The sequence below is a fragment of the Duganella aceris genome (assembly GCF_011090165.1).
In the GTDB taxonomy this organism is placed as follows: domain Bacteria; phylum Pseudomonadota; class Gammaproteobacteria; order Burkholderiales; family Burkholderiaceae_D; genus Rugamonas; species Rugamonas aceris.
This window is the reverse complement of sequence record NZ_JAADJT010000021.1, coordinates 1-57,671: the sequence shown is the minus strand read 5'-3', so window position 1 is coordinate 57,671 and position 57,671 is coordinate 1. Positions and strand designations below refer to the sequence as shown.

Below are 57,671 nucleotides of genomic sequence, written 5' to 3'. Positions count from 1 at the left end.
CTTCCGCGCGCCGGAAGCGCAGGACGCGCTGGCGGCGCACCTGTCGTGGTGGGATGAAGTGATCCGCCTGCGCCGCGCCGCCGGGGCGGAGCGCATGACGCTGACGCCGGAATTCGGCCCGGCACCGTACACGCCGACGCTGCCCTACACGCAGCAGGAAGTGTCGAACGCGTGGGAGCTGAACCTGGCGATGCTGGACCTGCTCCGCAAACGCTATATGCGCTGAATGCGCGCCTAAGCGTCGTCGGCCGGCCGCATCGGCAGCACCAGCAGCACGCTGGTGCCGCCGGCCGGCACGGTCTCGACCCGGATGGTCCCGCGCAGCACCCCGGTCACAATGTTATAAACGATATTCATCCCCAGCCCGGAACCGCCCTGCCCCATCTTGGTGGTGAAGAAGGGATCGAAGATCTTGCGCAGCACCACGTCGTTCATGCCGATGCCGTTGTCGCTGAACTTCAGCACCACCACGTCGGCGCCCTCGCGCCGCGCGCTGATGGTGATCACGCCGCTGTCGCGGCCATCGAAGCCGTGCAGCAGCGCGTTGCCGATCAAGTTGCTCAGCACCTGGCTCAAGCTGCCCGGATAGGAATCGAACTGCAGGCCGGCCGGCACGTCGACCTTGACCTCGCAGCAGGCGCGCTTCAGCTGCGCAGTGTAGGTGGCCAGCGTATCGTGCAGTACCTCGTCCAGGCCGAAGCGGCGCCGGTGGCCGCTGGCCTGGTCCACCGCCACCTGCTTGAACGAGGTGATCAGGTCCGCCGCGCGCGTCAATGAACTGCCCATGATGTCGCAGGCCTTGCGCGCATCGGCAAGGTGCGCCTCCAACGCCGAGCGTTTCAGGCCGCCCTCCTGCGTCAGCCGGCGCTCGAACTCGCGCACCATGTCGCTCAGGGCGCTGGCGGTCAGCAGGCTGTTGCCGATCGGCGTGTTCAACTCGTGCGCCACGCCCGCCACCAGCGCGCCCAACGACGCCATCTTCTCCGACGTCTGCAGATTGGTCTGCGCCTGGTTCAGCGTCGTCACCAGCCGCGACATCTCGTTGCGCGCCTGTTCCACGTTGGCCTTCTGCCGCTCCAGCTCCGCCATGCTCACTTCCAGCCCGCTGCGCGCCAGCGACTCGCGCCGGTTCGCCACCAGCAGCAGCGCGATCAAGGCGCTGATGACGATGCCGCCGGCGCCCACCACCAGCACCGGCAGCTGCGAACGTCCGTAGCGCGCGCCGGAGCGTCCTTCGAATTTCATCACCCAGTTGCGCTGCCCGACCCGCAGCGGCGTCAGCGACGTCAGTCCCGGCAGCAGCGGCGCGTGCGCGCGGTGGGTCTGCGCCACGCCGTCGCTGTCGTACAGCAGCGTCTCGACGCTGGCGCCGAGCGGCGGCACCGTGCCCTGCAAGCCGGCGTCCTCGATGCGCACGTGCAGATGCTCCAGCAGCGGCGTGTCGATCACCTCGCGCATCAGCGCGTTGACGCGGAACACGATGGCGACGAAGCCGACCAGCGCCTCGCGCCGTTGCGCCGGCGTCTCCAGCGGCGCGCCGTTGCGGTACACCGGCGCGCGCGCCACGAAACCCGGCTCGCCGCTGACATCCTGCACCAGCGTGATGCGCTCGGTGGCGATGATCTCGCCGTTGTCGCGGCCCAGCTCCAGCGCCTTCAGATGGCTCGGCAGCGCCGACAGGTCCAGGCCGAAGGCGTTCTCGTTGCCCTTCAGCGGCTCGGTGTACTCGATGATGTAGTGCAGCGGGCGCACGCAGGCCGGGTGGATGTGGAAGTTCGGATAGCCCTGCGGATCGACCAGCGTGTCGCGCTTGACCGTCTCGGCGAACGCCGCCAGCTGCGGCTCCGGCACCGCGCGCACGAACTGCAAGGCCTGGAAGCCGGGATAGCGCCGGTCCACCTTCAGCTCCGTGACGAAGCGGTGGAAATGCATCCGGTCGATGCGGTCGTTGATCGCATACATGCCCTTCATCGCCAGCAGCATGTCGAAATAGATTTGCAGCCGCACCTGCGTGTCGCGCGCCACCTTCTCGGTGTCGCGCTGGAAGCTGGCCTGCACCTGAAGCTTCTGCTGCGCCTCCATCACGAAATAGCAGGTCCAGGCGGTCAGGCAGACGCCGATCAGGAAGGCGAGATAACCGCGCCGCCGCATGTCAATTCACGGGATCGCTGAAGCGCTCGGCGATGGACATGAACTCCTCCTCCACCGTCAGCATGGCGTCGACCACGTCGGGATCGAAATGCTCGCCGCTGCCCTGCCGTATCATCTCCATCGCCGTTTCATGCGTGAAGGCGGGTTTGTAGACGCGCTTGGAAATCAGCGCGTCGTAGACGTCTGCCACCGCCATCAGCCGCGCCGACATCGGAATGGCGTCGCCGGCCAGGCCTTGCGGGTAGCCGGAGCCGTCGTATTTCTCCTGGTGCGAATAGGTGATCTCGCGCGCGTAGCGCAGGAAGGTGTTGGTGTAGCCGAGGTGGTGCTCGACGTTGACGATGGCGTCGCGGCCGTAGACGGTGTGCAGCTTCATGACCGCGAACTCCTCGTCGGTGAGGCGATCCGGCTTGAGCAGGATCGCGTCCGGGATCGACACCTTGCCGATGTCGTGCAGCGGCGCCGCCTTGTACAGCGCCTTGATGTTGGCGTCGCTGAGCTCCTCGGCGAAGCGCTTGTGCGGCTGCAGCTGGCGCGCCAGCGCGACGATGTAGTGCTGCACGCGGCGCAGGTGGTTGGCGGTTTCGTATTCGCGCGTCTCGGCCAGCGAGGCCATGGCCCAGATCATCGCGTCCAGCATCTGGCTCAGTTCCAGCGTGACCTCTTCGACCACGTGCTCCAGCAGGTTGCGCTGCTGCTTGAGCAGCTCGCGCGCGTGGCGCAGCTGGAGGTGGGTGTCGACCCGCGCCCGCAGCACGCTCGCCAGCACCGGCTTGGCGACCACGTCGGCGCCGCAATGCTCGAAGGCGCGCGGTTCGTCGCGCTCGGTCTGCAGGAAGATCACCGGGATGTCGGCCGTGTCCGGGCTGGACTTGAGCTGCTGGCAGACGCTGTAGCCGTCGATGTCGGGCAGCGCGTCGTCGACCACCACCAGGTGCGGGCGCGGCACCTGCTGCATGATGTCCAGCGCGGCGCGGCCGCTGTTGGCCAGCTTGACCTCGTACTGATCCTGCAGCATCCCGTTCAACAAGATCAGGTTGTCCGCAGCCTCATCGACGATGAGGACGATGGCCTTTTTGACATTCATCTGCCGCTACTCCCGGGTTAGTTCCTACCGTCATCATAACCGAGCGGATTTGCCTGCCAAATATTTTTTCTGGTCCTTGCTTGCAATTATATAGTGCACTACCTATACTGGGAACATGGACACTAAAAACACCCCCGCCGTCTCGGGCGTGCCGCAGCTGGACGCCCAGTTGTGCTTCGCCCTGTATTCCACCTCACTGGCGATGAGCAAGCTGTACCGCAAGCTGCTGCGCGGCCTCGGCCTGACCTATTCCCAGTACCTGGTGATGATGGTGCTGTGGGAAAAAAACCAACTCACCGTGTCGGAAGTGGGCGAACGCCTGTTCCTCGACTCGGCCACGCTGACGCCGCTGCTGAAGCGCATGGAGGCGGCCGACCTGCTGACCCGCACCCGCGCCGCCAGCGACGAACGCCAGGTCATCATCACGCTGACGCCGCACGGCGACGCGCTGCGCCACGAAGCGGCCAAGCTGCCGCCTTCCATCCTGCAAGCGACCCAATGCACGCTGGACCAGGTGGTCGGCATGAAGCAGGATCTCGACCAATTGCGCGCCAGCCTGATGGCGTCGGCGGGTTGATGCGATGACGACTTCCGCCCCGATCTTCACCGAACCCGCCGCCACCGCCGCCGCGCTGCGCGGCCAGGGCTATGCCTTGCTGCGTCCGCAGGACGTGGCCGCATTGGCCGGCGTGCCGCTGGCCGACCTGAACGCGCTGATTCCCAGCTGGGATGCGCTGGAACTGGACAACTATCTGAAGGACGGAGGCCGCTACCGGCGCCGCCGCCACTCGTGCTTCGTCCAGGACGGCGCGCAGCTGACGCAGACCGCGCACCGCGCCCACTGGCAGCCGCTGGAATACAACGCGCTACACGGCGGCATGCATCGCCTGTTCGAACCGATGGCGGCCGAGACCGTCGCGCAGCCGGCGTGGCAATCGCTGGTGGCCTCGATCGGCCAGCTGTGCAGCCAGGCGCGCGGCGAGGTTGGCAATGGCGCCGCCACGCCGTGGTACGTCGAAGCGCACCAGTTCCGCATCGACACCACCGACGGCATCGGCCGCCCGACGCCGGAAGGCGCGCACCGCGACGGCGTCGACTTCGTCGCCGTGATCCTGATCGCGCGCGCGCAGATCAAGGGCGGAGAGACTCGCATCTTTGAAGCCGACGGCCCGAACGGCAAGCGCTTCACGATGACCGAGCCCTGGACCATGCTGCTGCTCGACGACGCGACTGTCATCCACGAATCCACGCCGATCCAACCGCTGGCGCAACACGGCCACCGCGACACGCTGGTGCTGACCTGGCGCGCGGGCGGTTTCCAAGGGCAGGAAAATTCCCTTTGACGGGCTAAATCCGATATAGTCCGTATAGCTAAAAACTACGCATCAGGAGGGTGGTCTTGGACACCAGCTACGAAATTCAGCCCGACGAAATTGAAATCCTCATCGTCGAAGACAGTCCCACCCAGGCCGAGCGACTGCGCCGCCTGATCCAATCGATGCGCTACGGCGCGCGCGTGGCCGCCAACGGCCGCCTGGCGCTGGAAGCGATCCGCGAACGCAAGCCGCACCTGGTGCTGTCCGATATCGTGATGCCGGAAATGGACGGCTACGCGCTGTGCCGCGCCATCAAGGCCGAGCCGTCGCTGCGCGACATTCCGGTGATCCTGGTGACCTCGCTGATGGACCCGAAGGACATCATCCGCGGCATCGAATGCGGCGCCGACAACTTCATCCGCAAGCCCTACGCCGAAGACTATCTGCTGAACCGCATCGGCCACATGCTGATGAACCAGAAGCTGCGCAAGAACCAGAACATGGAGATCGGCATCGCCCTGTACCTGGGCGAGCAAAAGCACTTCATCAACGCCGAACGCCAGCAAATCCTCGACCTGCTGATCTCGACCTACGAGCAGGCGGTGCAGGTGAATAGCGAACTGCAAGCGCGCGAACGCCAGGTGATCGAATTGAATATGCGGCTGGCGCACCACGCCGGCGAGCTGGAAACCATCAACCGCGAGATCGCGCTGAAGAACCTGGAGCTGGCCGAGGCGAGCCGCATGAAGTCGGCCTTCATCGCCAACATGTCGCACGAGTTGCGCACGCCGCTGAACGCCATCATCGGCTTCACCGGCGCGCTGCTGATGAAGCTCCCCGGCCCGCTGACCACGGAACAGGACAAGCAGCTCAACACCATCCGCACCAGCGCGCGCCACCTGCTCTCGCTGATCAACGACATCCTCGACGTGGCCAAGATCGAAGCGGGCAAGGTCACGCTGGAGCTGGAGACGGTGCAGTGCCAGGACGTGGTCAAGGACGTGGTCGAGACGCTGCGGCCGCTGGCGCAGCAAAAAGGCCTGAGCCTGGAAATGGAGCTGAGCGACGCGCCCATCGTACTGGAGACCGACCGCCGCGCGCTGACGCAGATCCTGATCAACCTGGCCAACAACGCCATCAAGTTCACCGAGACCGGCACGGTGCGCGTGACGTTGGCGCAACGTCCGGGCGAAGGCCAGAACATCATCGAATTCTCGGTGGCCGACAGCGGCGCCGGCATCCGCGAGGAAGACCAGGCCAAGCTGTTCCAGGCGTTCTCGCAGCTCGATTCGACCTCGACCCGCCACGCCGAAGGCGCCGGGCTGGGGCTGTACCTGTGCCAGAACCTCGCCAACCTGATCGGCGGCTCGCTGTTCTTCAAGAGCGACTTCGGTCACGGCAGCACCTTCACGCTGGCGCTGTCGCGGCACAGCTAATGTGCGGTGCAGCACATCCGCTTTAACTTTTTGCTACTGTAGCAGCTTGAACACCGTAGTTCTACGGTATTGCACCGCAACATAAATGAGGATATATTAGGAACTGTCTCCTCCAACCGTTCGCTGAACATTGGAATTCAAGCCCGCCCCCTTCGAGGTCGCGGGCTTTTTTTTCGTCTTTTTTTACATCGTTGCAATATTTGCAGCCAGCATACGTCTACCTGTGGGCAAGACCCTTCAGCAATAAACTAAACGACTGATTTAGTTATATCAATCGTTTGAATTATGTGATGTAATGCCCGAATGAACGCTAAACCTACCTCCACCGATGCCAGCCAGCCCGCCGACGACGCCCGCAAGCCGCGTTCCGACGGCGAGCAATCGCGTCTGCGCCTGCTTGCCGCCGCCATGCGCCTGTTCGGCGAACAGGGCTTCTCCAAAACCTCCACCCGCGAAATCGCGCAGGCGGCCAACGCCAACGTCGCGGCCATCAGCTACTACTTCGGCGACAAGGCCGGCCTGTACCAGGCTTGTTTTTCGTCGATCTGCGCGCCGGCCGAGTCCAACATCGCGCAATTCAGCCCGCCGCACTTCACGCTGCGCGAGGCGCTGCAAGGCTATTACGCGCAGCTGATGGCGCCGCTGCTGGCGGGTCAGGACGCGGAGGTGCTGATCAAGCTGTTCTACCGCGAGATGCTGGAGCCGACCGGCCTGTGGCAAAACGAGATCGACATCAACATCAAGCCGGAACACGCGGCGCTGGTGCAGGTGCTGTGCCGTCACCTCGGGTTGGCGCAGCCGGACGACGACGTGCACCGGCTGGCCTACGCCATCGTCGGCCTGGGCATCCAGATCCTGATCGGACGCGACGTCGTCAACCAGATCACGCCGCACATGCTGGCTTCTCCCGAGGCCATCGCGCAGTGGAGCGGTTACCTGGTCGATTTCGCCGAAGCGCTGGTCAACGCACAAAAACTCAAACTACAACAAAGGAAAGCATGAAGATTCCATTTCGCGCGGCGACCCTTGCCGTCGCCGTGGCCGCCGCGCTGAGCGCGTGCGCCACGCAGATGCCGCCGGCGCACGTGGCGGCGCAAGCGCCGCAGCAGTGGCAGGCGCCGTTGCCGCACAACGGCAGCCAGGCCGACCTGGCGCTGTGGTGGCGCCATCAATCCGACGCGCTGCTGGCGCAGCTGATCGATTCGGCGCAGGCGGTCAGTCCGACCGTGGCCAGCGCCGGCTCGCGCATCGCGCAGTCGCGCGCCGAACGGGTGGCGGCCGGCGCCGCGCTGGCGCCGTCGCTCGACGCGGCGGCCAGCGCCAACCGCTCCAACCAGCAATCGACGCTGCCGATGGGGACCACCTCGCAGCTCGCGCTCAACGCGTCGTGGGAGATCGATCTGTTCGGCGGCAACCGCGCCGCGCGCGACGCGGCCCAGGCACGGCTCGACAGCGCGCACGCCGGCTGGCATGACGCCCGCGTCTCGGTCGCGGCCGAAGTGGCCAACCAATACTACAGCCTGCGCGCCTGCGAGCAGTTGTTGGCGGTGGCCAAGCAGGACGCCGCCTCGCGCGCCGACACCGCGCGCCTGACGGAGCTCAGCGCCGGCGCCGGCTTCCAGTCGCCGGCCAGCCTGGCGCTGGCGCGCGCCAGCGCGGCCGACGGCAACAGCCGCTATATCCAGCAGCGCGCGGCCTGCGACGTCGACGTCAAGGCGCTGGTGGCGCTGACCGCGATCGCCGAGCCCGAACTGCGCGGCAAACTGGCCGCCAGCGACGCCGCCGCCGCCAACGCGCCGGCGCTGCCGATTCCCGCGCTGCCGGCGCAAACCCTGAGCCAGCGTCCCGACGTCTTCACCGCCGAACGCGAAGTGACGGCCGCCAGCTTCGACGTCGGCAGCGCGCGCGCGCAGCGCTATCCGCACCTGGCCTTGTCCGGCTCCGTCGGCGTGGCCAACTTCCGCTCCGGCGGCGAGAGCGTCAAGACCGACACCTGGACCATCGGCCCGGTCTCGATCTCGGTGCCGATCTTCGACGCCGGCAAGCGTCGCGCCAACGTCGATGCGGCCAGCGCGCGCTACGACGCCGCCGTCACCAGCTACCGCGCCACCGTGCGCCAGGCCGTCAGCGAAGTGGAACAGGCGCTGGTCAACCTGGACAGCACCGCCGAACGCGCCGGCGACGCGCAAACCGCACTGCAAGGCTACCGCGCCAACTTCACGGCGGTGGACGACCGCTACAAGAACGGACTGGCCAGCCTGTTCGAGCTGGAGGACGCGCGCCGCACCCGTCTCGCCGCCGAGCAGACCGTCATCAATTTGCAGCGCGAACGCAGCGCCGCGTGGGTGGCGCTGTACCGCGCCGCCGGCGGCGGCTGGACGGCGCCGACAGCAACGAACGACAACGCACCGGCTGTCGCCGGCACCAACTAAAAAGACCACGACATGAAAAACTTTAAACTCAAACCCGTCGCCCTGGCCCTGCTGGCCGTCTTCGTCGTCGGCGGCATCGGCATGGCCGTGTACTCGCCCGCCACGCAAGCGGCCGACGAGAAAAAAGCCGAAGCGCCGAAAGCCGCGCTGACCGTCACCACCACCCAGCCGGTGGCCGCCAGCCTGCCGATCAAGCTGGCCGCCAACGGCAACGTCGCGGCGTGGCAGGAGGCCAGCGTCAGCAGCGAATCGAACGGCCTGCGGCTGACCGAAGTGCGGGTCAACGTCGGCGACGTGGTCAAGGCCGGCGACGTGCTGGCCGTGTTCTCGGCCGATACCGTCAACGCCGACCTGGCGCAGGCCAAGGCCGCGTTGCAGGAAGCCGAAGCCAACGCCGCCGACGCCGCCGCCAACGCGGCGCGCGCGCGCACCTTGCAAAACTCCGGCGCGCTGAGCGCGCAGCAGATCAGCCAGTACAACACCGCCGAGCAGACCGCCAACGCCCGCATCGCTTCGGCCAAGGCCGCGCTGGCGACGCAGCAGCTGCGCCTCAAGTACACCCGGGTGGTGGCGCCGGACAGCGGCATCATCTCGGCGCGCAGCGCCACCGTCGGCGCGGTCTCCGCGCCCGGCACGGAGCTGTTCCGCATGATCCGCCAGGGCCGCCTCGAATGGCGCGCCGAAGTGGTGGCGCAGGATCTGCACAACCTCAAGCCCGGCACCAGCGCCATCGTCAAGGCCGCCAACGGCAGCGAGTTGACCGGCAAGGTGCGCATGATCGCGCCGACCGTCGACCTGCAGACCCGCTCCGCGCTGGTCTACGTCGATCTGCCGACCGCCGCCGGCGGCGGCAAGGACGCGCCGTTCAAGGCCGGCATGTTCGCCAGCGGCCAGTTCGAGCTGGGCACCTCGCAGGCGATGACCGTGCCGCAGCAGGCGATCGTGGTGCGCGACGGCTTCAGCTTCGTGTTCCGCCTCAACGCCGACCAGCATGTCAGCCAGATCAAGGTCACGCCCGGCCGCCGCCTCGGCGACCGCATCGAAGTGCTGGGCGGCCTGACCGCCAACACCCAGGTGGTGGTGCGCGGCGCCGGCTTCCTCAACGACGGCGACCTGGTGAACAAGGTCGCCGAGACCGCGACCGCAGCGGCAGCCGCAGCGCCGGCCCGCGCCAAGTAAGGAAACGCCATGAACTTTTCCTCCCTATCGATCAAGAATCCGATCCCGGCGATCATGCTGTTCGCCTTGCTGACGCTGGCCGGCTTCATGGCCTACAAGGCCAATCCGGTGCAGGACTTCCCGGACATCGAACTGCCGATCGTCACCATCACCGCCACCTTGGACGGCAGCGCCCCGGCGCAGCTGGAGACCGAGGTGTCGCGCAAGCTGGAAGACTCGGTGGCCACGCTGCAAGGCGTGAAGAACATCTACACCACGGTGCTGGACGGCGTCTCGACCACCACCGTCGAATTCATCCTGGAGAAGAACATCTCCGACGCGGTCAACGACGTGCGCGACGCGGTGGCCCGGGTCAAGGCCGACCTGCCGGCCGAGCTGCGCGACCCGACCGTGACCAAGGCCTCGACCGCCGGCCGCGTGATCCTGACCTTCACCGCCGCCGCCGCGAAAACCAACGGCGAGCCGATGGACAACCAGGAACTGAGCTGGTTCGTCGACAACACCGTCGCCAAGCGGCTGCTGGCGGTGCCCGGCGTCGGCGCGGTCAAGCGCGTCGGCGGTGTGTATCGCGAGATCCGCGTCGAACTGGACGACGCCCGCATGGCGGCGCTGCGCGTCTCCGCGCTGGACGTCTCGCGCCAGCTGCGGCTGGTGCAAAAGGAAGCGCCGGGTGGACGCGGCGACGTCAGCGGCGCCGAGCAATCGGTGCGCACCATCGGCACCGTGCACACGGCGGCCGAACTGGCGGCGATGGACCTGCCGCTGACCGACGGACGCCGCGTGCGTCTCGACCAGGTGGCCACCGTCTCCGACACCGTTTCCGAACCGCGCGCGGTCGCGCTCCAGGACGGCAAGCCGGTGATCGGCTTTGAAATCTTCCGCACCAAGGGCGCCAGCGAAGTGGCGGTCGCCAAGGGCGCCCGCGCCGCCATCGAGGAACTGCAACAGGCCAACCAGAAAGTGGTGCTGGCCCAGGTCATCGACAACGCCTTCCCGGTCGAGGAAAACTTCACCGGCTCGATGGAGCTGCTGTACGAAGGCGCCGCGCTGGCGGTGCTGGTGGTGTTCTGGTTCCTGCGCGACTGGCGCGCCACGCTGGTCGCCGCCGCCGCGCTGCCGCTGTCGGTGATGCCGGCCTTCCTCGGCCTGTACCTGTTCGGCTACACGCTCAACACCGTCACGCTGCTGTCGCTGGCCCTGGTGGTCGGGGTGCTGGTGGACGATGCCATCGTCGAAATCGAAAACATCGAGCGCCACCTGCGCATGGGTAAAACTCCGATGGAGGCGGCGATGGAAGCGGCCGACGAAATCGGCATGGCGGTGATCGCCACCACCTTCGCGCTGGTCGCGGTGTTCCTGCCGACCGCCTTCATGGGCGGCGTGCCCGGCCTGTTCTTCAAGCAGTTCGGCTGGACCGCCGTGATCGCGGTGCTGGCGTCGCTGGTGGTGGCCCGTCTGCTGACGCCGATGATGGCCGCCTACATCCTCAAGCCGGCCGTGCACCGCGAAGAAAAAGACGGCGTGATCATGACCCGCTACATCGCGCTGATGCGCTGGTGCCTGACGCACCGCTGGATCACCGCCGGCGCCGCCGCCGTGTTCTTCGTCTGCTCGATCATGCTGGTGGGCCTGCTGCCGACCGGCTTCGTGCCGGCGGCGGACCGCTCGCAAACCCAGATCAACCTGGAACTGCCGCCCGGCTCGACGCTGGCCGAAACCAGCGTGGTCGCCGAGCGCGCGCGCCAGGCCGCGATGCAGGTCAAAGGCATCAAGGCGGTGTTCAGCTCCATCGGCGGCGGCTCCAGCGGCGACGCCTTCGCGCCCGGCGCGGCGGCCGAAGCGCGCAGCGCGGTGCTGACCCTGACCACGGTGCACCGCACCGACCGCAAGGAGTCGATGGCCGATATCGAAGCCGACATTCGCCACAAGCTGGACGCGATTCCCGGCGCCCGCTTCAAGGTCGGCCCCGCCGACAACGGCGTCAAGATGCAGCTGGTGCTGCGCTCCGAAGATCCGGTGGCGCTGAAGGAAACCGCGCAAAAGGTCGAGCGCGAAATGCGTACGCTCAAGGGCGTCGGCAACGTGCGCTCCAGCGCCTCGCTGGTGCGGCCGGAGATCATCGTCACGCCGGACTTCGCCAAGGCGGCCGACCTGGGCGTCACCGCCTCGGCGATCGGCCAGACCGTGCGCGTCGCCACCGCCGGCGACTACGACACCGACCTGACCAAGATGAACCTGCCGGAACGCCAGGTGCCGATCCGCGTCAAGCTGCCGGACGCGGTGCGCGCCGACCTGGAGGCCATCGGCCGCCTGACGGTGCCGGGCAAGAACGGCCCGGTGCTGCTGGCGACGGTCGCCACCATCACCATGGAAAGCGGCCCGGCGCAGATCAATCGCCTGAACCGCAGCCGCAACGTCACGCTGGAAGTCGAATTGGGCAAGCGCGCGCTGGGTGAGGTCAACGACGAAGCGCGCGCGCTGCCGACGATGAAGAACCTGCCGGCGTCGGTGAAGATCGCGGAACTGGGCGACACCCAGGAGATGGCGTCGCTGTTCGCCAGCTTCGGCATCGCCATGCTGATCGGCGTGTTGTGCATCTACTGCGTGCTGGTGCTGCTGTTCAAGGACTTCATGCAGCCGGTGACGATTCTGGCGGCGCTGCCGCTGTCGATGGGCGGCGCCTTCGTGGCGCTGCTGGTGACCGGCCAGGCGCTGTCGATGCCGTCGATGATCGGTCTGATCATGCTGATGGGGATCGTCACCAAGAACTCGATCCTGCTGGTCGATTATGCTATTCTGGCGCGCCAGCAGGGCATGGGCCGCTTCGAGGCGCTGGTCGACGCCTGCCACAAGCGTAGCCGTCCGATCCTGATGACCACCATCGCCATGGGCGCCGGCATGATGCCGCTGGCGCTGGGCTGGGGCGCCGACCCGAGCTTCCGTTCGCCGATGGCGATCGCCGTGATCGGCGGCCTGATCACCTCGACGCTTCTGAGCTTGTTAGTGATCCCGCCGGTGTTCACGCTGATCGACGACCTGGAACACCTGCCGGCGCGCCTGCTGCGCAAGCTGCGCCGCCAGCCGCCGGCCAAATCTGACGATCAAGGAGAACCGCATGAATTACGAAATAAAAGAACTGCCTGAAGTGCGCGTCGCCTACCTGCGCTACAAGGGCCCGTTCGGCCCGGCCGTGGGCGAGTTCTGGAAGGAAGTGTTCACGCCGTGGCAGAAGTCCAGGAACCTGCTGGGCAAGACCACCTACGGCGTGGCGCAGGACGACCCGAGCGTGACGCCGGCCAGCGAATGCCGATACGACGCCTGCGTCGAAGTGTCGGCCGAGTACCCGATCGTCGCGCCGGCCAAGGAAGCGACGATCGCGGCGGGCCGCTACGCGGTGGCCAAGTTCCGCGGCACCGGCAACCAGGTGCCGGGCGCCTGGGGCCTGTTCTTCGCCAAGATCCAGGAGGCCGGCATCTTCCGTCCGGCGCTGTGCTACGAGCGCTATCCGGCCGACTACGCGATGGATCCGGAGACCGGCGTGTTCGAAGCGGAGCTCTGCATCCCGGTCAACTAGGGCGCGGTCCATCCACCGCCCATGGCGCGGTACAGATCCACCGACGCGACCAGGATGCGCGTCTTCAGTTGCAGGCGCCCGACGTCGGCGTTGTATAACGTGCGTTGGGCGTCCAGCTCCTCCAGATACGAGGCGTAGCCATTGCGGTAGCGGTTGTGCGCGATGCGCAGCGTCTCGGCCGCCGTGGCGCGGCGCGCGTCGTTCTGCACCGCCTGTTCCTTCAAGCGGAAGATCGCGCCGATGCCGTTGTCGGTCTCGGAGAACGCCGTGCGCACCGCGCTCTCGTAGGCGAAGATGATCTGGTCGCGCTGCGCCGCCACCGCGTCGGTCTGCGCCTGCACCCGGCCGCCTTCGTAGACCGGCGCGGTCACCGCCGCCGTCAGCCGCCATAACGCCGTCGGCGCGTTCAGGAAGTCATGCAGCTTCAGATTCTGTATGCCACCCACCGCCGTCAGTTTGAATGACGGCAGCAGTTGGTCGCGCGTGGCCCGCAGGTTGGCGTCGACCGCCACCAGGTTCAATTCCGCGCGCGCGATGTCGGGCCGGCGCCGCAACAGCTCCGACGGCAGATCGGCCGGCACCGGCGGCGGATCCAGTTGCGCCAGTTCGGCGCCGCGCGCGACCGGGCCCGGATTGCCGCCGGTGAGGATGGACAGCGCGTTCTCCTGCTCGAAGATCGAGCGCTTCAACTGCGGCACCTGCTCGGCCGTGGTCTGGTATTCGGCCTGCGCCTGCAACCACTCCAGCCGCGAGCTGTAGCCGACGTCGAACTGTTTCTTCGCCAGGTCGCGCGATTCTTCGCGCAGCTTGAGCGTGGCTTCAGTCAGCTCCAGTTGCGCGTCCAGGCCGCGCAGGTTCAGATAGCCCGAGGCCACCGTGGCGGCGATCGACAAGGCCACCGCGTCGGCGTTGGCGCGTTCCGCCTGATAAGTGGCGACGGCGGCGTCGGTCGCCGCCGCCAGCCGGCCCCAGACGTCGATCTCGTAGCTGGCCTGGAATTCGGCCTGATAGACATTGGTCACGTACGGCACGCCGTTGTAGGCCAGTTGCCGCGTGCGGGTCGGGGCGCTGTCGACGAACACGTTGGGCTTTTGCGCCGCCGCCGTGGCGTCGATCTGCGCGCGGTATTGGGCGACGCGGGCGCGGGCGATGCGCAGGTCTCCGTTGTGTTCCAATGCCTTGGCCACCAGCGCCGTCAGGGCGGGATCGCCGAAGGTGGTCCACCATTCTTTTTCCACCGTCCCGCCGTGTGGGCCGGTGGCGGTGCGCCAGGCGGACGGCGTCTGCACCGTCGATGCGGGCGGCGGCGCCACCGTCGCGGCGCATCCGGCCAGCGCCAGCGCCGCCGCGAGGCGCGTCAACACCGTCCGGCATGTCATGGCTTGGCTCCGGACGCCGTGGCCGGCGTGGCAGGCGCGCGGCCGCCGTCGTCCAGCACCGACGAGGTGTCGATGCTGACGATCACCGACATCCCCGGCGCCAGCCGCCGCGCCTTGGCCTGGCCCGGATCGATGCGGATCCGCACCGGAATGCGCTGCGCGATCTTGACGTAGTTGCCGGTCGCGTTATCGGCCGGCAGCACGCTGAACTCGGACCCGGTGGCCGGCGAGATCCGCTCCACCTGCCCGGTCAGCGTCGCGCCGTCCAGCGCGTCGACCCTGAAGGTGGCGCTCTGCCCCACCTGCACATTGTTCATCTGCGTCTCCTTGAGATTGGCGATCACCCACAACTGCTTCGGCACCAATCCCATCAACTGCGCCCCGGTGTTGACGTAAGCGCCCTTGCGCACCGTGACCTGTCCCAACTGACCATCCTCCGGCGCGGTGATGCGCGTGTTGTCCAGGTCCACCTTGGCCGCCTTCAGCGCCGCCTCGGCGTTCGCCACCGCCGCCTCCAGCGACAGCTTGTTGACCGTCACCGACTGCACCTGCTGCTTCGCGATATCCAGACTGGCGCGCGCCTGCTGCACCGCCGCCGCCGTCTGCGCCAGCGCCGCCTTCGACGAATCCTGCTCGCGCAAGGACAGCGAGCCATCCGCCGCCAGCGAATCGACGCGCCGCAGATCCGCCTGCGACCGGGCCGACTGCGCCTGCGCGTTGGCCAGCGCGGCCTGATTCAACAGCACCCCCGCCGCCGCCGTGCCGCGCGCCTGCGCCCAGTTCTCCAGCGCCGCCTTCTGCGACGCCAATTGCGCCTGCGCCTGTTCGTAGCGCTGCTGGTAGATGCGGTCGTCGATCAGCGCCAGCAACTCGCCCTTTTGCACCAGCTGGAAATCCTGCACCTTGACGTCCACCACATAACCCGGCAGCTGCGTGCCGATCAGCGTCACCTGACCGCGCACCAGCGCGTTCTCGGTCGAGACGATGGCGCTGCTGAACGGCGGCAGCCGCCACGCATACAGCACGATCAGCACACCGACCAGCGCCACCGCCGAAAACGTGATCGCCGAAATGATCTGCGCCCGCCGGTCCGGCGCCGGCGCGCTGGGCGCGGACGCCGCCACGGCAGCCGCCGCGGCTGCGGCGGCCACCGCCGCCACACGGTTATCGGAGTTGGTCTTGTCGTCGGGAGTATTGGTAGACATGTGGGTCAGCGCGATCCGGAATTGTTGAGGGAGACATTGGCCATACCGGTCTGCGCGTTGTGCGCGGGCTTGGGCTGGCAGGTGACGCAGATCGACCACAGGTGACGCGCCAGCAGCCACGCCAGCGTCAGCAGCGCCACCAGGGTAATCATCAGGAACACATCGTTGTAGGCGAGGATGTTGGCTTCGCGCGTGGCGGCCGCCGCCAGATTCCCCAAGCCGCCGGACTGGATGCGCGCCGCCACCTGCGGATTGAGCGTGGTCAGGTTGTCGACCAGGATGCTGGAATGGTACTTCTCGCGCGCCACCTGGAAGGTGCCCACCAGCGCCGTGCCGAGCAGGCTGCCCAGCGTCTGCGTGATGCTGAACATGACCGAGAAGCTGACCAGGTTATTCGGCGCCGCGATCACCGCGCCGAAGCCCGACACGAACGTCGGCCCGATGAAGAAGGCGCCGCCGAAGCCGAGCAGGAACTGGCTGAGGTACAAGTCGGCGGGCCGCGTCAGGTTGGTCGAATCCGAATCCAGATAGGCGCCCAGCGCCATCACCGCCAGCGAGAACATCAGCTGCGCCGGGATGCGCGCCGGCGTGATCGTCAGCGCGCTGACCGTCATGCCGGCCACGGCGCCGACCATCACCACCCACCACAACACCATCATCTGGTCGTTCTGCAGGCCGAGCGCCTGCAGGAAGCCCACGGTACCGCTGGCCTCCGACTGCACCACGCGGATCAGCAGCACCGACATCGCCAGCCGCGCGATGTTGGCGTTGGTGAGCCAGCGCGTGTTGAGCAGCGGCCGCGCGCGGTTGTGCTCGACCAGCAGCGCGGCGGTGATCAGCACGATCGCCCCCGCCAGGCTGTAGCCGAGCCAGCGCGATTCCAGCCACCACACGGTGCGGCCCAGCGCCAGCACCGCCGACAGCAGCGCCACGCCCGGCGCGAACAGCGCGAAGGTGAGGAAGTCCATTTTCTCGAAGGCCTTGATGCGGTCGCCCGGCGGCAGCTTGAGCCACAGCACGCAGGCCAGCGACAGCAGCGCCAGCCCCAGCTCGAAAAAGTACAGGCCGCGCCATTCGCCGAACTCCATCAGCTCCGACGAAAACAGCCGCGCCATCGGGATCGCCAGCTGCGAGAAGCCGATGCCGAACACCACCGCCTTGAGCCGGTGCGGCGCCGGAAACGCTTGCAGCACGTAGTACAGTCCCAGCGTGGTCAGCGCCGCGCCGCTCATGCCGTGCGCGGCGCGCACCGCGATCGCCGACGCCAGGCCGTGCACGAACAGGTGAGCCACGGTGGCGATCGCGTACAGCACCAGGAACAATTCGGTGAACAAGCGCAGCCCGTACTGCTGGCGGAACTTGACCAGCAGCAGGTTCATCGAGACGTTGGCCATCACGTAGGCGGCCGGCAGCCACTGGATCTCGGCCGAATACACGCCGAGCGATCCTTGCAGGTACGGCAGGTTGACCGACACCAGCGCGTTGCCCAGGCCACCGGTGATGGCGACGATGAAGCCGACCACCAGGAAGGCCATGCGCTTTTCGAAGGTGTGAATGGGGCTGGACGGAGAGCCCGGCAACAGCGGGCGCTCGTGCGGCTGCCAAACCTGTGGGGCATACACGTCCATCTTCAACCAGTCCCGTAAAAAAATGGTATACCGAGCATACCACTCCGCAAGGCGGATTTGAACACTTTAGGGCTGGCCAAAAGGACAGGGGCGGCGTGGCGCCGCCCCCGGGTATTACAGCGCCACGCCGTCGGTCTCGCGCTTGAAGTCGCGATGGCCGGCCAGCGCCGCCTTGAACTGCTCCAGCGCCGCATCGACCGCGCCGGCGTCCACCATCCACAGCGCCGCGTCGGCCGTGCCGTCCTCCAGATCGCCGGTCAGGCCGACCTTGAGCAACAGCTCCTTGCCCGAACCGATGGCCAGGATAGGCTTGCAGTGCAAGTGCTGCTGGCGGATGAAGTCGAGCGCGCCGGCGTCGCGCGACAGCATCGCCGCGCTGGTGTCGCCGTCGGCCACGATCACCGCGTCATACAGCACCGGCGGGCCGGCTTCGATCGAGATCTCGATGTCGATCCGGCTGCCGTCGGCCGCCGCCAGCTGGCCCAGTTGCGGCGCCACCACGCGCGGCACCGCGCCGGCCGCCAGCAGGTCGGCGTACACCGCCTTCAGGCTGACCGCGTCGACGCCGTGTCCGGCCAGGATCGCCACCTTGCGCGTCTGGATGCCGACGCTGCCCGGCCGCGACAGCAGCGACAAGGCGGGCGACGGCTCGTAATGCGGCGCCGGGTCGTCGGTCGCCAGCGGCATCGCCGGCGGCACGGCGAAGCCCAGGCCGTCGGCCACGCCTTCGGCCAGGATCGGATCGACATTGGCCAGCATCGACACCAGGCGCTGGCGCACGGCCTGCGTCTGCACCCGGCTCAATTCGAAGCGGAAGGCGTTGACGATGTGGGTCTGCTCGGCCGGGGTCTGGCTGATCCAGAACAGGCGCGCCTGCGCATAGTGTTCGGCGAACAGTTCAGGCTTGCCGCGCACCTTGTCTTCCGGTGGCTGCGGCGAACGACTGGCCGCCGTGGTGAAGCCCGCCATGCCGGCCTGGAACGGACAGCCGCCACCCAGCGAATTCGGCTCGTACGCCACGCGGCCGCGCGGAATCGACTGGCGGTGCATGCCGTCGCGCTGGTTGTTGTGCACCGGCGCGATCGGCGCGTTGATCGGGATCTCGTGGAAATTTACCCCGCCCAGGCGGCTGATCTGCGTATCCAGATACGAGTGGATGCGCCCTTGCAGCAGCGGATCGTTGCTGAAGTCGATGCCCGGCACGATGTGCGCGGTGCAGAAGGCCACCTGCTCGGTCTCGGCGAAGAAGTTGTCCGGGTTGCGGTTCAAGGTCATCTTGCCGACCACGCGCAGCGGCACCAGCTCTTCGGGAATCAGCTTGGTCGCATCCAGCACGTCGAATGGGAATTCCTCAGCCTGTTCCTCGGTGAAGATCTGCAGCGCCAGTTCCCATTCCGGATAGGCGCCGGCCTCGATGGCTTCCCACAAATCGCGGCGGTGGAAGTCGGCGTCGGCGCCGGTGATCTTGGCCGCCTCGTCCCAGACCAGCGAGTGCGTGCCGCCCACCGGATTCCAGTGGAATTTGCAGAACACCGCGACGCCTTCGGCGTTCACCAGGCGGAAGGTGTGCACGCCGAAGCCCTGCATGGTGCGGTAGCTGCGCGGGATGGCGCGGTCCGACATCTGCCACATCAGCATGTGGGTCGATTCCGGCATCAGCGAGGCGAAGTCCCAAAAGGTGTCGTGCGCGCTGGACGCCTGCGGGATGGCGTTGTTCGGCTCCGGCTTGACGGCGTGGACCAGGTCGGGGAATTTCATCGCGTCCTGGATGAAGAACACCGGGATGTTGTTGCCGACCAGATCCCAGTTGCCTTCGTCGGTGTAGAACTTGACGGCGAAGCCGCGCACATCGCGCACGGTGTCGGCCGAACCGCGCTCGCCGGCCACGGTCGAGAAGCGCACGAACACCGGAGTGCGCTTGCCGGCCGCCGCGAACGGCGCGGCGCGGGTGAGGTCGCTGAGGTCGTCGTAGCTTTCGAAGTAGCCGTGCGCCGCCGAGCCGCGCGCGTGCACCACGCGTTCCGGGATGCGTTCGTGGTCGAAGTGGGTGATCTTTTCGCGCAGGATGAAGTCTTCAAGCGCGGTCGGGCCGCGCAGGCCGACCTTCAGCGAGTTCTGGTTGTCGGCGACCGGCACGCCCTGGTTGGTGGTCAGGCGCTGGCCGCCGCCGTCGGCGCGGACGCGGTCCAGGTCACCGGCCGGGCACACGCCCACCGGCGGCACGCCGGCGCCGACCTTCGGCGAGGCGACGGTTTCGGCGGCGGTGCTGGCGGTGGCCGACGGATGCGGCACCGGACAGGTCTGCCCCGGCTGCGGCGTGCGCGCGGCGTCGCCATGCTCGCCGGCCTTGTTGGCGTTGTACGACATGCCCTTGGCCAGCGCCTGGCCCGAGGCGACTTTGTCCAACAGCGCCTGGCGCGGCGGCGTGTCCTGTCCCAGGCTGTTCGGTGGCGGCGCGGTGGATGGTCCGGCCACGGTGCTCAATACGGAACCGGCCCCCATGATGGAGGCCGGCGTTTTCTTAGAAGAGGTCATATAGTTTCCTTGGGTCGAACGGCGCCCGCGCCGAAGCGCCGCCGTTCGCAGCACTGCCGGTCGGGCTGGCGGGTGTTTTATTTCGTGCTGCGCGAGCTCAGCAGCTTCGACAGGCCATAGCCTGCGGCGGCTGCGATCAGCACCGAGATGGCTGGGCTGGCGCGGACATGGCTACGGCCCGATTCGGCCAGCTTGGTGTAGCTTTCGGCCACTTGCTTGCTGCGTGCGGCCAGGCGGTCCGAGGTGCTTTCCACCGTGTCGGCGACTTTGTCGACGCCGGTGTGGGCGGCGGCGGCGGCGCGGTCGGTTGCCGGTGGGATCTTATCGGCGACTTTGTCGATGGTGGCGTGCGCATCCGAGCGCAGGTCTTTGCCGATTTGGGTGACGCCGTCGCGGGTGGCGTTGATTTTGCTGTCGATATTGTTTTCCATGATGGTTCCTCTCGTAAGTTTGTAAGAACTGCAAGTACTACGATAGGCCCATCAACCATGCTTGACCGTGCGGGACCTAACAAAGAACCACTATGTGAATTGACACACGGACAGACCAGCGATTCAGGAGGATGCTGGGAGTCATCAAATTACTGTTCAGGAGAGCGGCATGTTTCCCATCTCATCGACCGCGCTGTCGGCGCCGCAGATTCCACTGGTAACGCCCATCAACGAGACGCCGCCGGTCAACAGTGCGACCGTGACGCCGGTCGGTTCGGCGCTGGACGCGCCGGCGCCGGCGTCGGTGCAGATCGACCTGTCGCCGGTTGCAAGTTTCTTGCTGACAGTATCCCAATCGCAGCAGCAACTAACTCAGTTGCAGGCGGCCATCGCCAACGGTGCCGATCCGCAGGAGGCGGCGCGCCGTGCGGCAACGTTGAATGAGACCACGCAAAATGTGGTGAATGCGTTCAACCTGTTGCCGGGGGTCGATTTCAATCAGGCGCAGCCGCAGAGCGGTTCGCTGCTCAACAGTTTGGTGCAGAGCTTGACGCAGCAGAGCGCCACCAGCACCGCGTCGCAGCAGCAGAATCTGGCGCAGATCGGCCTGACCTTGCAGCCGCCGTTGCTGTCCGACGCGACCGGCGGGCTGTCGCTGGACAATGAGGTGTTGCGGGCGTCGTTCAACACCGATGGCCAGCGCACCACGTCGACGCTGCAAAATACGCTCGACACCTTCAACGATCTGGCGACGCAGTTCGCCGAGCAGCTCAGCGCCGCCGGCAGCGCGCAACTGCCGGGCTTCGGCGCCGCGCAGCAGTCGGCGTTGACGCCGGCCGACCTGGCCGCCAACGCCCGGCTCGATCTGGCGCGGGCGGAGATCGACAACCTGGTGCAGCTACCGCTGCCGACCAGCGGCGCCGACCGGCTGGCGGCGCAGCGCGCGGCGCTGGAGCAGCCGGCCGCCACGCTGAATCCGCAAACGCCGTCGCCGATCGTCAATCCGCTGCAAGCGTCCACCGCCGAAGTCATCGCCGCGCAAAACGCCGAGGCGGCGCGCAGCGCCAATGCGGCCGATGCGGCCGACAGGCAAGCCGCGTTCAATCCGCTGAGCGCGGCCAGCGCCGCCGACGCGGCCGACCCGACGAATCCGCAAAATCCGCTCAACTCCACGAACGCCGCCAACGCGCCGAACACGCCAAACGCCGCCGACGCAGCGACCACACAAGCCAACGCGGCCACGCAAGCAGCACAGGCCAGCGCCACGACGCAAGCGGCGCAGGCTAACGCCACGACGCAAGCCGCGCAAGCGGCGCAGGCCAACGCCACGACGCAGGCCACGCAAGCAGCGCAGGTCGGTGCGGCGACGCAGGCCGCGCAAGCAGTGCAGGCCGGCGCCACGACGCAGGCAGCGCAGGCAGCCCAAGCCGACGCCGCAGCACAAGCCGCGCTGGCAAGCCAGGCTAGCGGCGCGGCGCAAACGTCCACGCAAGCGAGCGCCGATGCAGCCCGCGCCGCCACGCTGACGACCGCGCAATCGGTCGAGCAATCAGCCGCCGACACCACCCAGGCGGCCGCACAAACGAGCGCTCAATCGAGCGCCGACGCGGCGCGCGCCACGGCGGCGGCGCAGGCGGCGCGGCAGCAGTCGACGTCGGGGCTGAGCGCGGCCACGGCGGCCGGCTCGCAAGCGGCGACGCAGGCAGCGGTCGCGCAGAACGCCGCCGCAGCGGCTGCGGCCAACCAGGTCGACGCCAGCCAGGCGCCGAACGTCGCGGCCAGCGTGGCCGCCGCCAACGCCGCCTCCAGCGCGGCGGCATCGCAAGCGCAGGCGGCGCAAAGCGCGGTCGACGCCCTGTCGGCGCAGAACGCTGCGGCCAACGCCGCCGTGGCGCAAGCGCGCGCCGCGCAGGCCAACGCCGCCACACCGGAAGCGGCCAGCGCCGCCGCAGCCATCGTCGCGCAACAAGCCGGCGCGGCGCAGGCCACCGCCAACAATCTGGCCGCGGCAAACGCCGCCGCCGCCGCCGCGACCCAACAAGCCGCAGCCGCAGCCGGCGCCGCCCAGCAAGCCGTGACCGCCCAACGCGCCGCAACCGCACAACAGGTCGCTGCGGCGCAACAAACCGCGACCGCGCAGCAGTCCACCGCCGCCCAGCAAACCGCCATTGCAGAACAGACCACCGCCGCACAGCAGTCGGCCCTGACCCAGGCCACGGCGGTGCAGGACGCCGCCGTCCAGGCCTCGGCCGCGCAGCAAGCCGGCGCGGAGCAGACTGCTGCCCAGCAGGCCGTGGCGCAAAATACCGCCGCACAGAACGCGGCCGAACAAGCCAACGCCGCCCAACTCGCCGCCGCGCAGGCTGCGGCCCGCGCCCCGACCGATCCACTGCGCGCCAATCCCGCGCTGGCCGCCGCCATCGCCGCCTACAACATCAACGACCCCGCCATCCTGGGCGCCAACGCCCGCGCCGCCCAGACCACGACCAGCGGCATCCCGCGTGTGGCCGCCGTCGGCGCCGCGACCCGGGCACGCGGCATCTAACAACGGGGTCAAGTCTGACATTCGTACACGGGCTCTACCGTAGCGGTCGCTACGGTAGAGCCCGTGTACGAATGTCAGACTTGACCCCGTTGTTGCGCTTGACCCCGTTGTTGCCGGAACCGACCCCGTACGCCATAATCGGCCCATGTTCACATCCCAGCCGCCACTGAAAACATGGACCCTGCCGGCCATCCTGCTGCTCCTGACGCTGTTCGGCGCCGCCGCGCCGCCCGCCTCGGCCGCCGGCCCCAGGACCGTGCCGCTGCTGATCGGCGACCAACTCGATGAACAAGGCAAGCCGCGCCCCCTCAACGGCGCCCGGCTGCAACTGATCGACGCGCTGCAGCGCGAACTGAACGTGGTGTTCGAGGTCCACATGTACCCCTGGGTCCGCGCCGAACGCTACGCCCTCGACGGCGCCGGCCTGATCTTCGGCCTGCCGAAAACCGACGAACGCCTGCGCACCCTGCGCTACTCCGAACCCGCCTCGCACCGCAAACTCTGGCTGGTGACCCGCAGCGACGCCACCTTCAAATTCAACACCCTGGACGACCTGCGCGGCAAGACCCTCGGCATCGTGCGCGGCTACAGCTACGGCGAGGAATTCGACCGCGCCCGCGCCATGCAGCTGTTCCGCACCGACGAGGACATCTCCTCGCGCGGCACCCGCCTGACCCGGCTGATGCTCAAGCGCGTCGACGCCGTGCTGCTGTTCCAGCCCAGCGCGCAAACGCCGCGCGAGATCGAGACCGACCTCGCCGCCTTCATGGCGCCGCGCCTGCGCGCCATCGGCGCCGCCGCCAACGCCGGCTTCAGCGTGCTGCCCAAGCCGCTCGACACCGACACCAGCCAGTATTTCGCCATCGCCCGCGCCAAGGACGACGGCATCATCGACCGCATCAACGCCGCGCTGCCGCGCATCCAGCAGCGGCCGCCGAATTAAATTCTGAACCGGGGGCGTTTGAAGCCCCAACTCGCACGATAATATTCTGCGTTTTTGGCGATAATCACGCATCGTTGCACCACTCAAGTCATCAGGAGACCGCATGAAATTGAAGCTCACCGCCGCCGCCCTGGCGCTGCTGGCCGCCGCCGGCGCCCAGGCCCAGGATACCGTCGTCAAGATCGGCCACAGCGGCCCGCTGTCCGGCGCCCAGTCGTTCTCCGGCAAGGACAATGAAAACGGCGCCCGCCTGGCGGTGGAGGAGCTCAACGCCAAGCCGCTCACCGTGGCCGGCAAGAAGCTGAAATTCGAACTGCTGTCCGAGGACGACCAGGGCGATCCGAAGGCCGGCATGGCCGCCGCCCAGAAGCTGGCCGACGCCGGCGTCAAATACGTGGTCGGCCCGTACAACTCGGGCGTGGCGATCCCCGCCTCGCGCGCCTACAACGACGCCGGCGCGCTGGTGGCCACCGTCGCCACCAATCCGAAGATCACCCAGCAGGGCTACAAGGGCCTGTTCCGCGTCAACGCCAGCGACTCGCAGCTGGGCTCCAAGATGGCGCTGTACGCCGCCAATGAGCTGAAGCTCAAGAACGTCGCCGTGATCGACGACCGCACCGCCTTCGGCCAGGGCGTGGCCGAGGAATTCAAGAAGCAGGCCAAGGCCTCCGGCATGACCGTCGCCGGCCACGAGTTCACCAACGACAAGGCGTTCGACTTCACCTCCATCCTGACCAAGCTGAAAACCAAAAAGGTCGAGGCGATCTTCTTCGGCGGCTACGCGCCGCAGGCCGCGCCGATGGCGCGCCAGATGAAACAGCTGGGCATCACCGCCAAGCTGCTGGGCGGCGACACCATCTGCACCGCCGAAATGGGCAAGCTGGGCGGCGACGCGGTCGGCGACAATGTGCTGTGCTCGCAGGGCGGCGGCATCCTGGAGAAGGCGTCCAGCGGCCCGGCCTTCAAGGCCAAGTTCAAGGCCCGCTTCAAGCAGGACGCCGACGTCTACGCCGCAGCCTACTACGACGCGACCATGCTGTACGCGCAGGCGATGCAGAAAGCGAATTCGATCGATCCGCAGAAAGTGGCGGCCGTCATCAGCGCCGGCGCGTATCAAGGCGTGGCCGGCAACTATGCCTTCGACGCGCGCGGCGACATGAAGCAATCGCCGGTGACCATCTTCACCTTCAAGGCCGGCCAGCCGGTTCCGCTGACGAGTTATTAAGCAGCGTGATCAGGCAGTCGAACGCTTGCCGGGCGCCCCGGCAGGCGTCCTCGATCTGCTCCGGCATGCTCACCGCGCCGCGCAGGCCGGCTAGGAACTGCTGCCAGCGCGGACCGGGCGAACCCTCGCCGCGCAGATAGCCCAGCGGATGCGGCGCCAGCCGCTGCGCCAGCCGCTTGTACAGCACCGCGCCGCCCAGCTGCGATCCCTCGATCACATACGCCACGCCCCAACGGTAGGCCGCGCCGCCGTCGTCCGGCCAGCGCACCTCCGCCCCGTTCACAAGGGACGGCATGCCGGCCAGCGCCGGATGCGCCAGGTCGGCGCGGATCAAGCCGAGATAATCGCGCCGCGCCAGCGTCGCCTGCGGCCCGCCTCCGGCCGGATCGCCATCCCGGTCCAGCCACTGCTGGATCGGCGCCAGCCACGCCTCCAGCAGCCGCAGATGATCGTGGTAGGCACGCAGGTCCGGCGCCTCCGCCGCCAGCGGCGTGCGGCTATCCAGTTCGGCGTGGCGTTGCGCCGTGGCTTGCCGTAAGGCGGTCAAGACATCCAAAATAATTCCCATATCTCACTAAGTGTGTCGATTCTACACATCCGTGCGGCAACGCGCGCACGGCGAGCATCCGTGCGCTACGGAATGATGAGGCTCCTGTAGAATTTTGTCCAAGACACCTAGCGATATCTTATGAACGAGACCCAATCCCAAAACTGCTCCGTGCTGCTGATCGACGACGAAGCGATGGCCGAGGACCTGATCGGCTACCACATGACGCGCCAGCCCGGCATCCGCCTGCGCTACGACCGCCGCGCCGAACTGGCGGTGTCGCTGTGCCGCGACAGCGCCGCCACCGTGGTGCTGGTCGATCTGCGCATGCCCGGCGCCGACGGTTTCGACGTGATCCGCATGCTGCGCGCGCAGCCGGACACCGAGCACGTGCCGATCGTGCTGCTGTCGTCCGAGGACGACGCCGACATCAAGGCGCAGGCCTTCGCACTGGGCGCCAACGACTATCTGGTGAAATGGCCGGAGGCGCGCGAGCTGGAGGCGCGCATCCGCTATCACAGCGCCGCCTATCTGACGCTGCTGCAACGCGACGCCGCCTTTCGCGAACTGCGCCAGCGCGAGGAGGAACTGCGCGTCAGCCAGGCCGCCCTGCAGCAGGCGCAGAAGATGGAGGCGATCGGCCAGCTGACCGGCGGCGTGGCGCACGACTTCAACAACGTGCTGCAGATCATCAGCGGCAACCTGCACTTGCTGCGGCTGGTCGGCAACGTCAGCCCGCAGGGCAAGGCGCGCATCGAGAACGCGCTGGCCGGCGTCGACCGCGGCGCGCGGCTGGCGGCGCACCTGTTGGCGTTCGCGCGCCGCCAGCCGCTGCAAAGCGCGGTGGTCGACCTGACCCCGGTGCTGGCCGACATGGACGACATGCTGCGCCGCGCGCTCGGCCCGCGCGCCGTGGTCGACACCGACATCGCCCCCCAGCTGTGGAACACCGAGGTCGACACCGGCGGCTTGAACAACGTGATCCTGAACCTGGCCATCAACGCCCGCGACGCCATGCAGGGCGAAGGCAAGCTGACCATCCGCGCCCGCAACCTGGCCGCCGGCGCGCCGCAGCTGAGCCACATCGGCGAAGGCGATTGCGACTACATCCTGATCGAAATCGCCGACACCGGCAGCGGCATGCCGGAGGACGTGGTGCTGCGCGCCTTCGAACCCTTCTTCACCACCAAGCCGACCGGCCAGGGCACGGGCCTGGGCCTGAGCATGGCCTACGGCTTCGTCAAGCAATCCGGCGGCGAGATCGCGCTGCAAAGCGAAGTCGGCGTCGGCACCTGCGTGCAGATCTTCCTGCGCCGCAGCGAGCACGCGGCGATCGCGGAAGCGCCGACACCGACGCCGGCGCTGATCGGCGGCGTCGAGACCATCCTGGTGGTGGAGGACGAGGAAGCGGTGCGCACCGCCACCGTGGACTTGCTGACGACGCTGGGCTACCGGGTGCTGAGCAGCGACGACGCCGGACAGGCCATGGACCTGATCGACGGCGGCGCCGAGATCGACCTGCTGTTCACCGACGTCATCATGCCGGGCCGCGTCAGCAGCCTGGAATTGAGCGAGATGGTGTTGCGCCGGCAGCCGAACGCCAAGGTGCTGTTCACCTCCGGCTACGCCGAAGGCGTGCTGTCGCACGACGGCAAGCTGCTGCCCGGGGTGCACCTACTGCAGAAGCCTTACAACGCCGAGACCCTGAGCGCGCGCATCCGCCACCTGCTGCGGCAGCACAGTTCCACTAGCGCGGCTTGATGTAGCGCTGCGATCCCGGCGGCGGCTCGTTGAGCACCGCCCAGAAGATCCCCAGGTCGGAGATGGCGCGCACGAATTCGCTGAAGTCGACCGGCTTGACCACATAGGCGTTGACGCCCAGTTCATAGCTGCGGATCAGGTCCTGCTCTTCCTTCGACGACGTCAGCATCACCACCGGCATGCTTTTCAACTGCGCTTCGGCGCGGATCTCCGCCAGCACTTCCAGCCCGTCCACTTTGGGCAGCTTCAGGTCCAGCAGCACCACCGCCGGATTGCCCTGCTCGCGGCTGGCGTAGGCGCCGCGCCCGTGCAGGTAGTCGAGCGCGTCGGCGCCGTCGCGCACGATCACGACTTCATTGGCCAACTGGCTGCGCTCCAGCGCGATCAGCGTCAGTTCAAGGTCATTGGGATTATCTTCCACCAGCAGGATGGGCTTTAACATGGACCGCCTCAAGCAATTTCTATCGAATCGGGAATTGTAAACGAAAAGGTGGCGCCTTCGCCCGGCACCGAGTTGGCCCAGACGCGGCCGCCGTGGCGCTCGACGATGCGGCGCACATTGGCCAGGCCGATGCCGGTGCCGTTGAAGTCCTCCATGCGGTGCAGCCGCTGGAACACGCCGAACAGCTTGTGCACGTAGTCCATATTGAAGCCGACGCCGTTGTCGGCGATATGGAAGGCGGTCTCGCCGGGCAGCCGTTCGCTGTCGATGCGGATCACCGCCGGATCGTTCTGGCTGGTGAACTTGACCGCGTTCGACAACAGGTTGTACAGCGCCAGCTGCAGGAAGGCCGGATCGGCGATCACCTCGGGCAGCGACGCGACGCGCCACTCGACGTGGCGCGCGGCCAGGTCGGGGCCGAGCTTGTCGATGCAGCCGCGCACCAGGTCGTCCATGCCGATGCGGCGCGGCCGCAGCGCCGCGCGGCCCATCTGCGAAAAACTCAGCAGGTCGTCCACCAGCTTGCCGGCCAGCCGCGCCGAGTCCTTGATGTTGGCCAGGAAGCGCTGGCGCCGCTCCGGGTTGTCGCCGCCGGCGGTCTCCATCAACAGGTCGGAGAAGCCGACGATGTGGCGCAGCGGCGCGCGCAGGTCGTGCGACACCGAATACGAGAACGCCTCCAGCTCCTTGTTGGCGCGGCCCAGCTCCTCGGCCAGGTCGGCCATCTGTTCGGCGCGTTCCAGCGCGATGCCGAGCAAGGCGGTGCGGAACTCCAGCGCCAGTTCCAGCTCGCCCTCGTGCCACGGCGCGCTGGTGCCGTGGATGGTCTCGCGCCAGATGTTGAAGCTGGTGCGCGGCGTCAGCTGCGCGGCTTGCTGCTGCTTGCCGTCCGGGCGGCCGGCCCAGTCGATGCTGTATACATGCTCGGGACGGAACCACAGCAGGTAATGCTGGTGGATGCGCGAGATCGGCATCGCCATCAAGCCGCTGGCCGACGCGGTGAAATCCGCCGCCGGCGCATAGCGTTCGCTCAGGTGCGCACTGTGGAACAAGTCGTCGTGGGCGTTGGCGCTGAGCCAGTCCACCAGGGCGCGGATCTGCTGGTCGCCCGGCGTGTCGCCGAAAGTGATCAGGCGTTCGTCGACCACGATGGCGACGCCGCCGGCGCGGGCGAAGCGCAGCAGCTCGGGCAGCACGCTGCGCAGGTTTTCGATGAAGTCGGCGCCCTGCGTCAGCCCGCCCAGCAGGCCGACCATCACGCGCCGCACTTCGAGGCGGAATTGCAGTTCGTCGGCGTCGGCGCGGTTCTTGACGTGCAGCGACAGGATCTGGCCCAGCTGTTCGCACACGGTGCGCTGGTGGAAGCCGACCATGCGCGGCGCGGCGTCGTGGCAAGAGATCAATCCCCACAGCTGGCCCTTGACGATCAGCGACACCGACATCGACGCCAGCGTGCCCATGTTGCGCATGTATTGCAGGTGCACCGGCGAGACGCTGCGCAGCGCGGCGAACGACAGGTCGTTGGCCTTGCCGCTCAGCGGATTTTCGGCCGGCACCAGCCGTGCCGGGGTGTAGCCGGCGTCCTGGATCAGGCGGATGCGGTTGGCCACATACAGCTCGCGCGCCTGGCTCGGGATGTCGCTGGCGGGGAAGCGCTGGCCGAGATAGCTGTCGTAGCCTTCGGCCAGGCATTCGGCCAGCACGGTGCCGTGGCCGTCCTGGTCGAAGCTGTACACCAGCACCCGGCCGAAGCCGGTCAGCGCGCGGATCTCGGCGGCGGCCAGCCGGCTCAGTTCCTCGATCGCATCGGCGTCGCTGATCTTGTTGAGGAAATCGCCGACCAGTGGATACAGCTGCTGCACGTCGGCGGCGCGGCCGCGCGCCGGCTCGAACTCCAGGATCAGCAGTGCGTCGTAGGCGTGGGCCAGCACGTCGAAGACCTCGCCTTCCAGACTGACGCCGGCGATGTAGGCCGGGCGCTCGCGCAGCTGGCCGCCGCGCAGACCCGGCGTCAGCGCGCCGGCGGCGGCCTCGCCGATGATGTCGGCCAGCGGCCGGCCCAGCGCCTGCGCCGGCTGGATGCCGGTGAAGCCGGCCAGGTTGTCGCTGACCTGGACCACGTCCAGGCCGGCGTTCAGCGCCAGCAGGAAGCCGTGCGGCTGGATGCTGCCGGGCGTGCGGATCGGCTCGCGGTCGCAGGTCGCTATGTCGTCGGCTAGGCTGGCCTGTGGCATGGTGGTAGGGACGCGTCTATAGCGCCCGGGATTGGGAAAACCGTATGCTACCAATTACCCGGAGTTTATGCCGCACAAATCAATGCGCTGCGTCGTCCTTGTCGGCGTAGCGGGCGGCGATGGCCTGGAACTCCGGTTGCAGCCGCATGAAGGCGTCGTAGACGTCCGGGTCGAAGTGGCTGCCGCGTCCCTCGGCCATGATGTCGACCGCTTCCTGGTGGGTCTTGGCGGCCTTGTAGACGCGGCGGCAGATCAGGGCGTCGTAGACGTCGGCCACCGCCATCAGCCGCGCCGACAGCGGGATCGCCTCGCCGGCCAGGCCTTCGGGGTAGCCGCTGCCGTCCCATTTTTCCTGGTGCGAGTAGCTGATTTCCTTGGCGGTGTCGAGGAAGGGCACGCTGACGCCCAGCCGCTGCTCGGCCACCACGATGGCGTCGCGGCCCAGCGTGGTGTGGGTCTTCATGATTTCGAATTCGTCGAAGTCGAGCCGGCCGGGCTTGAGCAGGATGCGGTCGGGGATGCCGACCTTGCCGATGTCGTGCAGCGGCGCGGACTTGAACAGCAGTTCGACATAGCGCGGCGTCAGCGTGGCGGCGAAGCGCGGGTGGTCTTGCAGGTGCTCGGCCAGCACCTTGACGTAGTACTGGGTGCGCAGGATGTGGTTGCCGGTGTCGTTGTCGCGGGTTTCGGCCAGCGAGGCCATGGTCAGGATGGTGACGTCCTGCAGCGCGCGCACTTCGTCGGTGCGGCGTTCGATCTCGTGTTCGAGGAAGGCGTTTTTATCGCGCAGGAAGTCGGCCGAGGCTTTCAGCGTCAGGTGGGTGTGCACGCGCGCCAGCACGATCGGTGGGCTGATCGGCTTGGCGATGTAATCGACCGCGCCGAGATCGAAGCCGTGCTGTTCGTCTTCCACTTCGGCTTTCGCGGTCAGGAAGATCACCGGGATGTCGACCGTGGTGGGGTCGGCCTTCAGTTGGCGGCAGACTTCGTAGCCGTCCATCTCGGGCATCATGACGTCGAGCAGGATCAGGTCCGGGGCCTTGTCGCCGTGGGCGATCTTCAGCGCGCGGGCGCCGTTGGGGGCGACCTTGACGGTGTACAGATCCGACAGCAGGTCGCTCATCAGGTGCAGGTTTTCCGGGGTGTCGTCGACCACCAGGATCACGGGTTTTCGTGTGGCTTCGTTCATTGTGCTGGCTCGTTGGATGGGATTTCGGTGGCGCTGGTGAGGATGGCGAGGGCTTGTTCCATGTCGAAGTCGCCGACGGCTTGCTCCAGCTTGCGATAGTGTTGCGGGAACGCTGCGGAGAGCAGCGCGCCATGTTCCGTCAGGACGCGTTCGGCGCGGGCGTCGTCGTCGGCCAGCAGGGCGGCCAGTTCGCGCACCACGCTGTCGCGTTGTTCGGGGTCGACGTCGACCACGGCCAGCGCGGCTTCGGCCGGCAGGGCGGCGGTGATCGCGGACACTTGGGTGGCCAATGCGGCTTGCAGTTGCTTCAGCTGCGGTGCGAGTTGGGCCGTCAATGTGGCGGGGCTGGTGTCGCCGACGGTGGGCGGGGACAGTGCGTGTTCCAGTTCGCCGGCCAGGAATTGCAGCGCGCCGGCGCCGATGTTGCCGGCCAGGCCCTTGAGCGTATGCGCGCCGCGTTCGGCGCCGGCGCGGTCGCCGGCGGCGAGCAGAGCTTCGATCTGCAGCGCCGCGTCGCCCTGGTTGGCGACGAAGCCGCGCAGCATCGCCACATAGCGCGGCCGCTTGCCCAACACGCGACGCAGCCCGGCCACCATGTCGAGGCCGGGGATCGCTTGCGGGAACTCGTCCGCATCGGCGGCGTCGACGTCGGCACCGGCGGCACCGGCGGCGGCGGCGGCGGCGGTGGCGGCGCCGGCGGCGGGAGCTACGCCGGCAGCCAGCGAGCCACCAGCAGCAGCGACGACGCCAGCGCCGCCCGCCGCGCCGGCATCGGTGGCGCGAACGATCGTGCCCGCGACGGCGGCGATGGCGGCATTGCCAGTGCGAGTGGCCGCGTCCGCGCCCGCCGCGTCGCCGCCAGCGTCGCCAGCGTCGCGGGCGTCGGCGGCGTCGCGGGCGGCGTCGCGGACACGGGCGGCGTTGACGGCGTCGGCGGCGTTGGCGGCGTCGCGGGCATCAGCGGCGTTGGCGGCGGCGGCGTTGGCGGCGTCGGTGGCGTTGGCGGCGTTGGCGGCGTTGGCGGCGTCGCGGGCATCAGCGGCGTTGGCGGCGGCGGCGTTGGCGGCGTCGGTGGCGTTGGCGGCGTTGGCGGCGCCGGTGGCGTCGGTGGCGTTGGCGGCGCGAGTGGTGGCGTTGGTGGCGCCGGTGGCATTGGTGGCGATTGCTGCTGCGGGGCCCGCGCCGGCCAGCGTGGCGATTTGTTGCTGCGCGGGGTGGCGCGCCGGGATCCAGCGCAGTAATGCGCGCCACAGATCGTCCGGCTCGATCGGCTTGGTCACGAAGTCCACCATCCCCGCCTGCATGCACAAATCCCGATCCGCCTGCATCGCATTGGCGGTCATCGCCACCACCGGCAACGCATCCAGCGACGCGACCGCACGCAACGCCCGCGTCGCCTCCACCCCGTCCATCTCCGGCATCTGCATATCCATCAACACGATATCGTACGGCGCCCGCTGCGCCATCGCCACCGCCTCCGCGCCGTTGTTGGCGATATCCACCACCATGCCCGCATCGGCCAACAACTCCGCCGCCACCTGCTGGTTCAGCTCATTGTCCTCGGCCAGCAACACCCGCGCCCCATGAATGGTCGCCAGCGCATCCAGCGTGCTGACCGCCGCCGCGCGCGGCAACAAGCTATCGTCCGCCACCCCGCCCAGCAACCGTATCAAGGTATTCAGCAACACCGACGCATTGACCGGCTTGACCAGCAAATCCTCGATGCCCGCGCCGCGCGCCTGCTGCATCACCTCCTCGCGGCCATAAGCGGTCACCATCATCAAGCGCGGCGACGGCTCCAGCCCCAGCGCATGGATCCCGGCCGCCGTCTCGATCCCGTCCATGCCCGGCATCCGCCAGTCCAGCAGCACCGCCTCGACCGGCGCCCCGGCCGCCGCCGCATCGCGTATCATCGCGATCGCCTGCTCGCCCGACGACGCCATGCCGACCTCGAACCGCATGCTGCGCAACAAATCCGCGATCACGACGCGCGCGCTGTCGTTATCGTCCACCACCATCAAGCGCCGGCCGCGCAGATCCGGCGACGGCAGCAACGCCGGCCGCGCCCCCTGCCCGACCTCCAGATGCGCGGTGAACCAGAAGGTCGAACCCTTGCCGACCACACTCTCCACCCCGACCTCGCCGCCCATCAACTGCGCCAGCTTCTTGGAGATCGCCAACCCCAGGCCGGTGCCGCCGTATTTGCGCGTGGTCGACGCGTCGGCCTGCTGGAAGCTCTGGAACAGCTGCCGCATCTGCTCCTCGCTCAAGCCGATGCCGGTATCGCGCACCGCGAAATGCAGCAGCACGCGGCGCGCGTCGGACGGCGTGCTGCACACCCGCACCGTCACCGCCACCTCCCCGCTCTCGGTGAACTTGACCGCGTTGTTGGCGTAATTGATCAGGATCTGCCCCAAGCGCAGCGCATCGCCCACCAGCGACGTCGGCACATCCGGCGCCACATCGAACACCAGCTCCAGCCCCTTGGCGTTGACCTTGTCGCCGATCAGCGTCGCCAGGTTCTCCAGCAGCTGATCCAGCTCGAACGGCTGATTGTCGACCTGCAGCTTGTCGGCCTCGATCTTGGAAAAGTCCAGGATATCGTTGATGATCCCCAGCAGATGCTGGCCGGCGCGCTGTATCTTCTGCACATAGTCGTGCTGGCGCGGCGTCAGCCCGGTCTTCAGCGCCAGATGGCTCATGCCGATGATCGCGTTCATCGGCGTGCGGATCTCATGGCTCATGTTCGCCAGGAACAGCGACTTGCTGCGCGTCGCATCCTCCGCCGTCTGCTTGGCCGCGTTCAGCGCCTGCGCCGCCGTATGCTCGGCCGTGACATCGGCCAGATAACCGTTCCACACCTCGTCGTCCGCATGCTGATGCACGCAGGTGCAATGGATGTCGACCCAGCGCGACGCCACCAAGCCCTGCGCCCCGAACTCCACCCGCTGATGGATCGCCCAATGCTGGCGCGCGCTGTCGGAGATCTGCGCCAGCAGCCCGGCGCGGCCGTCCGGATCGAGCAGCGCGAACAGCATCGCCCCGTCGTCCAGCACATCGCTGGCCTGCAGGCCGGTGATGGCGGTGATCGCGGGACTCATGAAACGGAAGCGCGGCTGCCCGCTCGCATCCATCTGGAATTGGTACACCGCCACCGGCAGATTATTGGTGATCTCGCGCATGCGCCGCTCGTTCTCGAAACGCAGCCGGCGCGTGTTCTCGGCGGCGCGCGCGCGGCCGGTCACCACCGTCGCCAGCAGCCACACCGCCAGCATGCAGGCGACGCCCAGCGCCAGCTGGTTCCACAGCGGCAGCCACTCGGCCTTGTCCTGCAGCGCCACCACCCGCCACTTGCCGCCGTCGTCCGGCCAGGTCAGCTCGGTGGACTGCAGCGCGAACGCGCGGCCCTGGATGCGGGTGTGGTCGCGCGTGCCCAGTGGGAACGGCAGCGGCAACGGCCCCTGGCCCTCGAACAATTCGCCGAACTGCTTGTCCTTCTCCAGCTGCGCGCGGCGCACCGGCGCCAGCTGGCCGTCCATGGTGAACAGCCACTCGTTGCGGTTGGTCGCGAACACCACGCCGTCCGGCGACAACAGCAGCACCGGATCCTTGGTGCGCGCCAGGATGCGGTCGATCTCCGCCGCCGGCATCTTGATCGTGTAGACGCCGGCGATCGGCGTGTCGCGCGAATTGCCGCTGTAGATGGGCGCGGCGAAATACAGCCCGCGCTCGTGCGAATTGCTGCCGATGGCCGGATACACGTTGGCCTCGCCGGCCAGCGCGCGCCGGCTGTACGGCCGGTAGCGCAGGTTGCGGCCGATGCCGACCGCCTTGCCCTCCTTGTTCAGATAGGCGGCGGTGGTGCCGTCGCCGGCCAGCACGAACACGCTGTCGGCCGAGTATTGATCCAGCACGGCGGCGAAGTCCACGTGCAAGCGATAGGCGTCCGGCGCCAGCTCGCCGGTCAGCAGCAGCTTGACGCTGTCCTCCACCAATCCCATCAGGATGGCGCCGCCCATGACGCGGCCGTCGGTGCTGTCGATCTGAATCTGGCGCGTGATGTCGTCGGCGCTGGCCTTCAGGTCGCGCGCGTGCTGCTGGAACACCACCTGCCGCTGCACCAGCACCGCCGCCACCGCGACCGTCAGCGCCAGCGCGGTCCAGCGCAGATTCTGCTTGCTGAACAGGCGACGCTGGCGTGGCGCCGGCTGCGTGGTCGATCCATCGGAGTGTGGGTTCATGGCGCCTGGGAGCATGAAGATTTGTCAATTAATTATAGCGGATAATTCACGTACTTCCCCGCCGGCCATTTCTGTGTTTTACTTGACAAGCCCAACCCCGAGACGCCACCATGCCGCGCATGTCCCTCCGCCCCACTCTCCGCCTGCTGCTGTGCGCCGCGCTGGCCTGTGGCCACGCGGGCACGCCGCAGGCGGCGCCGCGACCGCTGGCCTTCACCGCCGTCGATTCGCTGGGCGCCGACAGCCGCGCCATCCTCTCCATCCTGCAGGACAAGCAGGGCTTCGTCTGGATCGGCACCATCGAGGGCGGCCTGTTCCGCCACGACGGCCACAAGCAGGTGCGCTACCTGAACGATCCGTCCGATCCGCGCAGCCTGCCCGGCGGCCGCGTCACCTCGCTGTACGAGGACGAAGCCGGCCGGCTGTGGGTCGGCACCGACGAAGGCATGGCGCGCTTCGACCCGGCGAGCAACGCCTTCACCCGCTACTCGCCGGTCGATCCGGCCGCCAACGTGCCGGCCAACGCCCGCATCGTGCGCCGCATCGTCTCCGACTACCGGGGCGGCATGTGGGTCGGCACCTGGGGCGGGCTGCACCACTTCGATCCGCGCAGCGGCCGCTTCGTCAGCCACGTCCACGACGACGCCAAACCGGACAGCCTGACCTACAACGACATCAACGCGGTCGCGGTCGACAACAAGGGCGGCGTCTGGGCCGCCACCTGGCCCGGCGGCATCGACTACCTGGCGCCGGGCGCCACCGGCTTCCAGCACTTCCGCGTCGACGATGCGGCCCAGCCCAATCCCAAGGCCAACGACGTGCGCGCGCTGTACTTCGACAGCGCCGCCACCTTGTGGATCGGCTCGGCCGACGGCCTGGTGACGTGGAAGGCCGGGCAGCCGTGGGAATCGAGGCAGGCCTTGCCGGTGCTGGCGAAACGCGTCACCGACATCGACGAGGACCGCGCCGGCGACATGTGGATCAGCACCCGCACCAGCGGCCTGCTGCGCTGGGACCGCGAGCGGCGCCAGTTCCAGAGCTACCGCCACCGCGCCGAGGACGCGCATAGCCTCAACAGCGACGCCATCAACACCACCATGCGCGACCGCAGCGGTACCATGTGGGTCGGCTCGCTGACCGATGGCGTCAGCCGCGCCAATCTGGGCAACCACGGCTTCGAACGCTTCGTCCCGCGCGACATCGACCCCGACTTCGTCAAGTCCAGCAACTTCGTGCGCAGCGTGGCGCCGGCCGCCGACAACCGCCTCTGGCTCGCGCTGGACGACGGCCTGGCGCTGTTCGACCCGGCCGAGCGCAAGATGGTGCGCAGCTACAAGGGCGACAACAAGCGTCCCGGCGCGCTCAGCTCCAACGTCATCTACAGCATGTACCAGGCGCCGGAGGGCACGCTGTGGGTGGGCACCTCGGAGGGCCTGAACCGGCTGGACAAGCCCGACGATCCGTTCAAGGTGATCCACTTCGGCAGCAAGACCACGGACTTCATCAACGCCATCGCGCCCGGGCGCGGCGGCGTCCTGTGGCTGGCCACCGGCACCGCGCTGCTGCGCTACGATCCCGCCGGCGGCGCGGTGCGGAGCTACGCCCACGATCCGCAGGACGCCGACAGCCGCAGCGTCGACGGCGCCACCACGGTGCTGGAGGACGGCGCCGGCCGCGTCTGGAGCGGCGAATTCTATCGCGGCGGCGGACTGGATATGCGCGATCCCGCGACCGGCAAGTTCCGCCACTTCCGCCTCGATCCGAACGACGCCGCAAGCCTGAGCAGCGACCGTGTCAGCAGCCTGCACCAGGACGGCGACGGCAGTCTGTGGGTCGGCACCTCCAAGGGTTTGAACCACATCACCCAGCTCAAGGACGGCAGCTACCACGTCAAGCGCATCGGCGATAAAAGTGAACTCGGCACCCGCCTGATCGAGGCGATCCGCTCCGACAGGAACGGCATGATCTGGGTCACCACGGCGGCCGGCATGAGCAAGATCGATCCGGTCTCGAACATCGTCACCGAGTACGCGGTGGAGGACGGCCTGACCGAAGGCTTCTACATGGACTCCGCCGCCAACAGCGGCAACGGCCTGCTGTACTTCGGCAGCAGCAGCGGCGTCACGGCGGTCAACCCGGCGATCCACAGCAGCGCCTCGCGGCCGCCGCAATTGGCGGTCACCGACATCCGCGTGCTGAACCGCTCGCTCGGCGGCAAGAACCCACCGCAGGACGTGCTGCTGCAAGGGACGCTGACGCAACCGCGTTCCCTGACGCTGCCGTGGATCGCCAACACCATCTCGATCGAATTCGCCGCGCTGCATTACGCCGAGCCGCGCCGCAACGCCTACACCTACTGGCTGGAAGGCTTCGACAAGGCGCCGGTGCAGGCCGACGCCGGCCATCCGGTGGCGACCTACACCAACCTGGCGCCGGGCAAGTACCGCTTCCACCTGCAGGGCACCAACAACAAGGGGGTGGCCAGCCGCGACGAGATCGTGCTGCCGATCACCATCACGCCGCCGGCGTCGCAGACCTGGTGGGCGCGCGCCGCGCTGGCGCTGCTGGCGCTGGCGCTATTGGCATTGCTGTACCGCTGGGGCGTGCGGCGGCTGGCGCGGCGCGCGCGGCAGCTGGAAACGCTGCTGACCGAGCGCACCGACGCGCTGAAGAAGGCGCAGCACAAGCTGGCCAATCTGTCGGCCACCGACACGCTGACCGGCATCGCCAACCGCCGCTGCTTCGACGACCAGCTGGCGCGCGAATGGCGGCGCGCGGCGCGCGAGGAAAGGATGATGGCGGTGGGCCTGGTGGAACTGGACAACTTCGGCGCCTACACCGAGCATAACGGCCAGCCCGGCGCCGACGATGCGCTGCGCCGCGTGGCGCATGCGCTGAACGGCAGCGTGCAGCGCGCCGGCGACCTGGTGGCGCGCTACGGCGCCAGCCAGTTCGCCTTCCTGGCGCCGGGCACCGGCGGCGCCGAGGCGATGCTGATGGCGCACCGCATGGAGGCGGCGGTGAAGGCGCTGGGACTGAGCAACGCCAAGTCCGGCAGCATGTTGAGCCTCAGCGTCGGGGTGGCGGCGCAGACGGCCGAGCCGGACGGCCGCGCCGACGACCTGATGCTGGCGGCCGACCAGGCGCTGTACCACGCGCGCGCGGCCGGCGGCCGGCGCAGCATGCTGGCGGCGGACGAAGGACAGGCGCAGCCGGTCTAGCCGAGCCGCAGTTCCCAGTAGCCGACGTCGACCCAGCGCTCGAACTTGCGGCCCACCTGCTTGAAGTGCGCGACCTTTTCGAAGCCCAGGCTTTCATGCAGCGCCACGCTGGCCGGATTGGGCTGGGCGATGCCGCCGATGGCCATGTGGATGCCGCGCCGCCGCAGCTCGTCCAGCAGCGCGGTGTACAGCGCCTTGCCGATGCCCTGGCCGCCCTGCCCGTGCCGCAGGTACACGCTGGTCTCGGCGGAAAAACGATAGGCGCTGCGCGCGCGCCACTTGGTGGCGTAAGCGTAGCCGGTGACGCGGCCGTCCCGCTCGTGCACCAGCCAAGGCAGGCCGCCCGCGAGCACGTCGCCGATGCGCTGCGCCATCTCGTCCGGCGTCACCGCGCGCTCCTCGAAGCTGATGCTGGTGGTGGCGACGTAGTGGTTATAGATCGCGACCACGGCCGCCGCGTCGTCCGGGGTGGCGGGCCGGATCATCCCACCGATTCCAGCGTGGCGAAGATCGACGATGAGATCGGGCCGATCTCCGGCAGCGGCATGAAGGCGATGGCGCGCGCCTCGTCCGCAGACAGGCCTATGCCCTGCAGCACCGTGTACAGGATTTGTTCGATGTGCTGGTGCTGCCGCTTTTCGGTCAGCAGCGTCTCGATGCCGAAGAACATCGAGCCGATCAGCATGTCGCGCGCCACCAGCACGCAGCCGGCGGAAAAGCGGCCGGCGGCGAAGCCCAGCTCCAGGTCGCGCAGCAGGAAGCGGTCCAGCCGCTTGCCGCGCACCGCGTGCGCCGGGCCGATGCGGGTCAGGAACGCGCCCCACGCCGGATAGCGGATCGCGCAGTGCACATACAGCCGGATGCCCATGCAGATGCGGCGCGCCGGATCGTCGCAGGTCAGCACCTGCGGATCGACCACGCCCAGCACTTCCTCGCTGAGCTCCTCGGTGACGGCGGCCAGCAGCTCGTGCGTGGTCTTGAAGTAGTTGTAGAAGGTGCCGCGCGCCACGCCGGCGGCGGCGATGAAGTCGTCGATCACCGGCGCGTCCGGCCCGAGCCGCGCGAACACGTCGACCGCGCTGCGGATCAGCAGCGCCCGCGTGCGCTCGCGCCGCTCGATGCCGACGCGTTTCTGGTGGTTTGCGACGGGAGTGGTGACGGTGTCTTTCATTCGAATAGTATAGACGATGGCAGGGTCATAGCGGGGCCGCGCGACGGTCATCCAAAAGAGGGACGGCCGCCAGCGTCAACAAGCCCAGCGCCAGCGGCACCACCGCGCCGAAGCCGAGGTGCTGGAAGCCGAACGCCCCGGCCAGTCCGCCGGCCAGGAACATCGCCAACAGCGAGCCGAGCAGCCGCAGCCGCGCCATGTCGGCCACCACCCGCTCGCCCGTCGTCGCCGCGCCGTTCCAGTAACACAGCTTACCCAGTTCGATGCCGATGTCGGTCACCAGCCCGGTGACATGGGTGGTGCGGATCTCCGCGCGCGACACCTTGGTGACGATGGCGTTCTGCAAGCCCATGACGAAACACAGCAGCGCCACCGTGGCGCCGACATGGCCGAGCGCCGCCAGCCGCGCGCCGCTCAGCCCGAAGGCCAGCAGCAACGCCGCCTCCAGCAACAGCGGCAGCGCGTAGCGGCTGTGCGCGCCGCGCCGCCGGCCCCAGTTGATCAGGATCGCCGAGGTCGCCGCGCCGAGGAAGAAGGCGGCCAGCGACGCCAGCCCGGCCAGCAACAGCGGCAGCCGGCCCAGCGCGGCGTTGTCGGCCAGCGCCGAGACGATGCCCGACATGTGTGAGGTGTATTGGCCGACCGCGAAAAAACCGCCGGCGTTGACCGCGCCCGCCACGAAGGCCAGCAGGCGGCCGAGGCGGCGGTTGCCGAGCTCGGTGCGGTGGGGACTGGTCAAGGCTCGGAGATAGTGCATCGGCATGGCGCGCCCCTCTGGTCAAAAATCCTGTTGGCTCGGATACTGCGTATAGAAGTCATTGTCCCACCGGAAGTGGGTGGTCGATACCGTGATGGTCACGTCCAGCGCTTCGACGAAATGCCACCAGCCGACCGGCAGGAACAGGATCTCGCCCGGCGCCAGCACGCAGTCGAGCACCGGCACCCCGGCCATCAGCGGAAAGCGCGCCAGGTCGATGGCGCGCCCGTCGACCTGGGAAAAGCAGTGGCGCTGGTTGTACACCTTGGGCGTGTCGCACGGCGCGATCAGCCGCACCCGCTTGCGGCCGGCGATCTGCAGCATGAAATTGTTGGTCAGGTCGTGATGGAACGGGGTGATGGTGCCGGCCGGGCCGAACCAGAAAAAGCCGTCGCGGCCCGGCGTCAGGTAGTCGGCCAGCGGCGGCAGATCGGCCATCAGCTCCCGCAGCGGCTGGCGGTTGTGGCCGTCGTTGTTGGCGGTCATGTAGAAATCGTTGCCGCCGCCGCCGTCGCGCACCAGCGCCACGTACTGGCCGAACGGCATGCGCCGGCGCAGCGCCTGGCTGTTGATCTCGTAGTCCGGATCGGCGTCGCGGCCGAACTGCACCTCGACTTCGCGCTCGCCGCAGCGTTCGATCAGGTAGTCGAAACCCCATTTGGCGCGCGCGGCGCAATCGTCCAGCATGCCGGTGATGATCACCGGCTGGTTGCGGCGGTAGTATTGGTCGAGGAAGTCGTCGCCCGACAGGCGCGCGCGGCGCGGCACCTCGGCCGGCGCCAGCCGGTTCAGCCGCGACTGGATGCCGAGCACCCAATCCCGCTTGGCCAGCCGGTTGCGCAGCCGCGCCGCGCCGCCGAGATAGGGGCTGCGCAGCGCCGCCGCCACCTCGGCCCGCGCCGCCTCGCCGCCGATGCCGGACTGGATCATGATGCCGGCCAGGGTGTCCGGATCGCCGCCGAGGATCAGGTTCTCGGCGATCCAGCCGCGCCACGAGTCGTTGACCTCTGTTGCCGGTGCGGCGTCATCGCGGTTCATCGCTGTCCTTTTCACTGTGCGCGGGTGTCAGTCGCTAGTGTACTCCGGCAACACCGCGCGGGCGACGCCGTCGCGCACTTCGACGCAGCGCGGATACAGTTTGCCAAAGCTCATCTTGTAGCACGCCTGGCCGTCCTTCCACGCCGTCGGCAGCACCATCAGCAACTGGAAGGCGCTGGGATCGTCGTTCAGCAGGCCGAACGTCGGCGCCGTGCCGGCCAGCACGATCGCCTTCAGCGGCTGCTCGCCCTCGATCTCCATGCAGTGGCCGCGCACCGCGATTTCGCTGATGTCGCCGGTGTAGGTTTCCAGCAGCGCGGTGCCGACCACGCTGTCGTTATCGCCGTTGACGATCAGGTTCAGGCGCAAGGATGGACGGCCGGCGGCGGCGCTGGTGACTTCATAAACGGCGGCAAATAACTGACTCATGATATTCCCTAAAGTAAGAACAAAACATGCGTCGAACTTTAGCCGCCGGGCCGGAAATTTGCCTTCCGAATACCTTCCGCGTGATAAGTGACTGTTTACGAAAGGTTTTATTTAACGCAAAGCGCGGCTCAGCGTTTCGGCAGCTGCCAGTCCGGACGGATGAAATGGCAGGTGTAGCCGTTCGGCAGGCGCTCCAGATAGTCCTGGTGCTCCGGTTCGGCCTCCCAGAACGGGCCGGCCGGGGCCACCTCGGTCACCACTTTGCCCGGCCACAGGCCGGAGGCGTCGACGTCGGCGATGGTGTCTTCGGCGGCCGCCTTCTGTTGCTCCGAAGTATAGTAAATTGCCGAACGATAACTTGTGCCGGTATCGTTGCCCTGGCGGTTGCGGGTGCTCGGATCGTGGATCTGAAAGAAGAATTCCAGGATCTTGCGGTAGCTGATCAGCGCCGGATCGAAAATGATCTCGATCGCCTCGGCGTGCGTGCCGTGGTTGCGGTAGGTGGCGTTGGCCACGTCGCCGCCGCTGTAGCCGACGCGCGTCGCCAGCACGCCCGGATATTTGCGCAACAGATCCTGCACGCCCCAGAAACAGCCGCCGGCCAGGATGGCCTTTTCAGTCGTAGTCGTCATTTTTCGTTGTCCTTCATGCTAGATAGGTCTCTCATTTGGCGTTCGATACGCAATTCTTCAAGCAATCCGCGAAAATTACACTATAATTTACTTCAGGAAAGCATTTACTCCGCCTTCCCTGCGCGCCCCCTCAACCGCCGCGCCCCCCATTCCCCGGCCTGGACCCAGCCGAACGCCCCTTTTTCCGTTCCCTATCATGGACCAGACCAACACCTCCAAACGCGTGCTCGTCATCGACGACAACCAAGAAGCGGCCGACCTCACGGTTGAATTGCTGAAACTACATGGCTATGACGCCACCGTCGCCTATTCCGGCCTGCCGGGACTGGACAAGGCGCGCACCTTCGAGCCGGACGCCATCCTGCTCGACCTCGGCATGCCCGGCATGGACGGCTACCAGGTCGCCGGCGCGCTGCGCGCGCTGCCCGACTTCGACCATGTGGCGCTGATCGCCTTCACCGCCTGGGGCGACGCCGTCACCCGCCAGCGCGTGCGCGACACCGGTTTCGACGGCCATCTGGTCAAGCCGGCCAGCCTGGACAGCATCCTGCAGGCGCTGGCCAAGGGCCTGGCGGAGCGCGCCGCGATGCACGAGCATCAGCAGGCGGCGTAAATCCGCAAACCAAAGGCAGGGGAATTTCTTTTGTGATACTGTCCTGAGACAGGAGGCCATATCATGATCGAACGTCGTTCACGTCCCGACCGCAGCAAAGCCATCGCCGTCAATGCCGGCATCGTCATGCAGGACACCGACGGCCGCGAGGCCGCCGCCGTGTTCATGGAGGACGCCGGCGTGCCGCTGCCGGTCATCGCCCGCGTGCTCAACGAACCGGAGCGGCGCCGCGCGGCGGACGTGCGCTGAACCGGCGCCGCGCTCCGGCCGCCCGCCCGATGAAGTCCCCCGTCCGCGCCGCCGCCCGTTCCTCGGCGGTCCGCGCGCTGGCCGCGCTGTTGCTGGCCGTCCCCGCCTGCGCCGCCGTCGCGGCGGAACGGCTGGTGGTCGGCGCCGCGTTCAGCCGCGTGTTCGAGCAGGCGCCCAACGGTGAATGGACCGGGCTGGGCGTCGACATCGTGCGCGCGCTGGCCGCCCGCGCCGGCGACACGGTGCGCTTCCAGCTCTACCCATGGCCGCGCGCCCAGGCCATGGTGGCGCAGGGCCAGGCCGACATCCTGGTCGGCGCCTATAAATCCCCCGAACGCGCGGCGCGCTTCGCCTTCCTCGACCACCCGTTCTACCGCGACCGCATGGTGTTCTTCGCCCGCGCCGGCGCCGGCGCCGCCGTCTGGGCCGGCGACTATGGCGCGCTGAAGCAGGTCCCGATCGCCGCCGTGCGTGGCTGGCACTACGGCGAAAACTTCGACCAGGCGCGGTCCGGCCTGCAACTCAGCGAAGTGCCCAGGCTGGAGAACGGCGCGCGCATGCTGCTGCTGGGCAGGGTCGCGCTGCTGGCGGCGAACGAGCGCAACCTGCAACCGGTGCTGGCCCAGCTCAACATCGTCGGCCGGGTGGCCGAACAGGGCCCGGCGCTGTCGGTGCAGGACGGCTACCTCGCCTTCCCGCGCCAGCCGCGCCACCAGCCGGCGCAGCGGCGCTACAACCAGCTGTTCACGGAAATGCTGGAACGCGGCGAACTCGGCAGGATGGCGCGCAAGCACCTGGTGCAAGTGCCCTGAGGTAAATCGGCGCACGGCGGGAATTAACCAAGATTAACCAACGCCACGGTCGTGAACTGCTACGCTGCACTCATCCCCACCCAAGCAGGAGCTGACGTTCATGTCGACCAACACCCTACCCAATCTGTTTTCCCCGCTCAAGATCGGCGCCATCGACGTCGCCAACGGCATCGCCATGGCGCCGCTGACGCGTTCGCGCGCCGACATGGACGGCGTGCACTCGCCGCTGGCGGTCGAGTACTACCGCCAGCGCGCCTCGGCCGGCCTGATCATCAGCGAAGCCACCAATATTTCCCGCGAAGGGCGCGGCTACGCCTTCACGCCCGGCATCTACACGCCGGCCCAGGTCGCCGCGTGGCGGCTGATCACCGACGCCGTGCACCAGGCCGGCGGCAAGATCGTCTGCCAGCTGTGGCACGTGGGCCGCATGTCACACGTCTCGCTGCAGGAAAACGGCGCCGCGCCGGTGGCCCCGTCCGCGATCCAGGCCGGCGAGCAAGTGTTCCTGGAAAGCCAGACCGTCGAGCGCCCGTCGCCGCCGCGCGCGCTGGAGACCGACGAGATCCCGCGCATCCTGGACGACTACCGCCACGCCGCGCGCTGCGCGCAAGAAGCCGGCTTCGACGGGGTCGAGATCCATGCCGCCAACTGCTATCTGCTGGAACAGTTCATCCGGGACAGCACCAACCAGCGCACCGACCGCTACGGCGGCCCGGTCGAAAACCGCACCCGCTTCCCGATCGAGGTGGTGAGCGCGGTGGCCGAGGTCTGGGGCGCCGACCGCGTCGGCGTGCGGCTGTCGCCGATCACCCGCGCGGTCGGCGACACGCCGCTCGACAGCGATCCGCAGGGCACCTACTTTTACCTGGCCGAGCAGCTGGGCAAGCTGGGCCTGGCCTATCTGCACTGCGTCGAAGGCCAGACCCGGGGCGACAACGGCGCCGCCGATTTCAACTTCAAGCGCCTGCACGCGAAGTTCGGCGGCCGCTACATCGCCAACAACAGCTACGACCGCGACATGGCGATCGAAGCGGCCGCCTCGGGCCACGCCGACATGGTGGCCTTCGGCCGTCCCTTCATCGCCAACCCGGACCTGGTGGAGCGCCTGCGCCGCAATATGCCGCTGGCGCAACCGCAAGCGGCCACCTTCTACGGCGGCGGCGCGGAAGGCTATACCGACTATCCGGCGCTGTGACCGCGTGGCGCGTTAAAAAAAAGCCGGGTCCCGTGGGAAGCGGGGCCCGGCCAAAAGCCGTTACGTTCAGGTAACGACCAATATTGACATAACAGCCATCATGGCAGTTAGTTAATCCAAGTTAATTCTGGTTAAGCCGAGCAAGGCCGGGCCGCGCGCCGGCGACGCCGCGTCCAGCACCTCCCTGGCCTGGCGCACATCGAGCGTGGCCAGCCCCTCGCTGAACTGGTCCAGCACCGGCGCCAGCACGCGCCGCGCCGCGTCCGGCGCGTGGCGGCGGCAGTGCAGCCGCGCCAGGCTGGTCGCCGCGCGCAGCCGCCACGCCAGCGCGCCTTGCCGCGACGCCACCTCCATCGCCCGCAGGTACAGGCTTTCCGCCGCGTGGGCGTCGGCCGGTTCGAGCAGCTCGCCCTTGATGCGCAACAGTTCGGCGTGGCACCACTGTTCTTCGCCGGCTTCGCAGGAGGCCAGCGCCGCGTCCAGCAGCGCCAGCCCCTCGTCGCGCCGGCCCTGGGTGCCGAGCGCGGTCGCCAGGATGCCCGCATAGCTGTTCATCCGCAGATGGAAATGGTGGGCGCGCCGCTCCTCCAGCGCCTCGCGCAGCAGCGCCAGGCTGGACGCGTCGCCGCGCCGCACCCGCAGCACCGCGCGCAGGCAGCGCAGCAGCGCGTCCCACAACGGCAACGCCAGCGTGGCCAGATGGCCGGACAGTTCGTCCAGCACCCGCCCGGCGGCCGCGTGGTCGCCGACCTGCAGCATCACCGGGAAGGCGGCGTGGGCCAGCACGTGCAACAGCGACGGCGCGTGCCCTGCGTCGCGCGCCTGCTCCAGCGCGGCGCAGATGGTGCGCACCGCCTGGTCCGGATAGCCTTGCAGCCACAGCACGTTGGCCAGCGTGCCCAGCGCCGCGCTGCGCTGTTCCAGCTGGAAGCCGGCCATGGTCGCGTGCCGCGCCGGCGCCGACGCCGCATCGCGGCTCAGCATGCGGTCCAGCCGGACCCGCGCCGCCGCCTGTTCGCCGCCGTAGTGGTGGGCGGTGGCGATCAGCCGCTCCAGGCTGGCCAGCACGCCGGCTGTGTCGCTGCCGGCTGCATCGCTGCCGGCGGCGACCGCGCGCACGCGGTCCGCCAATGCCAGCACCGCGCGGTGATCGCCGGCGTAACTGCGGTACACCGCCATGCCCCACAGCGCGCGCAGCTGGTGCTCGCGGTCGTGCAGCCGGTCGGCCAGCGCCAGCACCCGCATCCAGGCGGCGTTGCTTTCCTCCACCGGGCCGCTGGCGTACAGCACCGCCGCGCCCAGCGCCGCGTGCAGCTTCATGTCGTCGCCGGCCGATGGGCATGCGCCGGACAGCGCGCGCTGGATGCAGCGGCGGCACTCTTCCAGCAGCGACAGCTGCATCCACAGCGGAATCGCCGCCACCGTCAGCGCGATGCCGAGCGCGGCGTCGCCCGCCGGCGAGAACGCCCACGTCAGCGCGGCGCGCACATCGTCGAGGTCGCGTGCGTAGGCGGCCAGCCAATCGGTGCCGCAGCGCCGGCCCCACTCGGCCGAGGCGAGCTCGCAGCGGGCTTGCTGCCAATGCGCGTGGCGGCGGCGCGCGACGTCCATGCCGCCCGAGTGTTCCAGCTTGTCCAGCGCGTAGGCCTTGGTGGTGTCGAGCAGCCGATAGGTCACGGTCGCGCCGCCCACGTCGGCCGACAGCATCGACTTGGCGACCAGGTTCGCCAGCGCATCGATAATCGCCGACGCGTCGGCCGGAGTGTCGGCCTGCGTATAGGCCCGCGCATTTGCCCGGATGCCGGCCTGTGTATCGGCCGGCGCATTCGCCCGGGTGTCGGCCGGCGCATTCGCCCGGGTGTCGGCCGGCGTGTCGGCCGGCGTATCGGCCTGCGTATTCGCCCGGGTGTCGGCCGGCGTGTCGGCCCGCGCATTTGCCCGGGTGGCGGCCTGCGTGTCGGCCGCGCCGTCCGCCGCAGCGTCGGCGCCCAGCCCGATCGCGGCGTCGAGCGTGAACGCGCCGGCGAACACCGACAGGCGACGCAGCAACGCGCGCTCGTCGGGCGGCAGGAATTCGTAGCTCCAATCGAGCGCCGCCGCCAACGTCGAGTGGCGCGGCTGCGCACCACGCCGGCCGCGCTTGAGCAGGCGGAAGCGGTCGTCCAGGCGCACCGCCAGCTCGCGCGCGCCGAAGGCATCGATCCGCATCGCCGCCAGCTCGATCGCCAGCGGCACGCCCTCCAGCCGGCGGCAGATGTCGGCCACCGCCGGCGCGTCGGCGTCGGACAGTTGATAGCCCGCCAGACACTCCGCCGCGCGCTCGACGAACAACTGCACCGCCGGAAATTCCAGCGCCTGCCGCGCCGTCAACACCGCCGACGCCGCGCCCACCGCAGACACCACGCCCTTCGCGCCCGCCATACCCGCCGCGCCTGCCCCTCTCGCCGCGCCCGCCGCAATAACTGCGCTTGCCGCGAGCGCCGCACTTGCCGCCTCCGCAGCGCCTACCGCACGCGCTGCACCTATCCCGCTGACTGCGCTAGCCGCTCGCTCTGCGCCTACCTCGCCGGCTGTGCTTGCCGCATGCGCCGGGCCTACCGCGCTGGCTACGCTTGCCGTACGCGCCGCGCCTACCGCGCTGGCTACGCTTGCCGCATGCGCCGCGCCTACCTCCCCGGCTGTGCTTGCCGCATGCGCCGCGCCTACCGCGCTGGCTACACTTGCCGCGCGCGCTGCGCTGGCCGCGCTGGCTAAGCGTGCTGCGCTGGCCGCAACAGTGCTGGCCGCGACCGCCGTCGCCTCCGCTGGCGGATATTCCAGCGGCGCGAGGCGGTGCACCGACTCGCCGCTGGCGCGCAGCGGCTCGCGGCTGGTGGCCAGCACCACCACGCCCGGCGCGCAGCTGACGATGCCCGCCACCAGCGTGGCCACGCTCTCGATCACATGCTCGCAACTGTCAAGCACCAACAACAGACGCCGGCCGCGCAAACCGGCGATCAACGCCTGCCCGCCGTCGTCGGCGGGAATGCCCAGCCCAAGCGCGGCAGCCAACGCGCCAGCGACGAAGCTCCCCTCCGACAAGGGACTCAAATCGACAAAACAGATGTCCATGCCGTCCCGCGCATGCCACACCTCCGCGATCGACAACGCCAGCGTGGTCTTGCCGATCCCGCCCGGACCGACGATACTGACGACCCGGTGCCGCTCAAGCGTACGCAGCAGCATGGCCTGTGTAGCGTCGCGCCCCAGCATCCGGGTCGCCGGCGCCGGCAGATTGTGCGGCGGCAGCGGCGGACGCGGCTCCGGCGCACCCGCCGCCTCGCCGTGATCGGCCAGCACCGGCGCCACAAAGCGATAACCGCGCCCGCTCACGGTGACGATATGACTGCTGCCCGGCGCGCGCGACTCCAGCGCCCTGCGCAGCGCCGCGATGTGCACCTTGACGTTGCCCTCGTCCACCACGCTGTTGGGCCAGGCCTGAGCGATCAACTCCTTCTTGCTCACCAGTTCGCCGGCCCGCTCGACCAGCACCGTCAAGATATCCAGCGCCCGCCCGCCCAGGCGCACCGGCGCCTGCTCGTGCAGGAGCAACTGCCTGGTGGGAATAAAGCGGAACGAACCGAAGGAATATTCCCGCTCTCCCGTCGGCATCGCCTCGTCGCTGCTGGTGTCCATCGCTATCCTGAAGTGTGCGGCCCCGGTTGAGGTCCGTCATTTTAACCAATAAAAAAGCCGCCGGCGTCGAGCCGGCGGCAAACGGGACTAACTCACAACCGGCTTAGAAGCGGCGGTTGTACTCCACCGTGAACTTCACGGCGCGCGGCGCGGTGTAGCTGATCACCCGGCCATAGGTCGGATTGATCTCGGCCGTCGTGTTGACGTTGTAGGTCTCGTCGATGGTCTGCGCGGTCTGCTTGTTGGCCACGTTGAACACCTCCATCTTCGCGGTCAGCCCCGTCAGGAACGCCGGCTGGTAGGCCAGGTTCAGGTCCAGCCGGATGTCCCACGGCAGCGTCCCCAGCGTGCTGCGCGGCACCGCCTTGTCGCAGTAGAAGTACACCGAACCGTAGTTGACCGCGCGCGGCACCGACGGATTCCAGCCGAAGCAGCTGCGCGGACGGCCCGAAGCCGCCAGGAAGTTGCCGCCCACCGACCATTCCGGCGTCACCTCGAAGAAGCCGTAAGCCTTCATCTGGTGCTTGCGGTCGTTCGGCAGATTGCCGTAAGCGTTGACCATCAGCTCCGGGTTATCCCAGGTCGAGGTCGCGGCGACGTCGGTCTGGGCGTTGTCGGAACGGGTCTGGCCCTCGGTGTTGCCGCGGCTGCGCGACCAGGTGTAGTTGACCCGGCCGTACCAGCCGCTACGCAACGGATGCTCGGCGAACAGGTCCAGCGCGGTGTAGGTGCGCTTGGCCTGCTCGAAGCCCAGTTCCGCCGCCGTCAGGTGGATTTCCGAATAGGTCTTGTTGCCCTGGAAGTCGACCACGAAGGTGTTGTCGCGGCCCGGATTGAACGACGCGCAGCTGAAGTAGCCGTCGTTGGTGATCGCGATCTTGTGGTCGGCCGCGTACTTGTCGATCAGACGCGTATCGCAGTAGTCGTCGATGGTGGCCTTCAGCTCGCGGTAGGTGGCCTTCATCCCGATGTTCAGGTCGGCGCTCAGCGCCTTCTCGAAGCCCAGCGTCAGCTCATCCTGATAGGTGGCCTCCAGCCCCTTGGCCGTCACCGACTTCGGATCCTTCGACTGGCCCAGCTCGTTGTTGGTCGAGTACGGACCGCCCAGCGCCACCAGGCCCAGCGGCAGACCGTTGGCGTCGGTGCCGGTGTAGGTGAACGCCTGGCGCGTCAGCGTCGAGCGCGACGCGCCGCGCACCGCCAGGTGGGTCGGGATCTGCAGCGCGTAACGGCCGGCGCTGCCGAACACCTTGAACGAAGCGTCGCCGTTGACGTCCCACGACGCCGCCGCGCGCGGCTGGATCTTGTGGTCGATTTCCAGGAAGGTGTCGCCGTCGCCGTTGATGTTCTTGAAGCCCTCATCGCGCACGCCGAGGGTCACCAGCACATCCTTGGTCACCTGCCAGCGGTCCTCCAGGTAGCGCGCGTCCTGATGCGAGCCGGCGCCGGTCACGCTGTTGAAGATGCGCTTCTGCACGAAGTAACCCTGGGCGCCGTAGCCGCCGCCGGCCGCCGTGGTGCCGGTGGTGGTGCCGAAGTCGGTTTGCGCGTTCGGATCGACCTTCTGGTACACCCAGATGCCGCCGCCGCCGTAGTACTGGCCGACCTGCGAGGAATCGAGCTTCACGTTGTCGAAGCCGCCGCGCAGCATGTGCGAGCCGAGCTTGTACTCGACGTCGAAGCGGGTCGACTTGACTTCACTTTCCGAGGCCGGATTGTCCACCGCGCCGGACAGCACCTGCGGGCTGGAATAGTTCAGGCCGGGCACGCGCGTGTTGCTGGCGGCGCTGACCTGGAACAGGTTGGCGGTGTTCGCGCCGCCGACGTTGTCGTAGCTGGTATAGCTCTTGGTCTTGCTGCGGCCGGTCAGCGCCGAGATGGTCAGGTTGTCGGTCAGGTTGCCGACGTAGCGCAGGATCCGCACGTCGCCGCCGACGGCCGGCGTGAAGTCGGCGCTGTTCTTGTAGTGCTGCGACGCGGTCGGCGCCGCGCCGTGCTGGCCGGTGGCGTAGTCATAGCTGTACAGCCGGCGGTCGGTCTTGGAATTGTCGCCGATCAGCGTCGCCTCGACCCGGTGGTTGTCCGAGATGTTCCAGTCGAACTTGGCGGTGTAGCGCTGCAGCTTGTCGTCGGTCGATTCGAAGCCGGTGGCGCCCAGATTGGACGAGGTGCGGATGCCATAGACGCGGTCCTGGTCGTAGCGGCGGCCTTCCAGCGCGGCGAACATGAACAGCTTGTCCTCGATGATCGGACCGCCGACATAGGCGCCGACGATCTTCTCGCTGCGCTGGCGGTTGTCGTTCTGCTGGTACAGCGTGCCGTCGGTGGCCGCGTTGGCCTTGGCGCCGGTGTTGCCGTAGTAGACGTTCTTGTACTTCGCTCGCAGCGAGTCCGGCTCGATGCTGACGCTGGCGCCGGCATCCCAGTTATTGGTGCCGCTCTTGGTGGTGATGTTGACCACGCCGCCGACCGAGCGCCCGAACTCGGCGCCGAAGCCGCCGGTCAGCACCTGCGCCTGCGCGATCGCGCCGAACGGCAACTCCGACGCGCCCAGCTGGGTCAGCGGATTGGTGACCGGGAAACCGTTGATGTAATAGGCGTTCTCGGACGCGCCGCCGCCGCCGAACGAGGCGCCGGCCGCGTAGCGCGAGTCGGCGCGGGTGGTGTTCGGCGCCAGCTGGATGATCGCCGCCACCGATTGCTGCACCGGCAGCTTGCTCAGCTCCTTGGCGGTGAAGGTCGAGCCGTTGTTGGTGTTGGAGACGTCGATGCGGTTGCGGCGGCCGGTGACCTGCACCGTCTGGGCGGAAGAGAACGAAGCTTCCACGCCCTGGCCGATGATCACGTCCACCTCGGTGGTGTTGACGACCTTGCCGTCGCGCACCAGCTCCACTTTGTAGTGACCGGGCGGCATCGCGGTGGCGTTGTAGCGGCCGCCGGCGTCGGTGCCCAGCGTGCGCTTGACGCCGGTGTCGGTATTCTGCAGGACGATGCTGGCCGCGCCGCCGTCGGCCCGGCCGAAGATGGTGCCCGCCGCATTGGACTGGGCGAACGCGGCAGGCGCCAGCGCGACATTCAAGGCGGCGGTGCTGAAGGCGATCGCCAACGCACGCGCAATTACAGTCTTCTTAATCATTCAAATCCTTTTTTTTCGGAAAATTACGTTACATGGGAAAAAAAAGCATAGGAGAAAGATTGTTTTTCGCATATGACAGCCATGCATATCGAATATTCAGCCATGACTAGCGGCGGGTGATTCGCTCAGGAAGCCTGCAACCACGGGGCGCACGCGGCGGCGGCGCGGTGCCGGTGCGGCCCGGCTTGCATGCGGCTAGTGTGCATTTACAACATGGACTGTTGTTTCCAGGACGATGTCCAGCAAGGCCCGCAGCCGTGGCGAACAGCGCAGGTCGGCGTGATAGCCGGCCCAGACGGTGCTCGCGGCCGGCGCCTCCGGCATCGGCACCGGCGCCAGCTGCGGATAGGCGGCCGCCACCGCCACCGGCAGCAGCGCCAGCCCCATGCCGTTGCGGCACCATTGCAGCAACGCCTCCGGGCATTCGGTGCGCAGGCCGGTGCGGGCATGGCCGAGATGGCTGCGCAGCCACTCGCCGTGGCCGGCCTCGCCGTCGGCGCCGGTCAGCACCATCAGCGCATGGCCGCGCCCGCCCGCCGCCACCGGTCCGGCCAGGCGCAGATAGTCGGCCTGGCCGTACAGCGCGTGGGGCAGCTGCATGAGTTTACGCTCGATCAGGTCGGGCGCGTCGAAGCGGCGGGTCTGGATCACCACGTCGACCTCGCGCCGCACCAGGTTGGCCGAGCCGGCATCGGCGGTGAGGTGGATCTGGATCTGCGGCTGGCTCGCATGGAAGCGCGCGAACGCCGGCGCCAGCAAATGCGCGCCCAGCCAGCCGCCGGCCGAAACGCGCAGCAAGCCGCTCAGCTCCTCCTGCGCGGCGGAGCGGCGCTGGATCGATTGCGCCTCGCTTTCCATCCGCTCGACGTTGCGCAGCAACTCCATGCCATCGATGGTCAAGCTCAGGCCGCGCGCGTCGCGGTAGAACAGCGAGCTGCCGAGGCTACGCTCCAGCGCCCGGATGCGGCGCCCGATGGTCGGCTGGGATTGCCCCAGCACTTTCGCCGCATAAGCCTGGGTGCCGCTGCGCGCCACCACCAGGAAGGTCTTCAGGTCGTTCCAGTCACAACTGCCTATATCTATGTTCATTTCATCGATGGGTCGCCGCCGCAACTCGGCAAAGGCGAATATCATCACAGAACGAAAAAAGAGCTGGGGTTAATTTTGGTTAATAGTCGTAAAGGCCGCCGCCAGCGCGGCATCGACGCCGCACGACTGACCGGATACTGAATCCAGGCAACAATCGTGCATAATGGGTGTCTGGACAACCCGCCCGCCGCCAAAGACCCGCATGCACAGCCCAATCAAGATCGACATCGACACGGTGCAATCGATCACTGCCGTCCCCACGGTCATGCGGGTGATCGCGCAAACCACCGGCTTGCGCTGGGTCTGCGTCTCGCGCGTCACCGCCGACGCCTGGACCATGTGCGCGGTGCACGACGAACTGGGTTTCGGCCTGGTGCCGGGCGACGAAATCGAGATCGCCAACACCTTTTGCGACCAGGTGCGGCGCAGCAGCGTCGGCGTGGTGATCGACGACGTCGCCAACGACGACGTCTACAGCAGCCACCCGGTGCCCAAGCTGTTCGGCTTCCAAAGCTATTTTTCGCTGCCGGTGTACCGCAAGGACGGCGAATTCTTCGGCACATTGTGCGGCCTCGACCCCAATCCCGCCAGCCTGCGCGCACCGAAAACCCTCGACACCCTGCAACTGTTCGCCGAACTGCTGTCGGGCCAGATCGACGCCGAACAAGGCCTGTCGGCGGCCAAGGCCGAACTCGAAGCGGAAAAGCAGGCGGTCGAACTGCGCGAGCAATTCATCGCCATCCTCGGCCACGACATGCGCACGCCGCTGGCCTCGATGATGATGGGCGGCGAAGTGATCGCCCGCCTGACGGACGACGAACGGATCCTAAAGGTGGCCGCGCGCATCGACCGCAGCGGCCAGCGCATCGCCAACCTGATCGACGACGCGATGGACTTCACGCGCAGCAAAATGGACGGCGTGCTCGCCTCCGACCAACGCCTCGACGCCGACCTGCAAGCCACGCTGACGCACGTGGTGGCCGAGCTGCGCGGCGCCTACCCGAACAGCGTCATCGACGCCGACATCCTGATCGACGCGCCGGTGCATTGCGACGGCAAGCGGATCGCCCAGCTGGCGTCGAATCTGATCGTCAACGCCATCGTGCACGGCGCGCCCGGGATGCCGGTGGCGGTGACGTGCAGCGTCGAGCAGGGCCAGTTCGCGCTCTCGGTCAGCAACGCCGGCGCCGCCATCCCGCCCGCCGTCGCCGCCCGCCTGTTCCAACCCTTCTGGCGCGGCGACAAGTCGACCCAGGCCGGCGGCTTGGGCCTCGGGCTGTACATCGCCGACCAGATCGCCAAGGCGCACCGTGGCCGGCTGCTGCTGGACTCGAACCAGGAACGCACGATCTTCACCTTCAGCATGAGCATTCAGCAAGCGGAAGCGGAATACTGATGGGTTCCCAATTTTCCCCCAAGCGCATCCTGGTGGTCGACGACAACCGCGACGCGGCCGACCTCACCGCCGAACTGCTCGAACTGCACGGCCACATCACAGCGGCGGCGTACGGCGGCAAGGAAGGCATCCAGGCCGCCATCGACTTCGATCCCGACATGGTGCTGCTCGACCTGGGCATGCCCGAAGTCGACGGCTACGCCGTGGCCCGCACGCTGCGGCATATGCCGCAATTCCGCCAACCGGTGCTGATCGCCTACACCGCCTGGAACGACGCCGAAACGCGCCAGCGAACCAAAGCCCACGGCTTCGACCAGCACATGGTCAAGCCAGCGAACCTGGAATCGATTCTTGCCATGGTCGATTCGGCGCACCGCGCGCAGTAAGCATCCGACAGCGCGCGATAGCAAGACCGAGATACGCGAATGGCTAAGTCGGCTTACCGCGACATGAGACAAACAGCACTATCAGTCATTGTGAAATTCGGTCGCAGTAGCAAACAAGTCCCACGCCGCGATGAACATGGCCGCCACGACCGGGCCAATAACAAAACCATTCAAGCCAAATAGCGCCATCCCGCCCACGGTGGAAAACAGCACGATGTAATCGGGCATTTTCGTGTCCTTGCCCACCAGGATTGGGCGCAGGATATTGTCGACCAAGCCGATGACCACCACACCCCAAACGACCAGCCCGACACCCTCCCACACTGAACCAGTGGCAAGGAAATAAATCGCCACCGGCGCCCAGACCAGCGCCGCGCCGATGGCCGGCAACAGCGACAGAAACGCCATCAGCACGGCCCACAGCAGCGGCGCGCGAACATCCAAAAACCAGAATGCCAAACCACCCAAGGCGCCTTGAGCGATAGCCACAAGGATATTACCTTTGACAGTAGCACGGATGACGGTGGTGAAATTATTGAAAAGCCGCTGCTTGTACTTGCGTGACAGCGGCACAGCCGCGCGGATCTTGGCAGACAAGCTGACACCGTCGCGCAGCAGGAAAAACAGCAGATACAGCATGATGCACAGGCTGGTCAGAAAATCGACCGTGTAGAGGCTAACGTTAATCGCTTGCTTGGCCAGGCTCTGGCTAATCTCCGAAGCCCCGGCGGTCAGCTTATCCTGCAGGCTGGCCAGACTGGTCAGATTGAACCGATCCAGCAAGTTCACCAACCAAGCCGGCAAGGCCGCCATGATCTTACTGAAGAACATCCCTACCGTGAGTTCGCCCGAACGCACCATTTCAACCACCGAAGCGACCTGGTCCACCAACGACACCGCGACCAAGGTCAGCGGCAGGATGACGATGACGACAATCAGCAGCAAGGTCAAGAATGACGCCAGGTTCGGCTTCTGCGTGGTTCTCGCAAGCAGCCAGCGATAGACCGGGGCAAACACGATCGCCAGCACCACGCCCCAGAATACTGCACCGCCAAACGGCAACAGTACCCAGGCGAAGCCGATCGTGACGAGCGCAAGAAGAAGTAGGAAGGATTTTTGTTGTAGCGTGAACTGATGCATGAAAGAGCCCTGTATCGAATATGTTTTGGTGTTGCCAAATCATAATCGATCAGCCTCAAAATGGTCCGCACGACCTCACCTGTAACCGGTATTGCTGTATTTCCAGCTGTCCCTGGCGGAGAAGTCTAGAGCTCAAGCCTTACGGTCTGGTACCCTGACTTGCATGCCGAAGTTCTCGGCGCTTAATCTCACATCTGACGCGGTACTAGCTGTCCTGCGAAGGCCATCACTAACCAGCAGGCGACCCGGCAAGCTTTGCCGCCTGTGCTTTAATTACACCTGGGATGACCATGAAATCACTTGCACAAGTACTTTTCGCCGCTTGTTTGACCGTCACCTGTACCACCGCCGCAGCCGATTCGCAAGACCAATTCATGGCGATGCTACGTACTATGTGCGGCCACCGTTTTGAAGGCGGGCTGACGTATGCCATCGATCCGAAGAACGACTTTGCCGGTAAAAAAATGTCTACCGAAATCATCTGCACCAACGCCGATGTACGCATGCCCGTGCTGGTTGGCGAGGATCGTTCCCGCACCTGGATATTTACCCGCATCCCTGCGGGTCTGGACTTGCGACACGACCATCGCCATCCTGACGGCACGCCCGATGCAGTGACGATGTACGGAGGCATGTCGAACGACGCCGGATCGGCTCTATCACAATCGTTTTTCGCGGACGCGCACACATTCAAAGTATTTCCCGGATCGGAAACGAACGTGTGGACCATCAGTTTGAGTGCGGATGGAAGCGTGTTGACCTATCATTTGGATCGACATGCCAAACCGCGTATTGAATTTATCCTGAAGCAAGTCCTGGCTAAGACAATCATGTAGGTCGTTAGGGCGGGCCCAGCCCCAATGACCAACGGTGGCCTTGCAGGCAGCATCGGCGCAGGTCTTCGTTAGGCCAGCTTCCCTTCAGCATGGCCACCCGTTTCTCCGCCTCCCATGCCGGCGCCGCCGCCTTCGTGTCAAGTGCCGGATTTCCGAACGCCGGCCACCGTGATATGGCACCGCCATACGGAACTCTCTTTTTTGCGAGCCGCGATTTTTTGCCAAACCGTTGTCAGATTTCGGCAAATGACACAGTATTTTTGCCTTAAATTGCTTGTCTTTTCGAAATGGATTGAATCGCCACGAGTTTGCTAGACACTCGCGAGCCTCTCAAAATACCGCTTTTCAAAATTGACCGGTGAAAGCTTCTCATTGAAGCCATGCCGACGTTTTGGATTGTAGAACATCTCGATGTA

43 protein-coding genes (1 of these 43 running past the window's edge) are annotated in these 57,671 nt (G+C 67.4%); 21 read left to right on the top strand and 22 right to left on the bottom strand.

All coding sequences use genetic code 11. The annotated features are described in order from the left end of the window. Nucleotides 1–226 carry the 3' portion of a sugar phosphate isomerase/epimerase family protein gene (locus GW587_RS29625; RefSeq protein ID WP_166108504.1) on the top strand. 593 nt of this gene lie to the left of the window's left edge, so the window shows 226 of its 819 coding nt (coding positions 594–819); its start codon lies off the left edge, out of view; its stop codon occupies nucleotides 224–226. Between the two features lie 8 nt (nucleotides 227–234). Here GW587_RS29625 and GW587_RS29620 read toward each other — a convergent pair whose 3' ends face one another. Continuing rightward, nucleotides 235–2,151 carry a CHASE domain-containing protein gene (locus GW587_RS29620; protein ID WP_166108503.1) on the bottom strand — a complete coding sequence of 639 codons (1,917 nt, stop codon included), beginning with the start codon at nucleotides 2,149–2,151 and terminating at the stop codon, nucleotides 235–237. 1 nt (nucleotide 2,152) lies between these two features. Beyond that, entirely contained in the window at nucleotides 2,153–3,238 is a 1,086-nt protein-coding gene (locus GW587_RS29615) for an HD-GYP domain-containing protein (RefSeq protein WP_166108502.1), read from the bottom strand. 115 nt (nucleotides 3,239–3,353) lie between these two features. Between GW587_RS29615 and GW587_RS29610 the strand changes: the two genes are divergently transcribed. The 8 genes from GW587_RS29610 to GW587_RS29575 all read left to right on the top strand — a co-directional run bounded on the left by GW587_RS29610 (nucleotide 3,354) and on the right by GW587_RS29575 (nucleotide 13,175). Next, nucleotides 3,354–3,815, top strand: a complete 462-nt coding sequence (locus tag GW587_RS29610) for a MarR family winged helix-turn-helix transcriptional regulator (protein WP_166108501.1) — start codon at nucleotides 3,354–3,356, stop codon at nucleotides 3,813–3,815. Nucleotides 3,816–3,819: 4 nt separating this feature from the next. Next, nucleotides 3,820–4,581 (top strand): 2OG-Fe dioxygenase family protein, encoded by a 762-nt coding sequence (locus GW587_RS29605; RefSeq protein ID WP_166108500.1) that lies wholly within the window; start codon nucleotides 3,820–3,822, stop codon nucleotides 4,579–4,581. Between the two features lie 56 nt (nucleotides 4,582–4,637). After that, nucleotides 4,638–5,990, top strand: coding sequence for a hybrid sensor histidine kinase/response regulator (locus GW587_RS29600; protein ID WP_166108499.1), 1,353 nt, complete (start codon nucleotides 4,638–4,640; stop codon nucleotides 5,988–5,990). 303 nt (nucleotides 5,991–6,293) lie between these two features. After that, nucleotides 6,294–6,992 (top strand): CerR family C-terminal domain-containing protein, encoded by a 699-nt coding sequence (locus GW587_RS29595; RefSeq protein WP_166108498.1) that lies wholly within the window; start codon nucleotides 6,294–6,296, stop codon nucleotides 6,990–6,992. Then, nucleotides 6,989–8,422: an efflux transporter outer membrane subunit gene (locus GW587_RS29590; RefSeq protein ID WP_166108497.1), complete on the top strand. Its 1,434-nt coding sequence runs from the start codon at nucleotides 6,989–6,991 to the stop codon at nucleotides 8,420–8,422. Before GW587_RS29595 ends, GW587_RS29590 begins: the two co-directional genes overlap by 4 nt. A 12-nt stretch (nucleotides 8,423–8,434) precedes the next feature. Next, the gene (locus tag GW587_RS29585) at nucleotides 8,435–9,601 is read left to right on the top strand and encodes an efflux RND transporter periplasmic adaptor subunit (protein WP_166108496.1); all 1,167 of its coding nucleotides are present in this window, start codon (nucleotides 8,435–8,437) and stop codon (nucleotides 9,599–9,601) included. Between the two features lie 9 nt (nucleotides 9,602–9,610). After that, complete coding sequence (locus GW587_RS29580; RefSeq protein WP_166108495.1) at nucleotides 9,611–12,745, top strand: efflux RND transporter permease subunit; 3,135 nt, start codon at nucleotides 9,611–9,613, stop codon at nucleotides 12,743–12,745. Then, nucleotides 12,717–13,175, top strand: a complete 459-nt coding sequence (locus GW587_RS29575) for an AraC family transcriptional regulator (protein WP_166108494.1) — start codon at nucleotides 12,717–12,719, stop codon at nucleotides 13,173–13,175. The genes GW587_RS29580 and GW587_RS29575 overlap by 29 nt, the downstream gene beginning before the upstream one ends. Here the strand turns inward: GW587_RS29575 and GW587_RS29570 are convergent. From GW587_RS29570 to GW587_RS29550, 5 genes are all read right to left on the bottom strand, one after another. Continuing rightward, complete coding sequence (locus GW587_RS29570; protein ID WP_166108493.1) at nucleotides 13,172–14,554, bottom strand: efflux transporter outer membrane subunit; 1,383 nt, start codon at nucleotides 14,552–14,554, stop codon at nucleotides 13,172–13,174. The two genes, GW587_RS29575 and GW587_RS29570, sit on opposite strands and share 4 nt — an antisense overlap. Then, on the bottom strand, nucleotides 14,551–15,759 hold the full coding sequence (locus tag GW587_RS29565; protein ID WP_166108492.1) for an HlyD family secretion protein: 1,209 nt from the start codon (nucleotides 15,757–15,759) through the stop codon (nucleotides 14,551–14,553). The genes GW587_RS29570 and GW587_RS29565 overlap by 4 nt, the downstream gene beginning before the upstream one ends. A gap of 5 nt (nucleotides 15,760–15,764) precedes the next feature. Then, nucleotides 15,765–17,294, bottom strand: a complete 1,530-nt coding sequence (locus tag GW587_RS29560; RefSeq protein ID WP_229259720.1) for an MFS transporter — start codon at nucleotides 17,292–17,294, stop codon at nucleotides 15,765–15,767. A gap of 207 nt (nucleotides 17,295–17,501) precedes the next feature. Then, complete coding sequence (locus GW587_RS29555; RefSeq protein WP_166108490.1) at nucleotides 17,502–19,922, bottom strand: catalase; 2,421 nt, start codon at nucleotides 19,920–19,922, stop codon at nucleotides 17,502–17,504. A gap of 77 nt (nucleotides 19,923–19,999) precedes the next feature. Then, nucleotides 20,000–20,353 carry a hypothetical protein gene (locus tag GW587_RS29550; RefSeq protein WP_166108489.1) on the bottom strand — a complete coding sequence of 118 codons (354 nt, stop codon included), beginning with the start codon at nucleotides 20,351–20,353 and terminating at the stop codon, nucleotides 20,000–20,002. Between the two features lie 169 nt (nucleotides 20,354–20,522). On the opposite strand from GW587_RS29550, the gene GW587_RS29545 reads away from it, so the two are divergent. From GW587_RS29545 to GW587_RS29535, 3 genes are all read left to right on the top strand, one after another. Next, nucleotides 20,523–22,898 carry a hypothetical protein gene (locus GW587_RS29545; protein ID WP_166108488.1) on the top strand — a complete coding sequence of 792 codons (2,376 nt, stop codon included), beginning with the start codon at nucleotides 20,523–20,525 and terminating at the stop codon, nucleotides 22,896–22,898. A 145-nt stretch (nucleotides 22,899–23,043) separates the two neighbouring features. After that, a complete protein-coding gene (locus GW587_RS29540) occupies nucleotides 23,044–23,841 on the top strand; it encodes a substrate-binding periplasmic protein (RefSeq protein WP_166108487.1) in 798 nt (265 codons plus the stop codon). 103 nt (nucleotides 23,842–23,944) lie between these two features. Then, nucleotides 23,945–25,066 (top strand): branched-chain amino acid ABC transporter substrate-binding protein, encoded by a 1,122-nt coding sequence (locus tag GW587_RS29535; protein WP_166108486.1) that lies wholly within the window; start codon nucleotides 23,945–23,947, stop codon nucleotides 25,064–25,066. Here the strand turns inward: GW587_RS29535 and GW587_RS29530 are convergent. After that, a complete protein-coding gene (locus GW587_RS29530; protein WP_308495410.1) occupies nucleotides 25,029–25,613 on the bottom strand; it encodes a biliverdin-producing heme oxygenase in 585 nt (194 codons plus the stop codon). The genes GW587_RS29535 and GW587_RS29530 overlap by 38 nt on opposite strands. A gap of 141 nt (nucleotides 25,614–25,754) precedes the next feature. Here GW587_RS29530 and GW587_RS29525 point away from each other — a divergent pair, with 141 nt between their 5' ends. After that, the gene (locus GW587_RS29525) at nucleotides 25,755–27,374 is read left to right on the top strand and encodes a response regulator (RefSeq protein WP_166108484.1); all 1,620 of its coding nucleotides are present in this window, start codon (nucleotides 25,755–25,757) and stop codon (nucleotides 27,372–27,374) included. Here GW587_RS29525 and GW587_RS29520 read toward each other — a convergent pair. From GW587_RS29520 to GW587_RS29500, 4 genes are all read right to left on the bottom strand, one after another. Then, nucleotides 27,361–27,816, bottom strand: a complete 456-nt coding sequence (locus tag GW587_RS29520) for a response regulator (protein WP_166108483.1) — start codon at nucleotides 27,814–27,816, stop codon at nucleotides 27,361–27,363. The genes GW587_RS29525 and GW587_RS29520 overlap by 14 nt on opposite strands. Before the next feature lie 8 nt (nucleotides 27,817–27,824). Beyond that, nucleotides 27,825–30,050 carry an ATP-binding protein gene (locus GW587_RS29515; protein ID WP_166108482.1) on the bottom strand — a complete coding sequence of 742 codons (2,226 nt, stop codon included), beginning with the start codon at nucleotides 30,048–30,050 and terminating at the stop codon, nucleotides 27,825–27,827. 79 nt (nucleotides 30,051–30,129) lie between these two features. Next, entirely contained in the window at nucleotides 30,130–31,239 is a 1,110-nt protein-coding gene (locus GW587_RS29510) for a response regulator (RefSeq protein WP_166108481.1), read from the bottom strand. Further along, nucleotides 31,236–35,480: a response regulator gene (locus GW587_RS29500; protein ID WP_229259719.1), complete on the bottom strand. Its 4,245-nt coding sequence runs from the start codon at nucleotides 35,478–35,480 to the stop codon at nucleotides 31,236–31,238. Before GW587_RS29500 ends, GW587_RS29510 begins: the two co-directional genes overlap by 4 nt. Nucleotides 35,481–35,599: 119 nt before the next feature. On the opposite strand from GW587_RS29500, the gene GW587_RS29495 reads away from it, so the two are divergent. Continuing rightward, nucleotides 35,600–38,701: a ligand-binding sensor domain-containing diguanylate cyclase gene (locus tag GW587_RS29495; protein WP_229259718.1), complete on the top strand. Its 3,102-nt coding sequence runs from the start codon at nucleotides 35,600–35,602 to the stop codon at nucleotides 38,699–38,701. Here GW587_RS29495 and GW587_RS29490 read toward each other — a convergent pair. The 6 genes from GW587_RS29490 to msrA all read right to left on the bottom strand — a co-directional run bounded on the left by GW587_RS29490 (nucleotide 38,698) and on the right by msrA (nucleotide 42,728). Further along, a complete protein-coding gene (locus GW587_RS29490; RefSeq protein ID WP_166108479.1) occupies nucleotides 38,698–39,186 on the bottom strand; it encodes an arsinothricin resistance N-acetyltransferase ArsN1 family B in 489 nt (162 codons plus the stop codon). The genes GW587_RS29495 and GW587_RS29490 overlap by 4 nt on opposite strands. Continuing rightward, the gene (locus GW587_RS29485) at nucleotides 39,183–39,872 is read right to left on the bottom strand and encodes a TetR/AcrR family transcriptional regulator (RefSeq protein ID WP_166108478.1); all 690 of its coding nucleotides are present in this window, start codon (nucleotides 39,870–39,872) and stop codon (nucleotides 39,183–39,185) included. The genes GW587_RS29490 and GW587_RS29485 overlap by 4 nt, the downstream gene beginning before the upstream one ends. Before the next feature lie 25 nt (nucleotides 39,873–39,897). Then, nucleotides 39,898–40,635, bottom strand: a complete 738-nt coding sequence (locus GW587_RS29480) for a YoaK family protein (protein WP_166108477.1) — start codon at nucleotides 40,633–40,635, stop codon at nucleotides 39,898–39,900. 15 nt (nucleotides 40,636–40,650) lie between these two features. Further along, nucleotides 40,651–41,667 carry a cupin-like domain-containing protein gene (locus GW587_RS29475; protein WP_166108476.1) on the bottom strand — a complete coding sequence of 339 codons (1,017 nt, stop codon included), beginning with the start codon at nucleotides 41,665–41,667 and terminating at the stop codon, nucleotides 40,651–40,653. Nucleotides 41,668–41,694: 27 nt separating this feature from the next. Next, entirely contained in the window at nucleotides 41,695–42,096 is a 402-nt protein-coding gene (locus GW587_RS29470) for a DUF1842 domain-containing protein (RefSeq protein WP_166108475.1), read from the bottom strand. Nucleotides 42,097–42,224: 128 nt separating this feature from the next. Then, entirely contained in the window at nucleotides 42,225–42,728 is a 504-nt protein-coding gene (gene msrA / locus GW587_RS29465) for a peptide-methionine (S)-S-oxide reductase MsrA (protein ID WP_166108474.1), read from the bottom strand. Between the two features lie 196 nt (nucleotides 42,729–42,924). Between msrA and GW587_RS29460 the strand changes: the two genes are divergently transcribed. From GW587_RS29460 to GW587_RS29445, 4 genes are all read left to right on the top strand, one after another. Continuing rightward, nucleotides 42,925–43,341: a response regulator gene (locus GW587_RS29460; RefSeq protein ID WP_166108473.1), complete on the top strand. Its 417-nt coding sequence runs from the start codon at nucleotides 42,925–42,927 to the stop codon at nucleotides 43,339–43,341. A gap of 63 nt (nucleotides 43,342–43,404) precedes the next feature. Further along, on the top strand, nucleotides 43,405–43,590 hold the full coding sequence (locus GW587_RS29455) for a hypothetical protein (RefSeq protein ID WP_207393697.1): 186 nt from the start codon (nucleotides 43,405–43,407) through the stop codon (nucleotides 43,588–43,590). A gap of 29 nt (nucleotides 43,591–43,619) precedes the next feature. Beyond that, the gene (locus tag GW587_RS29450; protein ID WP_166108472.1) at nucleotides 43,620–44,402 is read left to right on the top strand and encodes a substrate-binding periplasmic protein; all 783 of its coding nucleotides are present in this window, start codon (nucleotides 43,620–43,622) and stop codon (nucleotides 44,400–44,402) included. Nucleotides 44,403–44,502: 100 nt separating this feature from the next. Beyond that, nucleotides 44,503–45,597 carry an alkene reductase gene (locus GW587_RS29445; RefSeq protein WP_166108471.1) on the top strand — a complete coding sequence of 365 codons (1,095 nt, stop codon included), beginning with the start codon at nucleotides 44,503–44,505 and terminating at the stop codon, nucleotides 45,595–45,597. A 111-nt stretch (nucleotides 45,598–45,708) separates the two neighbouring features. On the opposite strand, the gene GW587_RS31715 is transcribed toward GW587_RS29445, so the two are convergent. The 3 genes from GW587_RS31715 to GW587_RS29430 form a co-directional block, all read right to left on the bottom strand. Beyond that, entirely contained in the window at nucleotides 45,709–49,272 is a 3,564-nt protein-coding gene (locus GW587_RS31715) for an ATP-binding protein (RefSeq protein WP_166108470.1), read from the bottom strand. A gap of 103 nt (nucleotides 49,273–49,375) precedes the next feature. Then, a complete protein-coding gene (locus tag GW587_RS29435) occupies nucleotides 49,376–52,408 on the bottom strand; it encodes a TonB-dependent receptor (protein WP_166108469.1) in 3,033 nt (1,010 codons plus the stop codon). 195 nt (nucleotides 52,409–52,603) lie between these two features. Further along, the gene (locus GW587_RS29430; protein ID WP_166108468.1) at nucleotides 52,604–53,497 is read right to left on the bottom strand and encodes a LysR family transcriptional regulator; all 894 of its coding nucleotides are present in this window, start codon (nucleotides 53,495–53,497) and stop codon (nucleotides 52,604–52,606) included. A 202-nt stretch (nucleotides 53,498–53,699) separates the two neighbouring features. On the opposite strand from GW587_RS29430, the gene GW587_RS29425 reads away from it, so the two are divergent. Together GW587_RS29425 and GW587_RS29420 are read left to right on the top strand one after the other, a co-directional pair. Further along, the gene (locus GW587_RS29425; RefSeq protein ID WP_166108467.1) at nucleotides 53,700–54,893 is read left to right on the top strand and encodes a GAF domain-containing sensor histidine kinase; all 1,194 of its coding nucleotides are present in this window, start codon (nucleotides 53,700–53,702) and stop codon (nucleotides 54,891–54,893) included. Then, nucleotides 54,893–55,279: a response regulator gene (locus GW587_RS29420; RefSeq protein ID WP_166108466.1), complete on the top strand. Its 387-nt coding sequence runs from the start codon at nucleotides 54,893–54,895 to the stop codon at nucleotides 55,277–55,279. The genes GW587_RS29425 and GW587_RS29420 overlap by 1 nt, the downstream gene beginning before the upstream one ends. 81 nt (nucleotides 55,280–55,360) lie before the next feature. On the opposite strand, the gene GW587_RS29415 is transcribed toward GW587_RS29420, so the two are convergent. Beyond that, nucleotides 55,361–56,419 (bottom strand): AI-2E family transporter, encoded by a 1,059-nt coding sequence (locus GW587_RS29415; RefSeq protein WP_166108465.1) that lies wholly within the window; start codon nucleotides 56,417–56,419, stop codon nucleotides 55,361–55,363. Nucleotides 56,420–56,709: 290 nt separating this feature from the next. Between GW587_RS29415 and GW587_RS29410 the strand changes: the two genes are divergently transcribed. After that, nucleotides 56,710–57,255 carry a hypothetical protein gene (locus GW587_RS29410; RefSeq protein WP_166108464.1) on the top strand — a complete coding sequence of 182 codons (546 nt, stop codon included), beginning with the start codon at nucleotides 56,710–56,712 and terminating at the stop codon, nucleotides 57,253–57,255. Nucleotides 57,256–57,671: the final 416 nt, after the last annotated feature.

Coding starts and splice junctions, on each gene's coding strand:
- GW587_RS29620 (WP_166108503.1), bottom strand. CDS start 2,151: ATGCGGCGGCGCGGTTATCTCGCCTTCCTGATCGGCGTCTGCCTGACC.
- GW587_RS29615 (WP_166108502.1), bottom strand. CDS start 3,238: ATGAATGTCAAAAAGGCCATCGTCCTCATCGTCGATGAGGCTGCGGAC.
- GW587_RS29610 (WP_166108501.1), top strand. CDS start 3,354: ATGGACACTAAAAACACCCCCGCCGTCTCGGGCGTGCCGCAGCTGGAC.
- GW587_RS29605 (WP_166108500.1), top strand. CDS start 3,820: ATGACGACTTCCGCCCCGATCTTCACCGAACCCGCCGCCACCGCCGCC.
- GW587_RS29595 (WP_166108498.1), top strand. CDS start 6,294: ATGAACGCTAAACCTACCTCCACCGATGCCAGCCAGCCCGCCGACGAC.
- GW587_RS29590 (WP_166108497.1), top strand. CDS start 6,989: ATGAAGATTCCATTTCGCGCGGCGACCCTTGCCGTCGCCGTGGCCGCC.
- GW587_RS29585 (WP_166108496.1), top strand. CDS start 8,435: ATGAAAAACTTTAAACTCAAACCCGTCGCCCTGGCCCTGCTGGCCGTC.
- GW587_RS29580 (WP_166108495.1), top strand. CDS start 9,611: ATGAACTTTTCCTCCCTATCGATCAAGAATCCGATCCCGGCGATCATG.
- GW587_RS29575 (WP_166108494.1), top strand. CDS start 12,717: ATGAATTACGAAATAAAAGAACTGCCTGAAGTGCGCGTCGCCTACCTG.
- GW587_RS29570 (WP_166108493.1), bottom strand. CDS start 14,554: ATGACATGCCGGACGGTGTTGACGCGCCTCGCGGCGGCGCTGGCGCTG.
- GW587_RS29565 (WP_166108492.1), bottom strand. CDS start 15,759: ATGTCTACCAATACTCCCGACGACAAGACCAACTCCGATAACCGTGTG.
- GW587_RS29560 (WP_229259720.1), bottom strand. CDS start 17,294: ATGGCCTTCCTGGTGGTCGGCTTCATCGTCGCCATCACCGGTGGCCTG.
- GW587_RS29555 (WP_166108490.1), bottom strand. CDS start 19,922: ATGACCTCTTCTAAGAAAACGCCGGCCTCCATCATGGGGGCCGGTTCC.
- GW587_RS29550 (WP_166108489.1), bottom strand. CDS start 20,353: ATGGAAAACAATATCGACAGCAAAATCAACGCCACCCGCGACGGCGTC.
- GW587_RS29545 (WP_166108488.1), top strand. CDS start 20,523: ATGTTTCCCATCTCATCGACCGCGCTGTCGGCGCCGCAGATTCCACTG.
- GW587_RS29540 (WP_166108487.1), top strand. CDS start 23,044: ATGTTCACATCCCAGCCGCCACTGAAAACATGGACCCTGCCGGCCATC.
- GW587_RS29535 (WP_166108486.1), top strand. CDS start 23,945: ATGAAATTGAAGCTCACCGCCGCCGCCCTGGCGCTGCTGGCCGCCGCC.
- GW587_RS29525 (WP_166108484.1), top strand. CDS start 25,755: ATGAACGAGACCCAATCCCAAAACTGCTCCGTGCTGCTGATCGACGAC.
- GW587_RS29520 (WP_166108483.1), bottom strand. CDS start 27,816: ATGTTAAAGCCCATCCTGCTGGTGGAAGATAATCCCAATGACCTTGAA.
- GW587_RS29515 (WP_166108482.1), bottom strand. CDS start 30,050: ATGCCACAGGCCAGCCTAGCCGACGACATAGCGACCTGCGACCGCGAG.
- GW587_RS29510 (WP_166108481.1), bottom strand. CDS start 31,239: ATGAACGAAGCCACACGAAAACCCGTGATCCTGGTGGTCGACGACACC.
- GW587_RS29500 (WP_229259719.1), bottom strand. CDS start 35,480: ATGAACCCACACTCCGATGGATCGACCACGCAGCCGGCGCCACGCCAG.
- GW587_RS29495 (WP_229259718.1), top strand. CDS start 35,600: ATGTCCCTCCGCCCCACTCTCCGCCTGCTGCTGTGCGCCGCGCTGGCC.
- GW587_RS29490 (WP_166108479.1), bottom strand. CDS start 39,186: ATGATCCGGCCCGCCACCCCGGACGACGCGGCGGCCGTGGTCGCGATC.
- GW587_RS29485 (WP_166108478.1), bottom strand. CDS start 39,872: ATGAAAGACACCGTCACCACTCCCGTCGCAAACCACCAGAAACGCGTC.
- GW587_RS29480 (WP_166108477.1), bottom strand. CDS start 40,635: ATGCCGATGCACTATCTCCGAGCCTTGACCAGTCCCCACCGCACCGAG.
- GW587_RS29475 (WP_166108476.1), bottom strand. CDS start 41,667: ATGAACCGCGATGACGCCGCACCGGCAACAGAGGTCAACGACTCGTGG.
- GW587_RS29470 (WP_166108475.1), bottom strand. CDS start 42,096: ATGAGTCAGTTATTTGCCGCCGTTTATGAAGTCACCAGCGCCGCCGCC.
- msrA (WP_166108474.1), bottom strand. CDS start 42,728: ATGACGACTACGACTGAAAAGGCCATCCTGGCCGGCGGCTGTTTCTGG.
- GW587_RS29460 (WP_166108473.1), top strand. CDS start 42,925: ATGGACCAGACCAACACCTCCAAACGCGTGCTCGTCATCGACGACAAC.
- GW587_RS29455 (WP_207393697.1), top strand. CDS start 43,405: ATGATCGAACGTCGTTCACGTCCCGACCGCAGCAAAGCCATCGCCGTC.
- GW587_RS29450 (WP_166108472.1), top strand. CDS start 43,620: ATGAAGTCCCCCGTCCGCGCCGCCGCCCGTTCCTCGGCGGTCCGCGCG.
- GW587_RS29445 (WP_166108471.1), top strand. CDS start 44,503: ATGTCGACCAACACCCTACCCAATCTGTTTTCCCCGCTCAAGATCGGC.
- GW587_RS31715 (WP_166108470.1), bottom strand. CDS start 49,272: ATGGACACCAGCAGCGACGAGGCGATGCCGACGGGAGAGCGGGAATAT.
- GW587_RS29435 (WP_166108469.1), bottom strand. CDS start 52,408: ATGATTAAGAAGACTGTAATTGCGCGTGCGTTGGCGATCGCCTTCAGC.
- GW587_RS29430 (WP_166108468.1), bottom strand. CDS start 53,497: ATGAACATAGATATAGGCAGTTGTGACTGGAACGACCTGAAGACCTTC.
- GW587_RS29425 (WP_166108467.1), top strand. CDS start 53,700: ATGCACAGCCCAATCAAGATCGACATCGACACGGTGCAATCGATCACT.
- GW587_RS29420 (WP_166108466.1), top strand. CDS start 54,893: ATGGGTTCCCAATTTTCCCCCAAGCGCATCCTGGTGGTCGACGACAAC.
- GW587_RS29415 (WP_166108465.1), bottom strand. CDS start 56,419: ATGCATCAGTTCACGCTACAACAAAAATCCTTCCTACTTCTTCTTGCG.
- GW587_RS29410 (WP_166108464.1), top strand. CDS start 56,710: ATGAAATCACTTGCACAAGTACTTTTCGCCGCTTGTTTGACCGTCACC.